Origin of the sequence: Brevibacterium senegalense, assembly GCF_000285835.1 — a bacterium.
Classification (GTDB): Bacteria; Actinomycetota; Actinomycetes; order Actinomycetales; family Brevibacteriaceae; genus Brevibacterium; species Brevibacterium senegalense.
Genome location: NZ_HE978600.1, coordinates 35,102 through 91,400 on the forward strand (window position 1 = coordinate 35,102; position 56,299 = coordinate 91,400).

At 69.0% G+C, this 56,299-nt stretch carries 53 protein-coding genes, 1 other RNA gene and 1 pseudogene (1 of these 55 only partly in view); 20 read left to right on the forward strand and 35 right to left on the reverse strand.

The genetic code is table 11. The features are described 5' to 3' along the window. Together HGBR_RS20100 and HGBR_RS00190 are read right to left on the reverse strand one after the other, a co-directional pair. Positions 1-230 (reverse strand): annotated as a pseudogene (locus HGBR_RS20100) (IS3-like element IS3501 family transposase); the annotation flags it as partial. Next, entirely contained in the window at positions 227-544 is a 318-nt protein-coding gene (locus HGBR_RS00190; RefSeq protein ID WP_019157313.1) for a transposase, read from the reverse strand. The pseudogene HGBR_RS20100 and the gene HGBR_RS00190, both read right to left, overlap by 4 nt. Positions 545-682: 138 nt before the next feature. On the opposite strand from HGBR_RS00190, the gene HGBR_RS00195 reads away from it, so the two are divergent. After that, on the forward strand, positions 683-1,474 hold the full coding sequence (locus tag HGBR_RS00195; RefSeq protein ID WP_019157314.1) for a hypothetical protein: 792 nt from the start codon (positions 683-685) through the stop codon (positions 1,472-1,474). Between the two features lie 14 nt (positions 1,475-1,488). Here the strand turns inward: HGBR_RS00195 and HGBR_RS00200 are convergent, their stop codons facing one another. Both HGBR_RS00200 and HGBR_RS00205 read right to left on the reverse strand, forming a co-directional pair. Beyond that, positions 1,489-4,389 carry a DUF4365 domain-containing protein gene (locus tag HGBR_RS00200; protein WP_315968865.1) on the reverse strand — a complete coding sequence of 967 codons (2,901 nt, stop codon included), beginning with the start codon at positions 4,387-4,389 and terminating at the stop codon, positions 1,489-1,491. Then, on the reverse strand, positions 4,299-5,468 hold the full coding sequence (locus HGBR_RS00205; RefSeq protein ID WP_019157316.1) for a hypothetical protein: 1,170 nt from the start codon (positions 5,466-5,468) through the stop codon (positions 4,299-4,301). Before HGBR_RS00205 ends, HGBR_RS00200 begins: the two co-directional genes overlap by 91 nt. A gap of 284 nt (positions 5,469-5,752) precedes the next feature. Here HGBR_RS00205 and HGBR_RS15730 point away from each other — a divergent pair, with 284 nt between their 5' ends. Further along, the gene (locus HGBR_RS15730) at positions 5,753-6,142 is read left to right on the forward strand and encodes a hypothetical protein (RefSeq protein ID WP_019157317.1); all 390 of its coding nucleotides are present in this window, start codon (positions 5,753-5,755) and stop codon (positions 6,140-6,142) included. An 11-nt stretch (positions 6,143-6,153) separates the two neighbouring features. Here the strand turns inward: HGBR_RS15730 and HGBR_RS00215 are convergent, their stop codons facing one another. The 7 genes from HGBR_RS00215 to HGBR_RS00245 all read right to left on the reverse strand — a co-directional run bounded on the left by HGBR_RS00215 (position 6,154) and on the right by HGBR_RS00245 (position 12,767). Then, positions 6,154-6,516 (reverse strand): helix-turn-helix domain-containing protein, encoded by a 363-nt coding sequence (locus tag HGBR_RS00215; RefSeq protein ID WP_245533236.1) that lies wholly within the window; start codon positions 6,514-6,516, stop codon positions 6,154-6,156. Positions 6,517-7,085: 569 nt separating this feature from the next. Beyond that, on the reverse strand, positions 7,086-7,298 hold the full coding sequence (locus HGBR_RS20475; RefSeq protein WP_019157319.1) for a helix-turn-helix domain-containing protein: 213 nt from the start codon (positions 7,296-7,298) through the stop codon (positions 7,086-7,088). 142 nt (positions 7,299-7,440) lie between these two features. Next, positions 7,441-8,013, reverse strand: coding sequence for a hypothetical protein (locus tag HGBR_RS19715; RefSeq protein WP_218915925.1), 573 nt, complete (start codon positions 8,011-8,013; stop codon positions 7,441-7,443). A 357-nt stretch (positions 8,014-8,370) separates the two neighbouring features. Continuing rightward, positions 8,371-9,048 carry a MauE/DoxX family redox-associated membrane protein gene (locus HGBR_RS18530; protein ID WP_147522088.1) on the reverse strand — a complete coding sequence of 226 codons (678 nt, stop codon included), beginning with the start codon at positions 9,046-9,048 and terminating at the stop codon, positions 8,371-8,373. A 99-nt stretch (positions 9,049-9,147) separates the two neighbouring features. Then, entirely contained in the window at positions 9,148-10,623 is a 1,476-nt protein-coding gene (locus HGBR_RS00235) for a catalase (protein WP_019157323.1), read from the reverse strand. An 82-nt stretch (positions 10,624-10,705) separates the two neighbouring features. Next, on the reverse strand, positions 10,706-11,146 hold the full coding sequence (locus HGBR_RS00240) for a Fur family transcriptional regulator (protein WP_019157324.1): 441 nt from the start codon (positions 11,144-11,146) through the stop codon (positions 10,706-10,708). A 112-nt stretch (positions 11,147-11,258) separates the two neighbouring features. Further along, positions 11,259-12,767, reverse strand: a complete 1,509-nt coding sequence (locus tag HGBR_RS00245; RefSeq protein ID WP_019157325.1) for a fatty acyl-CoA synthetase — start codon at positions 12,765-12,767, stop codon at positions 11,259-11,261. Between the two features lie 80 nt (positions 12,768-12,847). Between HGBR_RS00245 and HGBR_RS00250 the strand changes: the two genes are divergently transcribed. Further along, complete coding sequence (locus HGBR_RS00250) at positions 12,848-13,702, forward strand: Nif3-like dinuclear metal center hexameric protein (protein ID WP_019157326.1); 855 nt, start codon at positions 12,848-12,850, stop codon at positions 13,700-13,702. Beyond that, positions 13,695-14,426: a zinc ribbon domain-containing protein gene (locus HGBR_RS18535; RefSeq protein ID WP_019157327.1), complete on the forward strand. Its 732-nt coding sequence runs from the start codon at positions 13,695-13,697 to the stop codon at positions 14,424-14,426. The genes HGBR_RS00250 and HGBR_RS18535 overlap by 8 nt, the downstream gene beginning before the upstream one ends. Positions 14,427-14,449: 23 nt before the next feature. Here HGBR_RS18535 and HGBR_RS00260 read toward each other — a convergent pair whose 3' ends face one another. Next, positions 14,450-15,211 (reverse strand): YaaA family protein, encoded by a 762-nt coding sequence (locus tag HGBR_RS00260; RefSeq protein ID WP_019157328.1) that lies wholly within the window; start codon positions 15,209-15,211, stop codon positions 14,450-14,452. 62 nt (positions 15,212-15,273) lie between these two features. On the opposite strand from HGBR_RS00260, the gene rnpB reads away from it, so the two are divergent. Beyond that, positions 15,274-15,667: RNase P RNA component class A (rnpB, locus tag HGBR_RS18640), an RNA gene on the forward strand. 3 nt (positions 15,668-15,670) lie between these two features. Here the strand turns inward: rnpB and HGBR_RS19720 are convergent. From HGBR_RS19720 to map, 3 genes are all read right to left on the reverse strand, one after another. Beyond that, positions 15,671-15,838, reverse strand: a complete 168-nt coding sequence (locus HGBR_RS19720) for a hypothetical protein (RefSeq protein WP_019157329.1) — start codon at positions 15,836-15,838, stop codon at positions 15,671-15,673. A 72-nt stretch (positions 15,839-15,910) separates the two neighbouring features. Beyond that, positions 15,911-16,750 carry a polyphosphate--glucose phosphotransferase gene (gene ppgK, locus HGBR_RS00270; protein WP_019157330.1) on the reverse strand — a complete coding sequence of 280 codons (840 nt, stop codon included), beginning with the start codon at positions 16,748-16,750 and terminating at the stop codon, positions 15,911-15,913. A gap of 50 nt (positions 16,751-16,800) precedes the next feature. Continuing rightward, complete coding sequence (gene map, locus HGBR_RS00275) at positions 16,801-17,715, reverse strand: type I methionyl aminopeptidase (protein ID WP_019157331.1); 915 nt, start codon at positions 17,713-17,715, stop codon at positions 16,801-16,803. A 54-nt stretch (positions 17,716-17,769) separates the two neighbouring features. On the opposite strand from map, the gene HGBR_RS00280 reads away from it, so the two are divergent. Next, entirely contained in the window at positions 17,770-18,504 is a 735-nt protein-coding gene (locus tag HGBR_RS00280; protein WP_019157332.1) for a FadR/GntR family transcriptional regulator, read from the forward strand. 27 nt (positions 18,505-18,531) lie between these two features. Here HGBR_RS00280 and ald read toward each other — a convergent pair whose 3' ends face one another. After that, complete coding sequence (gene ald, locus HGBR_RS00285) at positions 18,532-19,650, reverse strand: alanine dehydrogenase (RefSeq protein WP_019157333.1); 1,119 nt, start codon at positions 19,648-19,650, stop codon at positions 18,532-18,534. Positions 19,651-19,910: 260 nt separating this feature from the next. Between ald and HGBR_RS00290 the strand changes: the two genes are divergently transcribed. From HGBR_RS00290 to HGBR_RS00300, 3 genes are read left to right on the forward strand one after another with little or no spacing between them, the layout of a single operon-like run. Beyond that, on the forward strand, positions 19,911-20,105 hold the full coding sequence (locus HGBR_RS00290; protein WP_019157334.1) for a hypothetical protein: 195 nt from the start codon (positions 19,911-19,913) through the stop codon (positions 20,103-20,105). Between the two features lie 3 nt (positions 20,106-20,108). Then, positions 20,109-21,455 carry a type I glutamate--ammonia ligase gene (glnA, locus tag HGBR_RS00295; protein WP_019157335.1) on the forward strand — a complete coding sequence of 449 codons (1,347 nt, stop codon included), beginning with the start codon at positions 20,109-20,111 and terminating at the stop codon, positions 21,453-21,455. 2 nt (positions 21,456-21,457) lie between these two features. Beyond that, positions 21,458-24,541 carry a bifunctional [glutamine synthetase] adenylyltransferase/[glutamine synthetase]-adenylyl-L-tyrosine phosphorylase gene (locus tag HGBR_RS00300; RefSeq protein WP_147522093.1) on the forward strand — a complete coding sequence of 1,028 codons (3,084 nt, stop codon included), beginning with the start codon at positions 21,458-21,460 and terminating at the stop codon, positions 24,539-24,541. Positions 24,542-24,592: 51 nt separating this feature from the next. On the opposite strand, the gene HGBR_RS00305 is transcribed toward HGBR_RS00300, so the two are convergent. Further along, on the reverse strand, positions 24,593-26,056 hold the full coding sequence (locus HGBR_RS00305) for a mycothione reductase (protein WP_019157337.1): 1,464 nt from the start codon (positions 26,054-26,056) through the stop codon (positions 24,593-24,595). Positions 26,057-26,160: 104 nt separating this feature from the next. Continuing rightward, positions 26,161-27,585, reverse strand: coding sequence for a type I glutamate--ammonia ligase (gene glnA, locus HGBR_RS00310; protein ID WP_019157338.1), 1,425 nt, complete (start codon positions 27,583-27,585; stop codon positions 26,161-26,163). 210 nt (positions 27,586-27,795) lie between these two features. On the opposite strand from glnA (HGBR_RS00310), the gene HGBR_RS00315 reads away from it, so the two are divergent. Beyond that, positions 27,796-28,308, forward strand: a complete 513-nt coding sequence (locus HGBR_RS00315) for an RDD family protein (RefSeq protein WP_161601827.1) — start codon at positions 27,796-27,798, stop codon at positions 28,306-28,308. Between the two features lie 75 nt (positions 28,309-28,383). On the opposite strand, the gene HGBR_RS00320 is transcribed toward HGBR_RS00315, so the two are convergent. The 3 genes from HGBR_RS00320 to lipB are packed head-to-tail and all read right to left on the reverse strand — an operon-like array spanning position 28,384 to position 30,900. Continuing rightward, positions 28,384-29,142 carry a DUF4191 domain-containing protein gene (locus HGBR_RS00320; RefSeq protein ID WP_019157340.1) on the reverse strand — a complete coding sequence of 253 codons (759 nt, stop codon included), beginning with the start codon at positions 29,140-29,142 and terminating at the stop codon, positions 28,384-28,386. Positions 29,143-29,179: 37 nt separating this feature from the next. Beyond that, positions 29,180-30,223, reverse strand: a complete 1,044-nt coding sequence (gene lipA, locus HGBR_RS00325; RefSeq protein ID WP_019157341.1) for a lipoyl synthase — start codon at positions 30,221-30,223, stop codon at positions 29,180-29,182. A 38-nt stretch (positions 30,224-30,261) separates the two neighbouring features. Continuing rightward, positions 30,262-30,900, reverse strand: coding sequence for a lipoyl(octanoyl) transferase LipB (lipB, locus tag HGBR_RS00330; protein WP_019157342.1), 639 nt, complete (start codon positions 30,898-30,900; stop codon positions 30,262-30,264). A gap of 188 nt (positions 30,901-31,088) precedes the next feature. Here lipB and HGBR_RS00335 point away from each other — a divergent pair, with 188 nt between their 5' ends. Continuing rightward, positions 31,089-32,522, forward strand: a complete 1,434-nt coding sequence (locus HGBR_RS00335; RefSeq protein ID WP_026077210.1) for a hypothetical protein — start codon at positions 31,089-31,091, stop codon at positions 32,520-32,522. Between the two features lie 81 nt (positions 32,523-32,603). Here HGBR_RS00335 and sucB read toward each other — a convergent pair whose 3' ends face one another. The 3 genes from sucB to HGBR_RS00350 form a co-directional block, all read right to left on the reverse strand. After that, the gene (gene sucB / locus HGBR_RS00340; protein WP_019157343.1) at positions 32,604-34,439 is read right to left on the reverse strand and encodes a 2-oxoglutarate dehydrogenase, E2 component, dihydrolipoamide succinyltransferase; all 1,836 of its coding nucleotides are present in this window, start codon (positions 34,437-34,439) and stop codon (positions 32,604-32,606) included. Positions 34,440-34,460: 21 nt separating this feature from the next. Next, on the reverse strand, positions 34,461-35,852 hold the full coding sequence (lpdA, locus tag HGBR_RS00345) for a dihydrolipoyl dehydrogenase (protein WP_019157344.1): 1,392 nt from the start codon (positions 35,850-35,852) through the stop codon (positions 34,461-34,463). 146 nt (positions 35,853-35,998) lie between these two features. Further along, a complete protein-coding gene (locus tag HGBR_RS00350) occupies positions 35,999-37,516 on the reverse strand; it encodes a leucyl aminopeptidase (protein WP_019157345.1) in 1,518 nt (505 codons plus the stop codon). 98 nt (positions 37,517-37,614) lie between these two features. Between HGBR_RS00350 and HGBR_RS00355 the strand changes: the two genes are divergently transcribed. Continuing rightward, positions 37,615-38,715, forward strand: coding sequence for a quinone-dependent dihydroorotate dehydrogenase (locus tag HGBR_RS00355; RefSeq protein ID WP_019157346.1), 1,101 nt, complete (start codon positions 37,615-37,617; stop codon positions 38,713-38,715). 14 nt (positions 38,716-38,729) lie between these two features. On the opposite strand, the gene HGBR_RS00360 is transcribed toward HGBR_RS00355, so the two are convergent. After that, positions 38,730-39,359 carry a DUF3043 domain-containing protein gene (locus HGBR_RS00360; RefSeq protein WP_019157347.1) on the reverse strand — a complete coding sequence of 210 codons (630 nt, stop codon included), beginning with the start codon at positions 39,357-39,359 and terminating at the stop codon, positions 38,730-38,732. Positions 39,360-39,379: 20 nt separating this feature from the next. On the opposite strand from HGBR_RS00360, the gene HGBR_RS00365 reads away from it, so the two are divergent. The 7 genes from HGBR_RS00365 to HGBR_RS19725 all read left to right on the forward strand — a co-directional run bounded on the left by HGBR_RS00365 (position 39,380) and on the right by HGBR_RS19725 (position 45,606). Next, positions 39,380-40,777, forward strand: a complete 1,398-nt coding sequence (locus tag HGBR_RS00365) for a dipeptidase (protein ID WP_019157348.1) — start codon at positions 39,380-39,382, stop codon at positions 40,775-40,777. Between the two features lie 96 nt (positions 40,778-40,873). Continuing rightward, complete coding sequence (locus HGBR_RS00370; RefSeq protein WP_019157349.1) at positions 40,874-41,230, forward strand: HesB/IscA family protein; 357 nt, start codon at positions 40,874-40,876, stop codon at positions 41,228-41,230. Positions 41,231-41,336: 106 nt separating this feature from the next. After that, entirely contained in the window at positions 41,337-41,978 is a 642-nt protein-coding gene (aat, locus tag HGBR_RS00375) for a leucyl/phenylalanyl-tRNA--protein transferase (RefSeq protein ID WP_019157350.1), read from the forward strand. A 177-nt stretch (positions 41,979-42,155) separates the two neighbouring features. After that, positions 42,156-43,049 (forward strand): aa3-type cytochrome oxidase subunit II, encoded by an 894-nt coding sequence (gene ctaC, locus HGBR_RS15750; RefSeq protein WP_019157351.1) that lies wholly within the window; start codon positions 42,156-42,158, stop codon positions 43,047-43,049. Further along, a complete protein-coding gene (ctaD, locus tag HGBR_RS00385) occupies positions 43,049-44,755 on the forward strand; it encodes an aa3-type cytochrome oxidase subunit I (protein ID WP_019157352.1) in 1,707 nt (568 codons plus the stop codon). Before ctaC ends, ctaD begins: the two co-directional genes overlap by 1 nt. Continuing rightward, positions 44,752-45,153 carry a cytochrome c oxidase subunit 4 gene (locus tag HGBR_RS00390; protein ID WP_019157353.1) on the forward strand — a complete coding sequence of 134 codons (402 nt, stop codon included), beginning with the start codon at positions 44,752-44,754 and terminating at the stop codon, positions 45,151-45,153. Before ctaD ends, HGBR_RS00390 begins: the two co-directional genes overlap by 4 nt. 186 nt (positions 45,154-45,339) lie before the next feature. Next, positions 45,340-45,606 carry a hypothetical protein gene (locus HGBR_RS19725; protein WP_147522097.1) on the forward strand — a complete coding sequence of 89 codons (267 nt, stop codon included), beginning with the start codon at positions 45,340-45,342 and terminating at the stop codon, positions 45,604-45,606. Here the strand turns inward: HGBR_RS19725 and istB are convergent. The 7 genes from istB to ctaE all read right to left on the reverse strand — a co-directional run bounded on the left by istB (position 45,586) and on the right by ctaE (position 52,287). Then, a complete protein-coding gene (istB, locus tag HGBR_RS00395) occupies positions 45,586-46,395 on the reverse strand; it encodes an IS21-like element helper ATPase IstB (protein ID WP_019157354.1) in 810 nt (269 codons plus the stop codon). The genes HGBR_RS19725 and istB overlap by 21 nt on opposite strands. Continuing rightward, entirely contained in the window at positions 46,392-47,642 is a 1,251-nt protein-coding gene (gene istA, locus HGBR_RS00400) for an IS21 family transposase (RefSeq protein WP_147522099.1), read from the reverse strand. Before istA ends, istB begins: the two co-directional genes overlap by 4 nt. Before the next feature lie 50 nt (positions 47,643-47,692). Then, a complete protein-coding gene (locus HGBR_RS19730) occupies positions 47,693-47,857 on the reverse strand; it encodes a hypothetical protein (RefSeq protein WP_154653264.1) in 165 nt (54 codons plus the stop codon). A 214-nt stretch (positions 47,858-48,071) separates the two neighbouring features. Beyond that, positions 48,072-49,724: a cytochrome bc1 complex cytochrome b subunit gene (gene qcrB / locus HGBR_RS00410; protein ID WP_019157357.1), complete on the reverse strand. Its 1,653-nt coding sequence runs from the start codon at positions 49,722-49,724 to the stop codon at positions 48,072-48,074. Next, positions 49,721-50,770: a cytochrome bc1 complex Rieske iron-sulfur subunit gene (gene qcrA, locus HGBR_RS00415; protein WP_019157358.1), complete on the reverse strand. Its 1,050-nt coding sequence runs from the start codon at positions 50,768-50,770 to the stop codon at positions 49,721-49,723. Before qcrA ends, qcrB begins: the two co-directional genes overlap by 4 nt. A gap of 43 nt (positions 50,771-50,813) precedes the next feature. Beyond that, positions 50,814-51,599: a cytochrome bc1 complex diheme cytochrome c subunit gene (qcrC, locus tag HGBR_RS00420; RefSeq protein WP_019157359.1), complete on the reverse strand. Its 786-nt coding sequence runs from the start codon at positions 51,597-51,599 to the stop codon at positions 50,814-50,816. A gap of 46 nt (positions 51,600-51,645) precedes the next feature. Continuing rightward, positions 51,646-52,287, reverse strand: a complete 642-nt coding sequence (ctaE, locus tag HGBR_RS00425; protein WP_452095630.1) for an aa3-type cytochrome oxidase subunit III — start codon at positions 52,285-52,287, stop codon at positions 51,646-51,648. Positions 52,288-52,512: 225 nt separating this feature from the next. Here ctaE and trpD point away from each other — a divergent pair, with 225 nt between their 5' ends. Continuing rightward, positions 52,513-53,625 carry an anthranilate phosphoribosyltransferase gene (gene trpD, locus HGBR_RS00430; RefSeq protein WP_019157361.1) on the forward strand — a complete coding sequence of 371 codons (1,113 nt, stop codon included), beginning with the start codon at positions 52,513-52,515 and terminating at the stop codon, positions 53,623-53,625. 30 nt (positions 53,626-53,655) lie between these two features. On the opposite strand, the gene HGBR_RS00435 is transcribed toward trpD, so the two are convergent. The 3 genes in view from HGBR_RS00435 to HGBR_RS00445 are tightly spaced (at most 42 nt apart) and all read right to left on the reverse strand, a layout consistent with a single transcriptional unit that may run on beyond the window. After that, positions 53,656-55,383: a DEDD exonuclease domain-containing protein gene (locus HGBR_RS00435; protein ID WP_019157362.1), complete on the reverse strand. Its 1,728-nt coding sequence runs from the start codon at positions 55,381-55,383 to the stop codon at positions 53,656-53,658. A 42-nt stretch (positions 55,384-55,425) separates the two neighbouring features. After that, positions 55,426-55,851, reverse strand: coding sequence for a hypothetical protein (locus HGBR_RS00440; RefSeq protein WP_019157363.1), 426 nt, complete (start codon positions 55,849-55,851; stop codon positions 55,426-55,428). Then, positions 55,848-56,299 carry the 3' portion of an alpha/beta hydrolase gene (locus HGBR_RS00445; RefSeq protein ID WP_147522101.1) on the reverse strand. Its footprint extends 319 nt past the window's final position, so only the last 452 of its 771 coding nucleotides appear in the window; its start codon lies beyond the right edge, outside the window; its stop codon occupies positions 55,848-55,850. The genes HGBR_RS00440 and HGBR_RS00445 overlap by 4 nt, the downstream gene beginning before the upstream one ends.

Sequence of the window (56,299 nt, forward strand, 5' to 3'; positions counted from 1 at the left end):
CGCATCGCGTGCCACATCTTCCGCACCCCGTAGACGCCGTAGTTCGCGGCGTGGAGCCGCTTGACCTCCTCGACGAGGAGACCATCGCGGATAGTGCGGGCTGCGGGCTTCCGGGACTTCGCTGCCCGATAGCCACGGGAGGTGATGAACCCACGTGCCGTCGCGCCCAGGACGCGACAGATGAACTCGACCCCGAAACGACCCCGGAACGTGTCGATGAACCGGATCATTTCGTCGTGGGACGGTCGAGTTCCGCGGCGAAAAACGCTGACGCGGTCTTAAGGATCTCGTTCGCGCGTTTGAGCTCCTTGACCTCGCGGCGCAACCGCTTGAGTTCATCGAGGTCCGCACTCGTAAGACCTTCTTCGACACCGGCGTCACGGCGGGCTTGTCTCGACCATCCCCGCAACGTGTGCGGGGAGATCCCGAGCTTCTCGCCAGTCGCAGTGGCAGCGCCCCAGACCGAGGTCTCTTCGACCCTGCGGTGGTCGTCCATCATTCGTAGTGCCCGCTCCTTGAACTGCGGGCTGTACGTGTTGGCCATATTCCAATCCTCCTAGATCAAGCGGATCGGAACGAAACCCAGGACGGTTCAGTCCAATACGTCGCCGAACCTGCGCCGAGTTTCTGAGAGTGAGTCGCGGCAACTGCCTGCGCCAAACCACCGTGGAAAGGTCAAGACATGGTAGCCATCTCAATCGTTGCCCTGGTCATCTCGGCCTTCGCCCTGCCATTCACCATCTGGGCAGCGCGGGCGGCCGCGAGGCAGGCTAAGGCGGCGCACAACCAGACGGAGATCCAGCGCGAGCAGGTGGCCGCCGCGCGGGAGCAGACTCAACTACAACGCGATCTCGCTCATGAAGCACTACAGCCCTACGTGTGGGCGGACATCCAGCCAGATATGCAGCAAGGCACCGTCATGCACGTGGTGGTGGGTAACAACGGTCCCACCGTCGCACGCAACGTGAGGGTGACGTTCGATCCGCCGCTTCCGGCCGGCCAGCAACAGTCGGACAAGGTCGAGAGTGTTCAGCGGGTGCTCGCCAGCGGACTCCGCTCGCTCGCGCCGAAGCGGGAAATCCGGTGGACGCTCGGTGCCGGCTACGACCTACTGTCCAGCGAGGAACCACAGGTGCGCACTGTGCGTGTCGAAGGCGAGGGTCCGCACGGTCCGCTGCCTGTCCTCGAGATTGAGATCGACATCTCAGAGTGGCGTCAGGCCAGGGATGCTCCGGACGGCTCACTGCATCATGTACGTGGCGCGATCAAGGACCTCACCAAGGCCGTGGGTGGCGTAGACAAGACGATGAAGCGTGTTGTCGATCGCTTGGATTACCCAGCGCCAGAGACGGTCGAACTCAATGAAATGAGCGACGCCTTCACCAGGCAGCAACTCGCACCGCCAGCACCCGAGGATGAGGCGGATTCCACGGATCGAGCATCACTGCCACCGTCGACGGCGGAGGAACAATAGCGCCTGCGGAACTCTTAGTCGGTGGTGCTCTCGCGTGCAGCCTTGCGAATCTGTGCTGAAGGGTGCTGCGTGGCGATGGTCAGCAGTTGAGAAACGGATGACACCTCCGAAGGCGTGTGGAGCCCGGAAACGACCGCCGCGGCACTCCGCCTTCCGCCAGACTTCAGGACCTTCGACAGGATTGTCGCGACTCCCTCAGATGCGCGCTCGGCAACGACCAACCTGCTCAGCCCTCTGAGCGCCGCGTCACGTACGGTTTCGGTTGCGTCACCCGCTAGAGCGAGAAGGAGTTCGGACTCTGCCTTGTCTCCGAAACGTTCGATGATCCGTGCACTCGCGGCACGGCGAACGGTGTCGCCGCCAAGAAGGTCCCGTATCAACGGTTCGCGCGAGGCCTCATCTGCGAGAGCAGCGAGCGCTTCGGCGGCGAGGCCTCGGATGTCCTCATCGTCATCGAAGAAGGTCCGCACTGGCTCTCGGTTCCGAAGCGCTGACACGGCTTCGACAAGTTGTGTCTTGATTGGGTCGGCAAGCGTCGCTCCATGGATGGCGAGTACTTGCAATGCGCCAGACTGTTGCTGAGGTCGGACCCCGGGAGCCGTCAACAGAGCTTCGATACGATCCCACCGCCCACTCGACGGGTGCCAGATACCGAGCAGAGTCAGTGCATGGCCGGGGTCGAGACCGCCGACGCTGTACGCCCCCTTGGCGGCATCCTCGATGAGCTTGTCGATGACGCTGCACAGTCGGTCGGTGAGAGCGTTGACTGCATCGGAGGGCAGCGTTCGTACGTCGTCGATGGCTTCGAAGATGATCAACTCCCCGGCCCGGGCTCGTTTAAGGACTTGCTCGCGACTCTCGACTACTGCAAGAGCAGCGACCCTCAAGAAGGCCTCGCGTAGGTAGGCGGCGTCGCCGTCAGATCGGGTCGCCGCGCGCTGACGGTCACTCTCACGCCACGCGGATGCGGGGATCGTATGGATTAGCCGGGCCAGTGTCTGCGCGGTTCCGTCGTCGCTGACCGGTGGTTGGTCGAGGAAGTAATCGATCACGTTGTGAAGGGCGTCCTCGCTCAACGTCCAGACCATGGCCTTCAGCAGATCGATGATCTTATAGAGCACGATGAATGTAGGCCGAGCACGTTCCAGGTAGGCCTGTGGCTCTTGAAGCATCGCTAGCGCCCACGCACAGATTTCGTCGGCGCGTGCTGGTTCGAGAACGTCGCCGGCGGCCGTCAGCAGTTCGATATCTGCCAAAGCCGTCGTTCGAGTCGATCGAGACAAGTCCACGCTGCTCGCCGCGATCCTGGCGGCCATCGTTGGACCCGTGCGCACGATGTGTCGAGTCGCGCGCCCAGTGCTCTTGCTGTCACCGGAGAGACGGAGAAGAGTCAGCCGGCCGGCGACCCTGTCGGGATCGTCTGTGGGTCCGGTGGTGACAAGGAAGTGCTCTGCGAGAGCGCCAATTGCGACACGCCACCCGTCATGATCACCAGCGCATGAGGCCAGCAACGCGGCGGAGAGTAGGCGTTTGTGGGCGGCGTCTGAGCCCCCGATCCGAATCGACGCGTCCTCGCTCCAGCTCCGGAACTCCTCCGAGAGATGAGCGGATAGCCCGTAGGACATCACCTGGGTTCTCCACCACGACGCTGGGTTGTCACTGCGCTGGATGATGTTGGCGATGTCGCCCTGCATCCAGCCGGTTGCCCTGAACGACGTCATCGCACACGCTCCCGCGATGGCCGCAGCCGTGACGTCTGAAGGTGCTTCTCGGTGGATGCGCTGGGTCTTCATCGCGAGGTCGAAAGCCTCCTCGTGTCGTCCGACCTCCAGCAGCGCTCGTGCTCGTTGCGCTTCTAGCCATGCGTGGTCCACTGAGGAGTAGTCGTCATGTGCCAGGGCGTCTTGGAGTACCTGGAGCGCCGTATCGGGATCGTTCTCGTCGAAGTGATAGATGCAGCGGAGCACGGATGCCGCGGCGCGTTCACTCGGCGTCGAAGCTAGGTCGACAAGCTGAAGTAGGTCAGCGGGTTCTCCTTTGTAGTGCCAGAGATGAAGGGCAGCAGTGGCGCGCCAGCACCAGTCGTCGGCTTCACGTGCGTCGTTGAGTGACAGCCCTTTCTGCTCGGCGTTATTCTCCCGTGCGAGCGCGGGAAGGCTCATCGGTTCCACAATCCGTTCAAGGTCGTCCCGGAAGAGCGCTTGCATGGCGAGGGCTTCGAGCCCGGAGATCGAATCTGGGGCCAGGTTCGGGTGGGGGGCGATGAGCCGGGGGGTGATGAGGGCATGCCGGATTTCGTCGGCCGGCGCAAGATGCACCGCGCCGGTCCACGCAGTGCCGTCCCAGGTCGGGGTCGGAAGCTGTGTCAGTGCGACATCGGAGAGTGCTTCGTTGTGGTCCGCGTCAACGTATTGGGAGGCTGGTACCAGTATCTTGGCGCCTTTGCCGGTCGGGATGACGTGTTCCGGGGTGACGTGGGCCCAGTACGAGACATCTCTGTCTTGATCGCGCAGGATTACCACGTGCGGCAGAGCGTGGCGCAGCCAGTAGTCGAAGTGTTCACGGTCGTCTTCGGCAAACCACCACCCAGTGATAGTGCCCTCGGCGTCCTTCTGCGGGGATTTGAAGTATGACGACCCGGTCTTGACCTGGGCACCCATCACGGCGCCGAGTTCGTACCGGCGGGCATCTCGCGGCCGCAGATACAGATCGGTGCCTGTGTCGTGCCGGCTATCGATCACCCCTCCCCAGCCCAAGCGCTCGAACTGCGCCAAGACCTCAGACTCACCCGAGGTTCCCGTAGCTTCGTTTTTGGCGCGCGCACCTACGCCTCCTCCGTTGCCTCGTCCGCAACAACGCGAACGTTGCGTATCGCAGAGCCAGTAAATATGAGCGGAATGAACGAGTCGCGAAATGCGATTCCCGGTGGACGCCGCGTAGGCCCGCCACCGGGAGGAGTGGTGAGAGGGAACCTCATCCCGACCGGAGCCTTGCCTGAAACATGGTCAGGGTGCGGGCCGCCGACTGGGTAACCGGGGTGAGCGGGAGCGTCCAGATGGTCGGGAAGGTCTGCCCGTCCTTCGAAGTGTTTCGTGGCCGCTACATGGAACATCGCCCCGTGGGCCCAGGCGATCATGTATGCCTCGGCGAGAACGGCAGGGACATCCACCCTCAACTGCGTCAGCTCCAGTCCTTGTCGATGCCCGTCCACCTTGGGTGCCTGTGCGAGAACTCCGATAACGGGGCGGTCGAAGATGTCCACGGCGTCCGCGCCGGTCAGCGCACCAACCGGGATCGTCCCATCTGCGCTGGGCGGAGTGGTGACGAATGAGACTTTGAGGTCATCACGAGCGCGGACTGAGAGACCGTGCTTGACCTTGTTGTGAGCAGCGTTGAGTTGGAGCTCATGTCCCACGAGTAGGTCGATAGCGAACTGGAGCCAGTCGGCGAACACGTTGGACGCCGAAGCAAGTTGCTCGGTCATCCCGCTTTGCAAGTCCTGCTCGCGGAGAACCAGGCGGGCGAACTGCATCGGGGTCTCCGCCGAGGAGAAGGACTCGCGGAGCTGGCTTACGACCTGATCGAGTTGGTTTGGCCCGGCCGACAGGGCCTCCCAAACGCACGATTCGGCGACGTTCGTCCGTTGCGAGAGTGCCGCCGTCAACCGGACAAGCGACTCAGCCGCATGGTGCCGCAGGGCGTACGCGTCCGTGGCGACCTGTGTAGCAATGGACCTCGGCGAGGTCTCGGGTATGAAGCCCACCGGCCGACCAAGGAGGCGAGCGAACCGCCCACGGGTCTCGCTCGCGTGCTGCTGTTCATCATCGGGTGCGGCCAGGGGATGCTCATCGCTGTCGACGTCCGACTCTGCCCACCGCAGCATCATGCCGATCCGAGCGCTGAAGTACCCGTGTGGATCAGACGACAGGAACGTGTCGTCAAGCTCCTGACACTGCTCGGCCGTCAGGTCTGGCCCGGCTGTTAGCGGGTACATTCAACAAGCGTATGATTGCGAAATCGGCCTGCCAAGTCGCCTCGCCGGGCCACCGGCACGCAGCGTGATCCACGCCTCATACGAGAGTAGGGCAGACGGCTAGTCGGGGCGCTCAAGGACCGTGACCGTAGCTGTCTAGCTTCTTCCTTCTGACAGGAACCACCCGTAGACTGCCTGATGAGGCGGGTTTCTCCTCTGTAGCGCGCCGGTCTCGGCAGACCCTCGGGTCACTCTTCAACGCACTGCCCTACCAGATGCACTGTGCGATGGAGAGGAACAAGACCATGATCCGTCTGATCTGGGCAGTCAGCGTCCACACCCGCTGCTTCCTGCGGCGTTACATGCCCACCAACATCCTGCTGGATGCGATCCGCACCTGCCGTGGTTTGAGGTGGGGCATCCCGGCGATGCTGCTCGCGATCCCGTACCTGCTGATCGCGAATGTCTGTGTCCAACTCATCGAGGACGGCGCCCCCGGATGGCTTCACCTCGCAGTGCTGTGGGCGATCTGGAACATGCTCAAGATGCTCTGGATCGGGCCGGTCAGCGCTGCGCTCCTAATCCGCGCCCGTGTCCGCGAGTCCATCACCGCCCGTCGCGAGCGCGCCAGCTCGCCCGCCGAAGCAGACGACGCCGAAGAGCGGGCCGTGGTGGACGCGATAGGTATCCGGTGAGGTGTGAGAACTCAGGCACCGACCCGGCGACGACCGCCGGCACGGATCGTCCCGCCGCAGGCGAGCACCGCCGAGCGCACGGCCTCGTCGCTGACTCCGAGTCGCGCGGCGACCTGAGCGAGTGTCAGCCCACCTGCGTAGAGCTGAGCGGCGTCCTGTCGGATCGCGTCCGGCAACTCCGGGCGACGCGCCGCCAAGCCCGCCTCCCGAGCTATCTCCCGCACGGTGCCGCGGTGCACGTTGAATCGCGTCGCCAGCTCCCGCACGGGCACACCATCGGCGTAACCGGCGATCAGCTCGGCTCGATTGGAGACTCTCAAACGGGTTTGAGACTGCCGCGAATTCTCACGCACCGGACCCCGCTCATCGGTCATCCGAGCACCCCGAGCGCGCGGCCGACGAGCCCGAGAACCCCGTAGAACGCGGGGAATCAGCGATCCGAGCGGCTTCCGGGGGTTTGAGAAGCTGCTACGGAGGCCCACCCATGCGGAGTGTCGGGTTGTCGATCACGCCTGACGCGTGTCCCGGTCGAGGTCGATCTGAGCTTCGAACAGCCTGTGCAGCGCATCACGGCCGTCAGCGGTGAGTGCGACGGCACGACTGCTCCGGGCGGGTCGAACCCACTGGCGGTCGTGGAAGACGGAACAGAGATGTGCGCCTGCCGGGTCGGAACGGGTGTTCCAAAGCGTCGCTGAGCCAGCTATTGCCCGCAGTCGTGAGCACGAGCGATTCCTCATCGAGCAGCGTCTGAGCGACGCGTGCGTCGGTGATCGCGACCCCGAGGGTGCCGGCGAGATGGTCGTAGCAGGTGCGGGCGCGTGCCAGTGCGGCTCTGAGGGAGACCGCACGCAGTCCGCTCACCGGCGTGGCCGGCTGATCACCCAGTGCGGTAACGGCTTCGAGGGCTTCGGCGACATGGGTGCCCGCGAGGTGAACGTACCGGCTACCGGCTCCGACCCACGCGACGCTCGTGGAGGGGCCCGCGGTCGACGAGGAGATTCGCGTGTCCGGTGGCCGTCGACACCGCGACGCCTGCGATCTGCGCCAGGTCGCTCACCGTCTTCCAGGTTCGCTCGTCCATGAGCGCGACCAGCATGCGAGCACGTGACGCGTGCGCCAAAGCACCCGCCACCGCCGCAAGATCCTCGGCCGTCATGACGATCAGTCTGGACCGGCGATACTTCGGCCTCCGCCGACATGTTCCGCACCGACACTTGCAGGATGGACATCCTCAACGATCCCGCTTTCGTCGTCCCGCAGCCACCACTCGCACCGAGGGGCATCACTTGGTTGCGATCCTACGTCGCGCGCTTCTCCGAGGGTGCCGACCACGGACGACGACGAAGAATCGCCGTTCGCATCCTCGACGCGGTGCCGCCTGGACGACAGTAGTCGGACTGGGCGGAGACCGGGTTGCTGACTGTCGTGCCTGCCTGCCCTCCGAGCGCGTACGCGCCGCCGCCCACTCCGGCGATGACGATCGGGGTTACCGCGTGTCCGGTCCCGGTGAACGACCCCAGGAGCAGAGCACTGCCTCCACCGCCGCCGACGCCACCAGAGACACCCGACGTGTCGCCCGAGTAGTCGGTTCCACCACTTCCGCCGTTTCCGTACCCCGCGCCGCCTGCTTCTGGCCCTGTCCCCGTGCTTAAGCTGCCGCGGCGACCCGCGATCAGCGTCACCTGCGTGTTCCCACCCAACTGATTCGGAGTGAGAGTGCCCGAAATGACGGCGCCCTTCCCGAACCAATCGGACGTCACGTTCATTCGTGCACCGTACGTCCCGGAGACGCCGCCCGCAGTGGCGGCCACGACGTACTCGACCGACGTGAGGTCGGCGGTGTTCGGGATGTCGATGACCCGTTCAGCCATCGGAATCGCTTTCAGTGCGCGTCGACGTGCGTCGGTCGGTGGGGTGGAGCGACCGACGTGATCGGAATAGCGCGACAATCGTACTGACTGCGATTCTCGCATGGGATCACGGAGATGTTCGCGCACTCGTGACTGACCTCGTCCCCGTGGTCGAGGAGACGACCGAGCACGCCATCCGGTTCACCCTCGACAACCCCTGCCATCAGGTCTCATCGAGGAGCTCGTTCGCGCCCACGTCCGCGCGATCGAGGTCGACCGCCCCTGACCTGCCCCGTCTGCGCCCGGGTGACGTCTCAGACCAGTCCCGCCTCGCGCAGCTGCCCGCCCATCTCGTCGATGAGAGCATTCACCTCGCCCTCACCCGTGACCGGACCGCCGGCCACGGTGCCGTCCGCGCCCAGCAGGACCGCAGCCGGCCGACCGCTGATACCGAAGACGCGTGCCGCATTCGAACGGGATGGGGGAGGCGACGTAGTCCGCCTCCACGACCTCGGCGTCGTCGTCCGCACGGCCGGGCTGACCCGGTGCCAGCACCAGCCACGTGATCGCTGCAGACAGCAGGACGGTCGCCGCGGTCGCGGTCACGCGGGCCGGGTCGGTCACCAGAGCGGCCCCGGGCAGAGCACCGTTGCCGATCGCGACCGCGGCGATCCCGGCGGTCGCGAGGAGGACGAGGTTGCGGACGACGGTGAGCCGTGCGACCGCCGGCGATCCCAGCGTGCCGAAGCACGCGCACGTGACCGGGTCCTCGAAGCGCAGGGCGCGGGCGATGACGACGGTGAACACCGCGAACGCGATGACGGACAGGATCGCCGCAGTGAGCGCGGCCGCGCTCCAGCGGAGCCAGAGCCCCAGTGCCACGAGCAGCTCGCCCACCGGCAGGGCCCAGGCGATTGCGCCGTGGGCGCGTGCACCGGGGATGCGCAGGGAGGTGAGCGCGTCCGCCGTGCCCTGATGATCGATCAGCTTCGCCGCGCCGCTCAGTGCCAGCGCGAACGATACGAGGACGGTCACGCCCAGCAGTAGAGTCTCCACGCCAGTGAGGATAGCTGCGTCCCGCTCCCACAACGGCGACTGCCCGCCGCTCCGCATGGAGCGACGGGCAGTCCTGTGGACGTGAACCTCAGACGGGCATCAGGCCTTGGTCTTGCCGGTCTTCTCGTAGTAGAGGTCCTCGATGGCCTGGCCGACCTCGGCGTCGATGTTCTTCCAGTACTGGAAGACACGCGACAGGACGGGCTCCTCGACCTCGGGGATGAGGCTGCCGGTGACCGTCTCGACGAGGCGGTCGCGCTGCTCCTGCGTGTAGACCTCACGGACCAGAGTGTGCGCCTGGCCGAAGTCGTCGTCCTCCGCGTGCAGGGAGTAGGCGGCGCGGACCATCGTGCCGTCCGCTTCCCAGCCGTTCTCCACGGTGGCCTCCGTGCTCTGGTGCGCACGGCCGTACGAGTTGGGGGCGTAGACGGGTGCAGCACCGGAGTGGTGGTACTGCATGTGGCCCTCCTTGTCGTACGAGTTCGTGGGGCTGACGGGAGCGTTGACCGGCAGCTGGTTGAAGTTCGTGCCGATGCGGTGGCGCTGCGCGTCCGGGTAGGAGAACACGCGGCCCAGCAGCATCTTGTCCGGGGACAGGCCCGTGCCCGGCACGGTGTTGCTGGGGCTGAAGGCCGCCTGCTCGATCTGAGCGAAGTGGTTCGTGGGGTTCTCGTTCAGGGTGAACCGGCCCACGCGGTGCAGCGGGTAGTCCTTCTTCGACCAAGTCTTCGTGAGGTCGAAGGGGTTGAAGCGGTAGTCCTTCGCCTCCTCGTACGGCATGATCTGGACGGAGAGGGTCCAGCTGGGGAAGTCGCCGCGCGCGATGGAGTCGAACAGGTCGCGACGGTGGACCTCCGCGTCCTCGCCGGCCAGCTTCGAGGCCTCTTCGTTCGTCATGTTCTCCACGCCCTGGTCGGAGTGGAAGTGGTACTGGACCCAGAACTTCTCGCCCTGCTCGTTGACCCACATGTAGGTGTGCGACGAGTAGCCGTTCATGTGGCGCCACGTCTTGGGCAGGCCCCGGTCACCCATGAGGTAGGAGACCTGGTGAGCGGACTCCGGGGAGTTCGTCCAGAAGTCCCACTGCATGTTGGCCGAGCGCAGGCCGGAGTCCGGGGTGCGCTTCTGCGAGTGGATGAAGTCCGGGAACTTCATGGGGTCGCGGACGAAGAAGATGGGCGTGTTGTTGCCCACCATGTCGAAGTTGCCCTCTTCGGTGTAGAACTTCAGGGCGAAGCCGCGCACGTCGCGCCACGAGTCGGGGGAGCCCAGCTCACCGGCGACGGTCGAGAAGCGCGCCAGCATGCGGGTCTTCTTGCCGGGCTGCAGGAAGTCGGCCTTCGTGTACTTAGAGACGTCGTCCAGCACCTCGAACTCACCGAAGGCGCCGGAGCCCTTGGCGTGCGGGCTGCGCTCCGGGACGCGCTCGCGGTCGAAGCGAGCCAGCTTCTCGACGAGTGCGACGTCGTGCAGCAGCAGCGGGCCGTCATTTCCGACGCTCAGCGAGTGAGCGTCGGACTGGCGCGGTGCGCCGGACTCTGTGGTGGAGGGCTGTGTCGGATCGAACTGTGTCATGGTCTTCCTTCCGATCGGAGCGAGAGGGTGAGGGACAGCTGGTGGCCAGGGGCGGTCGATGCGACGGTGTGCGATCCGCCGCTCACGCGCTCTCCCGGAGCTCCGCGCACTGGGCGCAGATCGCCTGGAAGGTGACGTCCGCGCTCAGCAGCACGGGCATCGACGCGTGCGCGGCGGGGGTGAGGCACGGGGCCTCACCGGTCACGCACTCGACGTCCTCGATGCGGTAGCAGACCACGCACCGGATGTGGTGGTGGTTGTCGCCCGTCTGCGTCTCGTACCGGGCGGCGCCCGGGACATCCACACGGCGGAGGAGTCCCTTCTCCGTCAGGTCATTCACGACGTTGTGGACGGACTGCATCGAGAGCGAGGGGAGGAGTGCTGCGATGCCGGCGTGGACCTCCGCCGCAGTGGAATGCGGATGCGAGCGGAGGAAGTCCAACGCGGCGACACGGCCCGGCGTGGCGCGCATGCCGGCGCGCCGCACCTGATCCGTGAGTGTCGCATCGTGCCCCGTGGTCATGCCCTCCAGGGTAGTCCTAGTTTTGTGTCAGTTCAAATAACGACTAGTTCAGCGGCACGCCACCCGGAAGTCACTCTCACGCCTCCGGGGGCGTCCACACGGCTGCCGGATGTCACCTGCGCAGCTGCCGCTTGAGGATCTTGCCGGAGGTGTTCTTGGGCAGCTCGTCGACGAAGTGGACGGCCTTGGGCACCTTGAACGGTGCCAGTCGACTGCGGACATGCGCGACGATCGCCTCCTCGTCGATGGCCCCCTTCGTCACGACGAACGCCGTGATCGCCTCGATCCACTTGTCGTCCGGCATGCCGACGACGGCGACCTCTCCGACCTCCTCGAGCTCGAAGATCGCGTCCTCGACCTGCCGCGACGCGACCAGCACGCCGCCGGAGTTGATGACGTCCTTGACGCGGTCGACGACCTCGATGAAGCCCCGTTCGTCCTGGACGACGAGGTCCCCGGAGTGGAACCAGCCGCCGCGGAACGCCTCCTCCGTGGCCTCGGGCTTGTTCCAGTAGCCCTCGCACAGCTGCGGCGACCGGTAGAGGATCTCGCCCTGCTGGCCCGGTTCCACGTCGTTGCCGGACGCATCGACGACGCGCGTCTCGACGAAGAGGGACGGGCGGCCCGCGGAGCCGGGGTGGTCCGCGTGCTCCTCCGGCCGCAGGACCGTGCACAGCGGTCCCATCTCCGACTGCCCGAATGCGTTGTAGAACCCCATCCCCGGCAGCGCCTCCTGCAGTCGCGTGAGGATGGGCCCCGGCATGATCGAAGCGCCGTAGTAGCCCTTCGTGAGGCTCGTGAGGTTGCGAGAGGCGAACTCCGGGTGGTTCGCGATCGCGACCCACACGGTGGGGGCGGCGAAGAACGACGTGATGCCGCGCGTCTCGAACAGGTCGAACAGCTGCTCCGGCACCGGGCCGGGCACGATGATGCTGCGGGCGCCCTGCGCCAGCGCCGGCAGCAGGAACACGTGCATCTGGGCCGAGTGGTAGAGCGGCAGCGCGTGGACGAAGACGTCGTCTGCCACGATGTCGAGCGAGGTGATGCAGCTGATGTAGTGGTGCAGCAGAGCCCGGTGCGTCATGATCGCGCCCTTGGGTGCGGACGTGGTGCCGGAGGTGTAGAGCAGCTGGGCGACGTCCGTGTCGAGGACGGGGAACTCCTCGTCCGCCTGCGGTGCGGTGTCCGTCGCCCGGACCGTGTCGAGCAGGTCCTCGAACGCGCGGACCGGCAGCATGGCGCCCGTCGCGGTGGCGGACACGCGCGCGGCGAAGTCCGCGTCCGCGAACGCCGCGGTCGCGCCGGAGTCGGTGAAGAAGTAGTCGAGCTCGTCGCCCTGGACCTGGTAGTTGATCGGCACGTGGACGAGTCCGGCCCGGGCGCAGGCGAGGAACAGGAGCGCGTACAGGTCGGAGTTCTTCCCGTAGGCGGCCACCCGGTCCCCGTGGGACAGGCCCAGGCTCAGCAGGTGGCGCGCCAGTGCGGTGACCGAAGTGTCCCACTGCGCGAAGGTCCAGGTGCGATCGCCGAACTCGACGGCAGTGCGGTCCGGGGTGCGCTGCGCGGTGCGACGGACGAGGTCGGCGATGGTGCTCTGGCGGGGTGCTGTGATCGGTCTCATGGATGGAAACGTATCGAACGCACGTGACCTGCGCCACTGCGCCGTCCGCGGTGCGGGACCGCGTCGACTACGGTGGTCGTATGGCGTCCCCCACACTCGCGCAGGTGCGCACCCTCATCGATGATCTGTGGCCGGAATCCTTCGCGGAGTCCTGGGACTCCGTGGGCCTGACCGTGGGCGACCCGGCCGCCCGGGTCTCCTCGATCCTCCTGGCCGTGGACCCCACGGACGACATCGTCGCCGAGGCCGCGGAGACTGCCGCTGACCTCCTCCTCACGCATCATCCGCTGCTGCTGCGCGGCGTCACCTCTATCGCCGCGGACACGCTCAAGGGCGGCCAGGTCACCGGGCTGCTGCGCGCGGGAGTCGCGCACATCGCGGCCCACACGAACGCGGACTCCCAGCTGGGCGGGGTCTCGGATGCCCTCATCGACGTGCTCGACGCACAGGTCGAGGGGCCGCTGGTCCCCACCGCGGGCGCGCCGGAGGGAGTGGGGATCGGTCGCGTGGGCACCGTGCGACCCACGACGGTGCGTGCGCTGGCGCAGACGCTGGCGGACGCGTTGCCGGCCACTGCGACCGGGGTGCGCATCGCGGGGGACCCCGACGCCCCGGTCGAGCGCGTCGCCGTGTGCGGCGGGGCCGGTGACGGTCTCTTCGACGAGGTGCGCGCCTCCGGAGCGCAGGTGTACGTGACCTCCGACCTGCGCCACCACCCGGCGACGGAGGCCCGGGACACCGCCCACCGCGGTGACGGCACCCCGCACCTCATCGACATCTCGCACTGGGCGGCCGAGTCGCTGTGGCTGGAGAGGGCAGCGGACCAGCTGACGGCCTCGGCGACGGAGAGCGGCTGGGAGCTGAGCGTCCGGGTCTCGACCCGGTGCACGGACGCGTGGACGCTGCGGATCGGACAGGAGGACCGGGATGACTGAGACGACTTTGACCGGCGAGCAGACGCAGGCGCTGCGCGCATGGATCGACGTGAGCGGGCAGGTGCGCGCGCTGCAGCACGAGGCGAAGCAGACGGAGCGGCTGAAGAGGCTGCGGGCGCTGGCGCAGGAGCACGCGCAGGCGAAGGCCGCGCTGGAGCAGCACACGCACACGCACCAGGAGCATGCGAAGGCCGCCCGCGACGCGGAGGACCGGGCGGACGACCTGCGCGAGCGCGTCACCCGCACGGAGACGAAGCTGAACGACGGCACAGGCCTGACCTCCCGCGACCTGTTGAGCCTCCAGGACGAGATCGCCGGCCTGCAGTCGACGATCGAGACGGTCGATCTCGAGGAGATGGAGGAGCTCGAAGCCGCGGACGCCGCGCAGGCGGAGGTCGAAGCCGCCCGCACGAAGGCGGATGAGATCGCGGAGGAGGGCCGTCGACTCCAGCAGCAGCGGGGGAGCGAGGGGGAGCGGATCGCCCAGGAGCTGAGCGCCCACCAGGCGGAGCGCGACGCCCTGCTGCAGCGACTCCCCGCGAACCTCCACCCGCGCCTGCGCATGGAGGGCGACTACCCGGCCGCCGCCGTGGTCACGACCGGTGCGTGCGGCGCGTGCGGCAACCAGCTGTCCGGGATGAGCGCGGACACGTACCGGAACCTCGAGGCCGGCGGCCTGCTGGACTGCGACGACTGCGGGGCGCTGCTGCTCAAGACGGTCTGACGCTCACGACGGCCTGAGCGGGGTCAGCCCTCGTCCAGCACGATCGTGAGGGACGCGGGCTTCCGCGGCACCTGCGTCAGCTCGACGTGGTAGAACGCCGAGGCCGCGGTCGCCAGGTCCTCCGGCGTCGCCGGGAGCGGGTCCGAACTGCGCAGCAGCCGGCCCACCAATTCGCCGCGGGTGTGCTTCGCGAAGTGGGAGACGACTGTGCGCTTCCCGCCGCGCACCTGCACGACGTCGACCGTCACGATCCGCTCGCGCGGCCCCGGCCACGCGGCGCGGTAGTCCGCGGACCGGCAGTCCAGCAGGAGCTCGTCCGCCAGCGCGTCGTCCAGGACGGGGGCGAGTCGACTGCGCCACCACGTGCGCATGCGTCCCAGCGGAGGCAGGTTCGCGCCCATCGACAGGCGGTAGGCGGGGATGCGGTCCACGAAGCCCACGACGCCGAAGAGTCCGGACATGACGAGGACGTCCGTCCGCCGCTCGGGGCGGACATCCGTGAGGTCGTGCGCGCCCAGGGCGTTGAAGAGGACGCCCGTGTAGACCATGTGGGCCGGAGCCGCCGGCGCGGTCCGCAGGCCCGTGTTCGCACGCACCTCGTCCTCGAGGGACTTCCCCACCCCCAGCAGCTCCCGCGCATCGTCCTGCGCGGAGAGCGCGATGAGAGCGTCGAGGACCTGGGCGCGCGGCTCGGTGAGAGCGGGCAGGGACAGGTCCGCGGCCTCGGCGGGGGTGCCTTGCACGGGGCGGGTCTTGCCCTCCGACGGGGGCAGGAGGAACTTCACGGTCAGATCGATGTCCTTACGAGGAGAGCGGTGGTCCGACCGGGTACGATATCGCACTGAGGACAGGTCGCTGGACGGCCGCGGCCCGGCACCGGCGAAAGCCGCCGGGCTGAGGAACGTCCGGGCACCTCAGAGCAGGGTGGTGGCTAACGGCCACCCGGGGCGACCCGCGGGACAGTGCAACAGAAAGCAGACCGCCCGCAGCCGGAGAGATCCGGTCGCGGGTAAGGGTGAAACGGCGGTGTAAGAGACCACCAGGGCCGCAGGTGACTGCGGCTGCTCTGCAAACCCCACCCGGTGCAAGATCGGACAGACGGCGTTCGAGGGCTGCTCGCCCGAGCCGTCGGGTGGATCGCTCGAGGCCGCTGGTGACAGCGGTCCCAGACAGATGGTCGTCGCGTGCGTCCGGGTGACCGGGCGCACGAACAGAACCCGGCGTACAGGCGGCCTGTCCTCACGTCACTCCCACTGCCTCCGACTCCGGAGCCGTGCACGGGAGTCGTCGTCAGCGGGCAGGAACGTCTCGAGATGGAGCGAGTCGAGGGTGACGTCCGCCGGTCCCTCGATGCGGCTCGCGACGCTGAAGAGGCGCAGGGCCCCGTCGTCCGAGTCCAGTTCCAGCGGCACGACCGGCTCCAGCGGATCCCTGTGGAGGCTTCCTCTGACCGTGCGGGCACCCGTGCAGACTGCGCGGCCGCTTCACCCGCGCTTGCGCACCCGCATCCTTCCCTTGTCGTGACCCAGCAGGCCCGCTCCCACGATTCCCGCGTTGTTCAGCAGCTCCGCCGGCCGGATCGGCGTCTGCACGTCGATGTCGGAGAGGAAATCCGCGGCGTGCTTCGAGATGCCGCCGCCCACGATGAACAGGTCGGGCCAGAACAGTCGCTCGAGCTCGCGGTAGTAGACGGTGAGCCTCCGGCACCACTCCTGCATGTCATAGCCGTCTCGCCGCATCGCCGCGACCGAGGTGCGCTTCTCCGCGGCGACCCCGTCGATCGTGAGGTGGCCCAGCTCCGTGTACGGGAACAGCCGTCCGCCTGCGAACAGTGCGGTGCCGATCCCCGTGCCCAGGGTCGTCATCATGACGGTGGCGTTCCGATGCGACCGGCCAGCTCCGTAGCTCATCTCGGCCAGCCCCGCCGCATCCGCGTCGTTCGCCATGTGCGTCGGGGTGCCGAGGGCGTCGCTCAGCGCGTCGACGATCCGGAAGCCGTCGAAGGAGTCGTCGAGGTTGCCCGTGAACTGCACGGTCCTCTGCTTGATCACTCCCGGGAACGCACAACCGACCCGCAGCGTGCGGATGCGGTCACGCGCGGGAAGGAGCCCGGCCTCCTCCGACTGCACTCCCAGCATGTGGACCACGGACGCGACGGTGTCGACGACCGCGTGGGGCGTGGCCGGTTGTGGGGTGTCCAGGCGGACCCGCGAGCCCACCATCGCGCCGCGGGTCACGTCGACCAGTCCGGCCTTCGTGCCGGTCCCGCCGATGTCGATCCCCACGGCGAGGTCCGCCGCTGCCGGGGTGGTCGGATGCTGCATGGACGATCGCCTCTCTCCGCGGATGCGCCGGACGGGGTGGGGGTGCGGGGTCAGGACGGCAGAAGCGGACCGTTCGCGATCGCGGCGTCCGGGGAGGGCAGGGTGAGGATGTCCGCACCCGTCTCCGTCACGACGAGGGTGTGCTCGAACTGGGCCGACCGCTTCCGGTCCGCGGTCACGACCGTCCAGCCGTCGTCCCACTGCTCCCACTTCTCCGTGCCCAGGTTGAGCATGGGCTCGATCGTGAAGACCATGCCGGGCTCCATGATCTCGTCGTGGTGCGGTGCGGCGTCGTAGTGGGGGATGATGAGACCGGAGTGGAACTCCCGGCCCACCCCGTGCCCCGTGAAGTCGCGCACGACGCCGTAGCCGAACCGCTGTGCGTACTTCTCGATGACGCGGCCGATCACATTGATCTGTCGCCCGGGCTTCACGGCCTTGATCCCGCGCATCATCGCCTCGTGGGTGCGCTCGACCAGCAGACGGGACACCTCGTCGACGTCGCCCACGAGGAACGTGAAGTTCGTGTCGCCGTGGACTCCGTTCTTGTACGCCGTGATGTCGACGTTCACGATGTCGCCGTCGGCCAGGACCGTGTCGTCCGGGATGCCGTGGCAGATGCACTCGTTGACGGACGTGCAGCTGGACTTCATGAACCCGCGGTAGTCGAGCGTCGACGGGTAGGCGTCGTGGGCCACCATGTAGTCGTGCGCGACGGCGTCGATCTCGTCCGTCGTGATGCCCGGGCGGATGATCCGGCCCACGGCCTCGAGCGCGTCTGCGGCGATCCGGCCGGCCGCGCGGATGCGCTCGACCTCCTCCGGCGAGTGGTGGTCGCCGCCGTTTCCCTCGTCGGGCTCCGCGCGGCCCACGTACTCGGGGCGGGGGATCGAGGCGGGGACGGTGCGGACAGGGGACTGGCGTCCGGGGGTGAGGGTGCCCAGCGGGGCGGAGGATGCTGTCATGATGCGACCATTCTAGCCAGCCGGGGCGCGCGCCCGGGAGGCTATCCTGGCGGGATGCAGCCGGGGGAGGACACGCACGTCGCAGACCTGTCGACGGTCGTCTCCTCGACCTCGACCCCGGGCCAGATCGCCGACCACATCATGGCCTCCGTCGTCGCGGGCGCCCTGCCTGAGGGGACCCGGCTGCCGTCCGAGCGCGACCTCGCCGTGGCGCTGGCGGTCTCCCGCAGCAGCGTGCGCCAGGCACTGTCGACCCTCGAGCGCGCCGGCGTCGTCCTCCGCCGCCGCGGACGCACCGGCGGCACCTTCATCGCCGCGATCGACCCGCATCGTGTGGGTGCCTACGCGGAGCGGGTCGAGGAGTTCCAGCGGGCGCGCCACGACCTCCTGGACGCCCGCGCGATCGTGCAGAACCGGATCGCCGCGACCGCGGCGCTGCGCAGGAGCTCTGCGGACCTCGAGCGCATGCGCGCAGCGGCGGATGTCTACCGGCGGGCGAGGACGGCGGCGGACGCCCGGACCGCGGATGCGCGTCTGCACCACCTCATCGCGCAGGCGACTGGCAACGCGGACCTCGTCGAGATCGTGCTGGACCTGGACCGGCGCATCAACGCGGGCTTCCGCCACGATCCCTTCTCCGACGAGCTCTTCATCCGCGCGTGCGCGGACCACGACGCGATCGTCGAAGCGGTCGCACGGCAGGACGCGCCGTCCGCGGGCGTGGTCTGCGAGGCCCACTTCCGCACGACGACGATGGGCGCCCCCGCAGGGGCGCCCACCGGAGGGTGACCGGAGACGATCAGGGCCCCGGGAGGATCAGCCGGCCACGGCCTCGGCGACGGCGATGTGCTCCATCCCGAACGCCTGGGCGACCGGCTTGTTCGTGAGCCGGCCGGCAGCGGCGTTGAGCCCGCGGCCCAGGGCCGTGTCTGCGCCCAGCGCGTCCTTCCAGCCGCGGTCCGCGATGCGCGCGACGTACGGCAGGGTCGCGTTCGTGAGCGCCCGGGTGGCGGTCACCGGGGCGGCGCCGGGCATGTTCGCGACGCAGTAGTAGAGGGTGTCGTGCACCGCGAAGGTGGGATCCGTGTGGGTCGTGGGCCTCGACCCCTCGAAGCAGCCGCCCTGGTCGATCGCGATGTCGACGAGCACGCTGCCGCGGCGCATGCCCGCCACCATCTCGTCCGTCACGAGCTTGGGCGCACGGCTGCCGGGGATGAGGACGGAGCCGATCACCAGGTCGGAGCGCTGGACGGACGCGGCGATGTCCAGGGGCGTCGACATCTTCGTCTGCAGGCGGCCGCCGAAGATCTCGTCGAGGTAGCGCAGCCGGGGCAGGCTGATGTCGTAGATCTCGACGGTGGCGCCCATGCCCACGGCGGCGTGGGCGGCGGAGGTGCCCGCGGCTCCGGCGCCGATCACCGTCACGTGCGCGCGGTCGACTCCGGGGACGCCCGGCAGCAGCACACCTCGTCCGCCGGCGGGGCTCAGCAGGTGGTGGGCGCCCTCCTGGACGGACAGGCGGCCGGCGATCTCGCTCATGGGGGCCAGCAGCGGCAGCCCGCCGGTGTCCGGCTGGACCGTCTCGTAGGCGATCGCCGTCGTGCCGGCGTCCAGGATCGCCTGCGTGAGGTCCTGGTCCGCCGCCAGATGCAGGTAGGTGAAGAGGACGAGGTCCTCGCGCAGGTGGCCGTGCTCCTCCGGCAGCGGCTCCTTGACCTTCACGATCATGTCCGCGTGCGCCCACACGGCCTGTGCATCCGCCTCGATCCGGGCGCCCGCGGCCGTGTAGTCCTCGTCCGTGATGTGCGAGCCCAGACCGGCGCCGGCCTGGACGACGACCTCGTGGCCGCGGCCCGTCAGGTCGGACACGCCCGCGGGGGTGAGCGCGACACGACGCTCTGCGGGCTTGATCTCTGTGGGTACGCCGATGCGCATGGGTGCTGTCCTCCATCGTGGGTGGGGCGATGCGGTGGTCCTCCGGGGTGTGGAGGGTGCCGCGGGCAGGTGTGTGAGCACGCCGCTGCGCGCCGGTCATGGGTGCGACGGCGGGCACATCGTCGTGCTTCGCTCCGAGCGTAGACCGGGGGGCCGGTGGGACACCAATCGGGGTGCGGCGGACCCCGTGCGACGGCGTCGCACGGCGGTAGGCTGGGCGCACGACCGCACCGACCGGCGACCGCGACGAGGAGGCAGCCATGACCGACGCCCCGCAGGACGAGAAGTACTGGTACAACACGAAGACGCAGCAGGTGGAGAAGGGCCGGCAGAGCAGCTGGGAGAACCGGATGGGCCCGTACGACACAGAGGCCGAGGCCCGCGCGGCGCTCGACACGGCCGCGGCGCGCTCCGCCCAGTGGGATGACGAGGACGCGGACTGGAAGAAGGACTGATCGATGGCCTCGCTCACGAAGCAGCAGAGTCGCGTCCTCACCGCGGTGCAGGACAGCGACGTCCGCTTCATCCGCCTGTGGTTCCCCGACGTGCTGGGGCGGCTCAAGTCCGTCGCGATCGTGCCGGCGGAGCTCGAGGGGGCGTTCGGTGAGGGGATCGGCTTCGACGGCTCCGCGGTCGAGGGGTTCTCGCGCGTCTTCGAGGCGGACATGGTGCTGCGACCGGACGCGTCGACGTTCTCGCTGCTGCCGTGGCGGGGCGAGACGGAGCCCACGGCGCGGATGTTCTGCGACATCCACGCCCCGGACGGCGGCCCGGCGCCTGCGGACGCCCGCCATGTCCTCAAGCGGACCCTCGCGCGGGCGGCGGAGGCGGGCTTCACCTTCTACGTGCATCCGGAGATCGAGTTCTACCTCTTCAAGTCCGGCGTCGTGGGTCCGGACGGGCCGGAGCCCGTCGACTCCGCTGGCTACTTCGACCACGTGAACGGCGGCACCGCGAACGACTTCCGGCGCTCCTCCGTGCAGGCGCTGGAGGACATGGGCATCAGCGTCGAGTTCTCGCACCACGAGGCGGGTCCCGGCCAGAACGAGATCGACCTGCGCTACGCGGACGCCCTCACGATGGCCGACCACGTCATGACGTTCCGCGCGCTCGTGAAGGAGATCGCGGTCGAGCAGGGCGTCCACGCGACCTTCATGCCCAAGCCGCTGGCGGGGGAGCCGGGCAACGGCATGCACACGCACGTCTCGCTCTTCGAGGGCGAGCAGAACGCGTTCTTCGCACCCGGTGCGGAGTACCAGCTGTCCGCGGTGGGCCGCCGGTTCATCGCGGGCCTCCTGCACTACGCGCCGGAGATCAGCGCGGTCACGAACCAGCACGTCAACTCGTACAAGCGGCTGTGGACGGGGCACGAGGCGCCCAGCTACATCTGCTGGGGCCACCGCAACCGGTCCGCTCTGGTGCGCGTCCCGCAGTACAAGTCCGGCAAGGAGTCCTCCGCCCGCATCGAGTACCGCGGCATGGACTCCGCCGCCAACCCGTACCTGGCGTACGCGCTCATGCTGGCGGCCGGTCTCAAGGGCATCGAGGACGAGCTGGAGCTGCCGGACGAGGCGGAGGACGACGTCTGGTCGCTCACGGACGCGGAGCGCCGCGCCCTGGGCATCCGCGCGCTGCCCCACAACCTCGACCACGCGATCGCGCTCATGGAGGACAGCGAGCTGGTCGCGACGACACTGGGCGAGGAGGTCTTCGACTTCTTCCTGCGCAACAAGCGCACGGAGTGGTCCGGATACCGCGATCAGGTGACGCCCTTCGAGCTCGAGCAGCTCTTCGGCTCGCTGTGATCGTGACGGGGCGGGGCCGCCGCGATCCCGCGCGGCAGAGCGCCCGCGCCAGCCGCGTGTCCCGGTTCCTGGGGGAGGTCGACGGCCACCTGGGCACGGATCTCGCCCAGCAGCCGGAAGTCGTCGCCCGGGTCGAGGCGGCCGTCGACCCGGATGCGTCCGCGCTGGGCCTCCTGCGGATCGTCGAGGCCGCGGTGTCCGCGGGTTCCCGCGAGCTGCTGGACGTCCTGTCCGATCCGGAGCGCCGGTCCGCGCTGCTGCCGCGCCTGCTCACGATCACCGGGGTCTCGGAGGCACTGACGGACCACGTTGTGCGCCACCCCGATTCCGCGCTCGTGCTGCTGGGCGAGGGGCACCTGGCCCTCGACGTGCCCGGCACCGCCGCCGAGGCGCTGCGAGACACCCTCCTGCGGGCGGTCGAGGCCGACCCCGACCGGCAGATCGCCGCTCCCGTCGCCCGAGTGACGGGGGAGGAGGGCATCGACGCCCTGCGCCGTGCCTACCGCGACGAGGTGCTGCGGCTGGCCGCGGACGACCTCGACGCCCCCGCTCCCGAGGCCGTGGTCGACGAGGTGGGTCGGGTCCTGTCCGATCTGGCCGGCGCCGTCGTCGAGGCCGCCCTCGCGATCGCGCGCGCGGAGCTGGACCCGCAGGCCCGGGTGCGCATGGCCGTCATCGCGATGGGCAAGTGCGGGGCGCGCGAGCTCAACTACGTCTCCGACGTGGACGTCGTCTACGTCCATGCACCTGCGACCGATGCACCGGAGGGCGCCGAGGTCCCGGACGAGGAGGCCGTGCACACCGCGGAGGCGATGGTCGCCCGCATCACGGAGGTCGTGGGAGCCCCCGGTCGCGAGCCGTCCCTCTGGGAGCTGGACGCCGCGCTGCGGCCGGAGGGCAAGTCCGGCCGCCTGCTGCGGACGGTCGAGGAGTTCGACGCGTACTACCGGGATGTCGCGGAGTCCTGGGAGTTCCAGGCGCTGCTGAAGGCGCGTCCGATCGCCGGCGACGTCGTGCTGGGCCGCACATTTTCCGACACGCTGCGGCACCACGTGTGGTCCGCCAGCACCCGCGAGGGCTTCGTCGAGGGCGTGCGGGCGATGCGCCGCCGGGTCGTCGCATTGCTGCCCACGCAGCACGCGGACGCGCAGATCAAACTGGGCAGCGGCGGCCTGCGCGATGTCGAGTTCTCCGCGCAGCTGCTGCAACTGGTCCATGGGGAGACGGACGAATCGATCCGTGCGCCGCAGACCCTGCTGGCCCTGGACCGCCTGGGGGAGCGGGGCTACATCGCGCGCGAGGACGCGGACGGCCTCGAGGAGTGCTACCGGTTCCTGCGGGTCGTCGAGCACCGCCTCCAGCTGCCGCGCCTGCTGCGCGCGGCCGTCGTCCCGGAGCTCGAGGAGCGCCGACGCCGTCTGGCGCGCTCCGTCTATCCGCGCGGGGACCGGACGATGGAGCGCCTGGACCGGGAACTGGGCGTCGTGCGCCGGCGCGTGCGGGTTTACCACGAGCAGATCTTCTACCGCCCCATCCTCGAGGCGGCCAGCTCCGCGGGTGCCGTCACGAGCCTGAGTCCGGACGAGGCCCGTCAACGTCTCGCCGCATTCGGCTATCGCGATACGAAGGCCGCGCTGGGACACATCCAGGCGCTGTCGGCGGGGGTGAGCCGGGCCGCCGTCGTCCACCGGCAGGTGCTGCCGGCGATGCTCGACTGGCTGTCGTCGGGTGTGAGCCCGGATGCGGGTCTGCTCGCGTTCCGGCAGATGGGGGAGAGCCTGCGCGACTCCGGCTGGTATCTGGGGCTCCTGCGGGACTCGGGCTCCACCGTCCGGTCGCTCGCGACGATCCTGTCCACCTCCGCGTTCGCGACGGGTCTGCTGCAGCGCACGCCGGCCGCCGTCGCGTGGATCGACGAGTCGGACGAGCTGGAGGCCCGGGACCCCGCAGCCCTGCTGCGCGAGGCGGAGACGCTCGTGTCCCGCCACGGCGCCGAGGCCGTCAAGCCCCTGCGCGCGCTCTACGGTCGCGAGCTGCTGCGCACCGCGCTGGCGGACGTGCTGGAGAGAGCCGATGTGCGGGTGACGGGGACGGCGCTCAGCACCAACGCGGATGTCTACCTCCACGGTCTGCTGACGGCCCTGCGCGACGAGATGGACTCCGTCGGTGTGCCCGCGTACGAGTTCGCGGTCATCGCGATGGGGCGACTGGGCGGCGCGGAGATCGGCTACTACTCGGACGCGGACGTCATGTTCGTCCACCGCCCTCTGGACGACGGCGCGGATGGGGCGGACAGGGTCGCGAAGCACGTGAAGAAGCTGGCGCTCGCGTTCACGAAGGCCGCCTCCCAGTCGGGCGCACACCCCGGCATCGTCGTCGACTCGGACCTGCGCCCGGAGGGACGCTCCGGACCCCTCGTGCGGTCGCTGGACTCCTACCGCTCCTACTACGCGAAGTGGTCGGAGCCGTGGGAGGCGCAGGCGCTGCTGCGTGCCCGCCCCATCGCGGGCGATGCGGCGCTGCGCGATGACTTCCTCGCCCTCATCGAGCCGCTGCGCCGTCCCACGGAGGTGCCCGAGGCGTCGATCCGGCAGATGCGCAGGCTCAAGGCGCGGATGGAGGCGGAGCGGCTGCCGCGCGGCGCGGACCGGCGCACGCACCTGAAACTGGGTCGCGGCGGCCTCAGTGATGTCGAGTGGACCGTGCAACTGGTGCAGCTGCTGCACGGACATGCGGTCGAAGGCCTGCGCACGACGTCGACGCTGCCCGCCCTGCATGCGGCCGTCGACGCGGGACTCGTCGACCCCGACGACGGCGAGGTGCTCGAGGAGGCGTGGCTCCTGGTGTCCGGGCTGCGCTCCGCGGCGATGCTGCTGCGCGGCCGAACCGTGGAATCGCTGCCGGCGGACCCGTTCGAGCTCGAGGCCTGCGCCCGACTGCTGGGGTACGAGTCCGGGCGGGGACGGGACCTCGCCGAGGACTACGGCGCCGCCACCCGCCGCGCCCGCCGCGTCGTCGAACGCCTCTTCTTCGGTTTCGACGACTCTGCGGACGCCGACGACCCCTGGGTCGGACGCCACGACTGAACCGTCCCCCGGACTCCTGCGGATCAGGGTGCGGCGGAACGGCGGCCGACCTCAGGAGAAGTCGAGGTCCAGCAGGGCGTTCTCGACGACCTCGGGCAGGGCCGGGTGGATCCAGTACTGGCTGGTCGCGACCTGGTCCGCGGGCTGGTCGAAGGTCATCGCCTGGATGAGCGGCTGGATGATCATGGAGGCCTCCGGCCCCATGATGTGCGCCCCCAGCAGGCGGCGCGTCCGCCGGTCCGCGATGACCTTCGCGAACCCCGTCCGGTCCTCCAGCGCCCATCCGTACGCGACGCCGGCGTAGTCGCGGCGGCCTACCACGACCTGGGCGCCGGACTCCCGGGCCTCCTCCTCCGTCATCCCCACGGTCGCGACCTGCGGCTCTGTGAAGACGGCGGCGGGCACCGCATCGTGGCGGACGGTCGCGAGGTCCCCCTCCCGGGCTGTGCCGGGGGCGCCGGCGGCCAGATCCGCGAGCAGATTGCGCTGAGCGATCGTGGCCTCGTGGTTCGCGACGTGCTTGAGCTGGAACGGCGAGCTGATGTCTCCCAAGGCGAAGACACCCGGCACGGGGACGCCGGCGGCCAGCACGCGCTGGTGCGCATCGACGGCGATCCGGCCGTCCGGGTGGACGTCGATGCCCGCGGCGGCCGCGTCGATCCCCTGGGAGTTGGGGGTCCGCCCCATCGCCAGCAGGAGGCGGTCGACGGTGAGCGGGGCGGGCACGACGGCGTCCGCAACGCGACCGGTCGCGGCGAACTCGACGCGCACTCGGCCGTCCTCTGTGGAGTCGACGCGGGCGATCTCGATGCCGAACCGGGCGTCGTGGTCGGCCGCGAACGCCTCCGTGAAGCGCGCGGAGACCTCGTCGTCCAGCGCACCCAGCAGGCGGTCACCGCGGGCCGCGACGGTCGTCGCTGCGCCCAGCCCGGTGAAGATGTGGGCGAACTCCATCGCGATGTAGCCGGAGCCCACGACGAGGACGGACTCCGGCAGATCGTCGATGCGCATGATCGTGCGGGAGGTGTGGATGCGCGAGCCCGGCGCGTCGACGACAGCCGGGTCGAGGCCGGGCACCTGGGGCAGCGCGGGGGCGGCGCCCGCGGCGATGACGATGCGGTCCGCAGTGATCTCCTCACCGCTGTCCGTCACGAGCGTGTGCGAACCCGTGAAGCGGACGTGCTCCGGGATGACGGTCGTGTTGGGCAGCTCGTGGGTGCGGTACCGGCGACCGCCGGCTTCGATCTCATCGATGCGGGCGAAGACCCGATCGCGGACGGCCGGCCAGTCCGCGCTGTCGAAGGAGGTCGTGAGGCCCAGGCGTGACGAATCCGCCGCCTGGCGGGCGACATCAGCCGCGTGGACGTACATCTTCGTGGGGATGCACCCCGCGTTCAGGCACGTGCCGCCGAACAGGTGCGGCTCCGCGATCGCCACCGTCAGATGGGAGAAACGGTCGTCGAGGATCGAGTTGCCGGAGCCGGTGCCGATGACCAGCACGTCGAAATGCGTCATGCGGCCGAGTCTAGTGTCGCGCGTGGGCGGACGAGCAGGGGCCCCGCGCCATGCGCGGGGCCCCTGCAAATCGCGTGAACCGTGGACGGATCAGCGCGGCCGGATCAGATCGAGAAGTACAACTCGAACTCCGTGGGAGTGGGACGCAGGCGGGCGACCTCGATCTCCTCCTCCCGCTTGTAGCGGATCCACGTCTCGATGAGGTCCTCGGTGAAGACGTCGCCGGCCGTGAGGAACTCGTTGTCCTGCTCCAGCGCGTCCAGCGCCTCCTCGAGGGACTGCGGGACGAGTGCGATTCCCTCGAGCTCCTCCGGGGGCAGCTCGTAGAGGTCCTTGTCGACCGGCTCCGGCGGCTCGATGCGGTTCTTGATCCCGTCCAGGCCCGCCATGAGCTGCGCGGAGAACGCGAGGTAGGGATTGGACGAGGGGTCCGGCACGCGGAACTCGAGCCGCTTGGCCTTGGGCGAGGAGCCCGTGACCGGGATCCGGATCGCGGCGGAGCGGTTGCGCGCGGAGTACACGAGGTTGACCGGTGCCTCGTAGCCCTTCACCAGGCGGCGGTACGAGTTGATCGTGGGGTTCGTGAACGCGAGCACCGCGCCCGCGTGCTCGATGAGTCCGCCGATGTACCAGCGCGCCAGGTCGGACAGGCCCGCATAGCCGTTCTCGTCGTAGAAGAGCGGCTTGCCGTCCTTCCACAGGGACTGGTGGCAGTGCATTCCGGACCCGTTGTCGCCGTACATGGGTTTCGGCATGAACGTCGCGGTCTTGCCGTTCTCCAGCGCGACGTTCTTGACGACGTACTTGAAGTCCAGCAGCTGGTCCGCGGCGTGCTTCAGCGTGTCGAACTTGTAGTTGATCTCCTGCTGCCCCGCCGTGCCGACCTCGTGGTGGGCGCGCTCGACCGTGAAGCCGATCTCCTTGAGCGTCAGCGAGATCTCATCACGGATGTCCGTGAAGTGGTCCTGGGGCGAGACGGGGAAGTAGCCGCCCTTGATGGGCGTCTTGTAGCCCAGGTTGCCGCCCGGCTCCTCCGCGCCCGTGTTCCACGCCGCCTCGATCGAGTCGATCTGGTAGAAGCTGTGGCCCGGGGTCGTCTGGTAGCGGATGTCGTCGAAGAGGTAGAACTCCGCCTCCGCGCCCACGTTCACCGTGTCCGCGATGCCCGTACTGCGGAGGTAGGCCTCCGCCTTCTCCGCAACCTGGCGGGGGTCGCGGGAGTAGGGCTCGTCGGTGAACGGATCGACGATCGAGTGCGTGATGACGAGGGTCTTCGCCTCGCGGAAGGGATCAAGGTATGCGGACTCGACGTCCGCCAGCAGCTTCATATCGGACTCGTGGATCCCCTGGAACCCGCGGATCGAGGAGCCGTCGAACAGCAGCCCTTCACTGATCTCCTCCTCGCCGTACGATTCTGCGGGAAGGTTGAAGTGCTGGACGACGCCCGGCAGATCGCAGAAGCGGATGTCGATGAATGCGACATCCTCCTTCCGCACGTATTCGATGAGTTCCTGTGCTGAGGTGAACACTCGCACTCTCCTGAGTTCGATGATGTGCTGTGACACTCCGGTCCCCATCCGCCCGGCCGGCACGGATGCCGACAGTGTGATGGAGGACGCTCGAGTTGGACCCATCTTAACGTCATGGAGAATCCGGGCGCCACTCAGGGTGACGTAGCGCCCCTGACAGTGGCATGGTCGGATCCGTGCCGGCAGGCCGGATCGATTAGCCTGGTGATCATGGTCGTGAGGGATGAGAGCACGTCGGGCGGGGCCGAGGGAAACGGGTCCGGTCCGCGCGATTCGGAGTGGCTGACGGGACCGTCGCTGCCGGACGGGGTCTGGCAAGGGCAGCGCCTGGGCCTGCCGCAGTCGGGGAGGGGCTCCATCGCCTCGCTCCTGCGCCGCGCAGGCGGCATCGCGATCGACTGGGCCATCGCGCTCACGGTCGCCAACCTCATCGTCGATGCGGACGTGTTCCTCATGAACATCGCGATCCAGTCGAGCTTCTTCGTGCTCTACCTGCTGTGCGTGTGGCTGCTGGGGCGCACTCCCGGCCACTGGATCATGGGCATCGGCGTCGTCGACGTCGCCTCACGCAGGACCCTGGCCTCCACCGGACCTGTGGGAGCGCTGCGCGCGCTGCTGCGCACGGTGCTCGTCTGCCTCGTCATCCCGGTCGTCATCATGGATCCGGACGGGCGGGGTCTGCACGACAAGGCGAGCGGCGCGGTCGTCGTGCAGACGCGATAGGACGCACGGAGCGGACGCCCGCGATCGTTTCGCGGACGTCCGCTCCGGGACTCCTCGTGCAGCGGTGGGGACGGCTCAGCGGCCGCGCAGCGCGCGGCGGTCCGGGCGCATCCGGGTGGGGTCGACGCCCTTGGGGATGGGCGGCCGCGAGGTCATCGACCCGATGCCGGTGAGGCGGTTGCGCACCGCCAGGATCTCCGCCTTGTTGAGCTTCTTGGGGAACTTGTAGAGGGTCTTCGTGATGTTCTCCATCGGCACCTGGTCGGCACCCTCACCGCCCTGGAACGTGTGGACCGGGACGCCCCTGACGATCTTCTCGTGGCGCCGCGCCTCCTTCGCCAGGAGCTTCGTGACCTTGTGCCTGCTGCGACCTTCGCCCACGAGCACGACACCGGCGCGGCCGGTCGTGCGGAACACCATCTCCCGCGTGCGCGGGTCGACGGCGATGGGGGTGTCCTCCATGAGCCAGCCGCGGCGGGCGGTGCCCAGCACGGCGCCGATCGCGCCCGGCTGACCGCGCATCTGGTCGAACGCGGCGGTCTCCGCGAAGCGGCCCAGGAGGAACATCGCCAGCAGCACGCCGCCCATGAGGCCCATGAGGCCCCAGAGGATCGTGCCCAGCACTCCGCCGCTGATGAGCAGTCCCAGCATGACGCCGATGAGTGTCAGGCCCACGAGCGCGGCGGCCAGGAGCCACGGGACGGCGGGGTTGTGCTTGCGCGCCATGGTGTAGACCTGGCGCATCTGCTGGATCCGGCCGTTCGACTTCTTCGGCTTCTTCTCCTTCGAGCGGCCGAAGAGGCCCTTGCGGGGGGATTCGCTGTTCGTGGACATGCTCTCGCTTCAGTGCGGACGGGGGTGAGGGGTCAACTCAGTAGTGTACCTCTTCGCCCTCGCCGAACGCGTCGACGACCGCCTGGGCCTCCTGCCGCGCGGGGACCTCGTCGCGGTCGAGGTGGGCGAGCTGCGCGGGGATCTCGAGGCCGCGTGTGCGCATCGCACCCGCCCACAGCTTGCCGGCCCGGTACGACGATCGGACCAGCGGCCCCGACATGACGCCCAGGAAGCCCATGCGCTCCCCCTCGTCGCGCAGCTCCACGAAGGTCTGTGGGCGCACCCACCGCTCGATCGGGTGGTGGCGCTCCGAGGGGCGCATGTACTGGGTGATCGTGAGGAGGTCGGTGCCCGCCTCCTTGAGGTCGCGCATCGCGTCGACGATCTCCTCGTCCGTCTCGCCCATGCCCAGGATGAGGTTCGACTTCGTCACGAGACCCGCCGCGCGCGCCTTGGTGAGGACGGACAGGGAACGTTCGTAGCGGAAGCCGGGGCGGATCCGCTTGCAGATGCGCGGAACCGTCTCGACGTTGTGCGCCAGCACCTCCGGCCGGCTGGAGAAGACCTCGGCCAGCTGATCGTCCTTCGAGTCGAAGTCGGGGATGAGCAGCTCAACGCCAGTCCCCATCCCGTCCGGGTGCTCGATCTCGTGGATCTTCCGCACCGTCTCCGCGTAGAGCCAGGCGCCGCCGTCGGCCAGGTCATCGCGCGCGACTCCCGTCACCGTCGAGTACCGCAGGCCCATCTGGCGCACGGAGTCCGCGACGCGCCGGGGCTCGTCCGCATCGAAGTCCGCGGGCTTGCCGGTGTCGATCTGGCAGAAGTCGCAGCGACGGGTGCACTGCTCACCGCCGATGAGGAACGTCGCCTCGCGGTCCTCCCAGCACTCGAAGATGTTGGGGCAGCCCGCCTCCTCGCACACCGTGTTGAGGCCGGCGCTGCGGACCAGGGACTTGAGCTGGGTGAACTCCGGACCGATCTTGGCCTTCGCCTTGATCCAATCGGGCTTCTGCTCGATGGGGGTCTGCGCGTTGCGGGCTTCGATGCGGAGGAGCTTCCGACCTTCTGGTGCGAGTGCCACAGTGCGTCCCTTCGTGTCGTGGTGGGGTGGTCGTGCGGTCAGGCGGTGATGTGGTCCTGCAGGAGTGCGGTGAGCCGGTCGGCGACATCCGCCGGCGTCACCGTGCGTCCCAGCTCCTGCGTGAGCGAGGTGACGCCGGCGTCCGCGATGCCGCACGGGACGATCGCGTCGAAGCCGTCGGACGCGTTCGAGCAGTTGAGGGCCAGCCCGTGCATCGTGACGCCGTCGTGGATGCGGATCCCGATCGCGGCGATCTTGCGCGTGGGTCCGTGCTGATCCGCGTGCAGCCAGACGCCGGCGCGGTCGTCGATCGTGTGCGCGGTGATCCCGTACTCCTGCAGGAGCGCGATGAGTGCGGACTCGATCTGGGTGACGAACAGACGCACGTCCTTGGGATCGTGCAGATGGTAGAGCAGGTAGGCGACCAGCTGGCCGGGACCGTGCCACGTGATCTTCCCGCCGCGGTCCACATCGATGACGGGGGTGCCGTCCGCGGGCCGCTCGTGATCCTCCGTGCGCTTGCCGGCGGTGAAGACGGAAGCGTGCTCGAGGAGGAGCAGAGTACTGGGGCGCGCGTCCCGGACGATCTCGTCGTGGAGGCGGCTCTGGAGATCCCACGCCTCCTGGTAGTCGACGTGATCAGGGGCGAAGCCGAGGCATTCGACGGTGAAGACCATTCGATCAGCCTAGCGTTCGGGTCGTGCCCGGCCGGCGCGACCCGGGGTGAGCCTCGCCACACCTGTTATATCCTTCCGATGGGCACATCAAACGTCAGTTATCCACAAGCACCGGTATCATCTGGCATCATGCGCAGTCGTCCTGCCACACTGCCGGTGAGAGCGTAGCGACACGGCAGGAGGCGGGTATGGACGCGCACGCGGATGACACGGAGGCGCGCTGGAGCGATGAAGCCCGGATCGACGATGGGATCGTCCGGGTGCGGGCGGGGGAGTCGGTCGGGTGGTTCATCGTCCCGGACGCTGCCGGTGCGACCGCAGGGGAGGAAGCCGCGCTCTTCCCGTCCACGACGGTCGAGGTCATCGACGGGTGCAGCGGCCTGCTGGTCCCGCGCTTCGAGGGAGGACTCGTCGACCGCGCGCTGCGGGAGCGCGGCGGTCTGGCACCCGCTCTGGCGCTGGGGCTGCTGGACGAGGTGGTGGAGCTGCTGCAGTCCGCGCCACCGGCGGGAGACCGGGCCTCGCGGGTGACCGTGCGCGCGTTCGCGTTCGACGCCGGCGGCGCCGTTGCCCTGCTGCCCGGTCGCGTCCGGGACGCGGCGTCCCGGACGGACTGTGCGGAACTGGGCGAGATCCTGCACCTGGCACTCACCGGGAGGATGTGGGAGGAGACGGGTCTGCCCGTGGCCCTCACCGCGCCCGAGGTCCCGGTCACCGTGGCCGCACTCGTCACGGAGCTGCTCGAGGACGCGGAGGGAGCGCCTGATCTCGAGGCGCTGCGGGCGCGCATCGCAGCCCTGGGGCCGGAGCGGGACCGCGGGTTCCGGCCGGCGGAACCCGGCGTGGACGAGGACTCCGCACCCACTGCGACTCTGGGCGCGGACCTCGTCCGGGAGCTGCGCGGCGGGGGCGGCCCGGAGGCGGAAGGGCCCGCGCGACCGGGCCGTGCGGAGCGGACCGCGGCGCGAACGCCGGTCCGCAGGACTCGCGCGCGGATGCGGAGGCAGCGTGAGCGGCAGAAGCAGCGGGGGCACCGGGAACGTCCGATCCGCCCTGCACGGTGGGGTCGGACGAGCGCGCTCGCACTGTCCGGGCTGGGCGTGTGCGCGGGAATCGTCCTCCTGGTCCAGGGCGTGGGAGGTGCGGACGCGCGGGACACACGTGCGGAGGGCCGGCAGGCTCCGCACGCGGAGGAGCAGCACGCGGAGGCACAGCATCCGGAAGCACCGGGGACCGAGCAGTCGGGGGTGGGGCACGAGGACCCGGTCGCGGCGGTCGTGGAGCTGAGCCGGGAGCGCGCCGACGCCATCGCGGAGGCCGATCGCGCAGCACTGCGCGGCCTCACCGTGCCCGGCTCACCGGCGGCCGCCGCGGATGCCGCACTCCCGCTCGACGCCTGTGGCGGGGACTGCGGAAGCGCCCGAACGCTCGAGGTGCGGGACGCGCACCGGATGGTCCGGGAGGAGGGCGCTGAGGAGGGCACCGGCGCCGCGGAAGGAGCCCGAGCGGTGGTCGAAGCGAGGATGGCGACGGACGGAGGACCGGGAACCCCCGTCGTCTTCGTGCTGGAGAGGTCCGACGGCCGCTGGCTCGTCCACAGCGTCGAGCGCGCGACCGGGTGAATGCGCACGGGGCGGCGGATCCGTGGATCCACCGCCCCGTGCGCGGGCGCTTCGTCCGGCGACTCGCATCGCCGGACCGGCTCAGAGCTCCAGGTCGCCCTCGAAGTCGCCCTCCTGCAGACGCTCCCGGATCGTCTTGAGGAATCGACCCGCATCCGCACCGTCCACTAGCTCGTGGTTGTACGTGAGCGGCAGGTGGACCATGTCGCGGATCGCGACGGACTCGCCGCCGTCCGCGGTCGGCACCACCATCGGACGACGGACGATCGTCCCCACGCCCAGGATCCCGGACTGCGGGTAGTTGATGATCGGCGTGTCCATGATCGCGCCGAAGCTGCCGATGTTCGTGACGGAGAACGTCCCGCCCGACAGCTCGTCCGGCTTGATCTGGTTGTTCCGCGTGCGCTGCGCCAGATCGTCGATCGCCTTCGAGAGGCCTGCGATCGACAGCGAGCCGGCGTCCTTGATGACCGGGACGAGCAGACCGCGCGGCGTGTCGACCGCGATGCCGATGTGCTCGTGATCGAAGTACTCGATCTGCTTGCCGTCCTCGGACAGCTGCGCATTCATCTCCGGGTGGATCTGCAGCGCCTCGATGACCGCCTTGATGAAGAACGGCAGGAATGTGAGCTTCACGCCGTGCTTCTGCTGGAAGGCGTCCTTCGTCGCCTTCCGCAGGCTGGCGACCGGCGAGACGTCGACCTCCGTGACCTGCGTCAGCTGCGAGGTGTTCTGCAGCGACTCGCGCATGCGCTTCGCGATCGTCTGACGGATCCGCGAGGCCTTCTGCGTGGAGCCGCGCAGCTTCTTCGCCTCCTCCGACAGCTCGACGACGCGGGGCTTCGCAGCACCGCCTGTCGCACCGCTGCCGCTGACCGGGGCCGGGGACGTCGCGGCGTTGAGCACATCCTGCTTGCGGATGCGTCCGCCCACGCCGGTGCCGGACAGCGTCGACAGGTCGACGCTCTTCTGCTTGGCGAGCTTGCGCACCAGCGGCGTCACGTAGGCGGCGTTGTCCCCCGCGACGCTCGCGGCGATGTTCTGGCCGGACGCGGGCTCGGACTTCTGAGCCGCCGCGGCCGGGGCGGACTCCTGCTGCGGTGCCGCGGCAGGCGCCTCCTCCTGGACCTCGGGCTCCGGCTCAGCCGCGGCCTCGGGCTCTTCGGCCTGCTCGGGCTCAGCGTCCTGCTCGGGCTCAGCGTCCTGCTCGGGCTCAGCGTCATCCTGGGCCGCGGGTGCGTCGTCCGCCGGGGCGGACTGGGACTGGTCGGCTGCGTCGGACGAGCCGATGAGGGCCAGCTTGCCGCCCACCTCGACGTCGTCGTCCTCCTCCGCGAACAGCTCGAGGACGGTGCCGGCGACGGGGGAGGGGACCTCGGTGTCGACCTTGTCGGTCGAGACCTCGAGCAGCGGCTCGTCGACCTCAACCGTCTCGCCGACCTCCTTGAGCCACCGGGTGACGGTGCCCTCGGTGACCGATTCGCCCAGCGCGGGCATCGTGACCTCGGTCGCGTCCTGGGACGCGGACGACGCGGATGCCGCGGCCGGTGCGGCGTCCTGGGGCTCCTCCTCGTCCTCGGCCTCGGGCTCGGCCTCGTCCTCGGCCTCGGGCTCGGGCTCCTCGGCGGGTGCCTCGTCCTCGGCCTCGGGGGCCTCGGCGTCGTCGTCGCTGTCACCGTCGCCGGAGCCGATGACGGCCAACGGGCCGCCCACCTCGACGTCGTCGTCCTCCTCCGCGAGGATCTTCTCCACGACACCCGCGTACGGGGACGGGATCTCCGTGTCGACCTTGTCGGTCGAGACCTCGAGCAGCGGCTCGTCGACCTCGACCGTCTCGCCGACCTCCTTGAGCCACCGGGTGACGGTGCCCTCGGTGACCGATTCGCCCAGAGCGGGCATGTTCACTGTGTTGGACATGTTCTTCGTCTCCTTCGGGACTCAGTTGTGCGCGTGGAGCGGCTTGCCGGTGAGCGCCAGGAAGGCCTCGCCGATCGCCTCGTTCTGGGTGGGGTGCGCGTGGACGAGCTGCGCGACCTCCTCCGGGAAGGCCTCCCAGTTGATGATGAGCTGCGCCTCGCCGGCCTGCTCGCTCAGGCGCGCGCCGATCCCGTGGATGCCCAGCACGGGGCCGTCCTTCTCGCGGATCACCTTGATGATGCCCGCCGAGTGGAGGATCCCCGTCTTGCCGTTGCCGGCCAGGTTGTAGTCGAGCGACTCGATCGCGTCCGCGCCATGCGCCTCCGCCGCCTGCTTCTCCGTGACGCCCACGGAGAAGATCTCCGGCTCGCAGTAGGTGACGCGGGGGACACCGGACTCCACGAGGGGAGCGGGGTTGAGACCCGCGATCTCCTCCGCCACGAAGATGCCGTGGGCGAACGAGCGGTGTGCCAGCTGCAGGCCCGGGGTGATGTCGCCGATCGCGTAGATGTTCCCCACGCCCGTGTGCTGGCGCTCGTCGACGATGACGAAGCCGCGGTCCAGGGTGAGTCCCTGCTCCTCGTAGCCGAAGCCCTGGGTGACGGGGCCGCGGCCCACCGCGACCAGCAGGTAGTCCGCGTCGAGGACGGTGCCGTCCTCCAGCTCGACGTGCACCTGGTCGTCGTCCTGCGTGACGGACTTGAACATCTTGCCGGTCTTGACGCCGATCTTGCGCTTCTTGAACGCGCGCTCGAGGTTCTTCGAGATCGCCTCGTCCTCGTTCGCGACCAGGCGGGGCAGGCCCTCGACGATCGTGACCTTCGCGCCGAAGGAGGCCCACACGCTGGCGAACTCGACGCCGATGACGCCGCCGCCCAGGACGATCGCGGACTCCGGCACGTCCGCCAGCTGCAGTGCCTCCGTGGAGGTGAGGACGCGGCCGGTGATGTCGATGCCGATCGTCTTGGGCTCCGAGCCCGTCGCGAGGATGATGTGCTTGCCCGTGACCGAGACGCCGCCCTCGTCGTTGGACACCTCGATCGTGTCCTGCGAGACCAGGCGGCCCTCACCGGAGATGTAGTCGATGCCGCGCACCTTCACGAGGCCCTGGAGCCCCTTGTGGTTCTTCGCGATGATGTCGTCCTTGTAGGCGAGGACGGCCTCGATGTCGATCCCCTGGAACTCGGCGCGGATGCCGAAGTCACCGGCGGCCTTCGTGGTGTCCGCGACCTCGGCCGCGTGGAGGAGCGCCTTCGTGGGGATGCAGCCGCGGTGCAGGCAGGTGCCGCCCACCTTGTCCCGCTCGATGAGGGCGACGCGCATGCCCAGCGTCGCACCGCGGAAGGCGGCGGCATAACCGGCCGTGCCGCCTCCGAGGATCACAAGATCGTAGTTCTCTGACGATTCGGTCACGGAGCACTCCTCTTAGTTCCGGCTTCTGCGTGTGCCGCACAGCGGCGTCGCATTCAATCATTCCATTCAACGGGGGTTCTGGCGCCCCTATTCCGGGCGGATTCGCGGTGAGGGGGGTCACGTGGCCCCCCTCACCGCGACCGGGATCAGGCCCCGGCCAGCTGGTCCGCGAGCTCGACGAGCGTCCGGACGGGAACCCCGGTGCCGCCCTTGACGGTGTACCCGTGCGGGGCCTCCGCGTTGTACGAGGGGCCGGCGATGTCGAGGTGGGCCCACTCGACCCCGTCGGCCACGAACTCGCGGAGGAACGCGGCCGCGGCGAGCATGCCGCCGGCACGTCCGCCGGAGTTCGTGAGGTCCGCGGTCGTGGAGTCGAAGGACTTGAGCATCTCCTCCGGGATCGGCATGGGCCAGAACGGCTCGCCGGAGGCCTCCGCCGCCAGGACGAGGCGGTTGCGGGCCGCGTCCGTGCCCATGACGCCGGAGGTGCGCGCGCCCAGCGCGACGATCTGCGCACCCGTGAGCGTCGCGATGTCGACGACGAGATCCGGAGACTCCTCCTGCGCCGCGACGAGCGCGTCGGCCAGGACCAGGCGGCCCTCAGCGTCCGTGTTCGTCACCTCGACGGTCTTCCCGCCGTAGATGCGCAGGACGTCGGCCGGACGCTGCGCGGAGCCGGACGGCATGTTCTCCGCGAGCGCCAGCCACGCCGTCACGCGCACGGGCAGGCCCAGGCGCGCGATCGCGAAGAGCGCCTGCGCGGCGGCCGCGGCACCGGCCATGTCGGACTTCATCTCCTCCATCTTCGCGGCGGGCTTGAGCGAGATGCCGCCAGAGTCGAACGTGATGCCCTTGCCCACGAGCGCCAGGTGGGTCGACGCCTTCTTGGGAGCGTACGACACCTTGACGAGGCGCGGGCCGCGGGGGGAGCCGCCGCCCACACCGATGAGTCCGCCGAAGCCGCGCGAGCGCAGCGTGTCCTCGTCGAGGACCTCGACGCGCACCTTCGCCTTCTTGAGCTCCGAGCCGGCGGCCTGGTCGACGACGGCCTGCGCGAAGGACTCCGGGTAGAGGTCCAGCGGCGGCTGGTTCACGAGGTCACGGGCGTCCGCGGCGGCGCGGGCCACGGTCGCGGCGCGGTCGAGGCCCGACTGCGCGGCACTGGGGGCGATGACGGCCAGCGACCGGACCGGGGTCGAGGAGCCGCCGTCGGAGAGGTAGGCGGTGTAGCGGTAGGAGCCCAGCAGCGCACCGGTGGCCACGGCCTCGGCGGTCGCCGCGTCCGTGACGGGGAAGGCGAGGGCGACGGACTCGACGTCGCTCAGCCCGCGCAGCGCGGTGCCGGCCGCCCGGCGCAGGGACTCGAGCGCCGCCGCGGGGTCCTCGTCCGTCGACGGCGCTCCCAGTCCTGCGAGGACGACGGAGCCCGCGCGCACAGCGGTGGGGGCGGGGATCCGGGCGACGGCGCCGGCCTTGCCGGTGTGGCCCACCGCGGCGGCAGCGGCGGCCAGCGCGGAGGCGGGCTTCTTCGCCAGCCCCTGCGCGGCGGGGACGGCGCCGTCCTCACCGGAGTGGAATGCGACGACGAGGACGTCCGCGGTCGCGGTCGCGGGATCGCCGGACGCGCGTGAGATCGTCGGCAGTGCTGTGCTGGGGGTGGCCATCGAGGGTCCTTCCGTCGGTCTGCGTAGTCCTTGCCAGCCTAGTGCCGCCCGCGTGCGGGCTGGAGTACGGGCCGCCCGCGGGCCGCTAGAGTGACCGCGTGGACGATCTCGCATACGCACTCCTGTACCGCTCGCTCCTGGTCCGCATGGATGCGGAGCGCGCCCACCGTCTCAGCTTCGCGGCCCTGCGGGCGCTCGACGCGGTGCCGGGGGTGCGGGACGCGGTCGGTGCGGTGCTCTCCGCCGGGACCCACGCCCCCGCGCAGGTGCTGGGGCTGCCGTTCCGCAACCGCGTGGGCCTGGCCGCGGGCTTCGACAAGGAGGGGCACGGCATCCGCGCCCTGTCGCGCCTGGGCTTCGGCCACATCGAGGTGGGCACTGTGACGGGGCACGCGCAGCCCGGCAACGAGTGCCCCCGCCTGTTCCGCCTCCTGGAGCACGAGGCGATCCTCAACCGGATGGGCTTCAACAACGCGGGCTCGAGGGCGGCGTCGTTCGCCGTCGACGACCAGCGCCGCGCCGTCGACCTCCTGCCGGAGGCCCTGCGCCCCGTCATCGGCATCAACATCGGCAAGACGAAGGTCGTCGAGGCGGCGGACGCGGCCGCGGACTACGCCCTGTCGACACGGACGCTCGCCCCGTTGGCGGACTACCTCGTCATCAACGTGTCGTCCCCCAACACGCCGGGCCTGCGCGATCTGCAGGCCGTCGACTCCCTGCGGCCGATTATCGCCGCGGTGCGCGACACCGCCGCCGAGGTCGTCGAGACCCCGCGGTCGACGCTGGGGCACGTGCCCCTGCTGGTGAAGCTGGCGCCGGACCTGGCGGATGCGGATGTGCGCGAGGCCGTCGACCTGGCGGTCGCGGAGGACGTCGACGGACTGGTGCTCACGAACACGCTCGTCGACCGGAGCGTCCTCACGGGTGCGGATCGGGCGTTCGCGCAGGCGGAGGCGGGCGGGATCTCCGGCAGACCGCTGGCGGAGCGGTCGATGGAGGTGCTGCGGCTGGTCCGCAGGCACCTGGACGCACAGCACCCGGGACGTGCGATGGCGCTCGTGTCCGCCGGCGGCGTGGGCGATTCCCGCGACGTGTCCGCGCGACTGGGCGCGGGCGCCGACCTCGTGCAGGCGTATTCGGGCCTCATCTACGGCGGGCCGTTCTGGCCGGGCGCACTGGTGCGGGGGAGCCGCCGCTGACGCGGCGGGGCGGATCAGGCCGGGTACTCGCGGCGCCGGACGACCGGCTTGGGCACGCGCAGGCGGCGGATCTGCACCGATCGCATGATCGCGTAGAAGTTCGTGCCCTTCTGGATCGACCCCTCGCCGAACTTCAGCTTGAGGCGTCCGCGCAGCAGGACGCACAGGAGGATGCTGTCGAGGATGATGAGCACGATGAGGCCGTAGACGATGAAGTTCGCCGCGACCGCCCAGGCCTGGTTGAACATGCCGGCGAGGAGGACGACGAGGGCGATCGGGATGAAGAGCTCGCCGATCGAGAAGCGGGCGTCCACGTAATCGCGGACGTAGCGGCGCTGCGGTCCCGCGTCGCGGGGTCCCAGGAAGCGCTCGTCGCCGTGCATGACGCCCACGCGCGCCTCGTCGCGGCGGCGACGCATGTCGTCGCGAGCGCGCTTGTCGGCTGCCTTGCGGTCCGCCCCCACCAGCGGGCGCTGGTTGCGGGCCTGCTGCTGGCTGCGCTTGGGCGTGGGCCGGTTCTTCTTCTGCTCGGCCGGATGGGACCCGCCGACGACACCGTCGGTGCTGCCGTTCTCCGCTTCCGGGGTCGCGTCCGTCTGCTGATCCCTGTCAGCGCCTGCCGAGTCACTCTTCCGTCCGAACACGCATTGAATAGTATCGGATCATGAATGTCGCACCGCACACGCTTCCGCTCCCCGACCGCGCAGCCCGGTTCCACGCAGCGCTCGAGCCGCTCATGGAGGAGGTCATCACAGACCTGACGGCGCTGGTGAGGATCCCGTCGATCGCCTGGCCGTCGTTCGATCCGGCCCACGTCGACGCCTCCGCCGAGGCCGTGGCAGGCCTGGCCCGCACGGCCGGCTTCGACGAGGTCGAGATCCTCCGGGCGCCCACTCCCGGCGGCGAGCCGGGCGCCCCCGCCGTCGTGGCCCGCCGCCCGGCCCCGGCCGGCGCCCCCACCGTGGTGCTCTACGCGCACCACGACGTGCAACCCGTGGGCGACACCGCGCTGTGGGACACCCCGCCGTTCGAGGCGACGGTCCGCGGCGACCGGATCTTCGGTCGCGGAGCGGCCGATGACAAGGCCGGCATCCTCGTCCACCTGACGGCGATGCGCCTGCTGGGCGACGACCTCGGCGTGGGTGTCGTCCTGTTCGTCGAGGGCGAGGAGGAGGCGGGGTCGCCGTCGTTCGGGAACTTCCTCCGGGAGCACCGCGAGAAGCTCGCCGGGGACGTCATCGTCGTCGCGGACTCCGGCAACTGGAAGGTGGGCACGCCGGCGCTCACGACCAGTCTGCGCGGGATGGCCTCGCTCGAGTTCACGGTGGCGACCCTCGACCACGCGGTGCATTCGGGGATGTACGGGGGAGCGGTGCCGGACGCGGCGCTCGCGATGACCCGGCTGCTCGCGTCCCTGCACGCGGACGACGGATCCGTCGCGGTCGACGGTCTGCGCGGGGAGGAGGCGGCGGACGTCGAGTACGACGAGGCCGTGCTGCGGGCGGACTCCGGGGTGCTGGACGGGGTCTCCCTCATCGGGCGCGGCTCACTGTCCTCGCGCATCTGGTCGCAGCCGTCGATCACGGTCATCGGGCTGGACCTCCCGCGGGTCGATGTGTCGTCGAACACCCTGCAGCAGTCCGTGCGCGCGAAGCTGAGCATCCGGGTCGCACCGGGGCAGACGCCCGCGGAGGCGCTCGAGGCGGTCCGGGCGCACCTGCGGGCGCACGCACCGTTCGGGGCGCGCGTCGACTTCGGGGCGGAGGAGGGCGGCAGCCCGTGGCGGGCGGACGTGTCCGATCCCGTCGTCGACACGGCGATGGAGGCGCTCACGGCCGGCTTCGGACAGGGCGCCGTCCAGGTGGGACTGGGCGGTTCGATCCCGTTCATCGCGGATCTGCTGGAGGAGTTCCCGTCCGCCTCGATCCTCGTGACGGGCGTCGAGGATCCGGACGCACGGGCCCACAGCGCGAACGAGTCGCTCCACGTGCCGGACTTCCGGTCCGCGATCGTGTCGGAGGCGCTGCTGCTCGAGGAGCTGGGCCGCGGGGCGCGGGAATAGGGCGCCGCGGCGAGTCGTTGCGGGTGTAGCCTTGATGGACCCGGCGATCGACAATGCGATCTGCGACGTCCCACCGAATCGTGCGAAGGAGATCCGATGACCGTCACCGACGAGACCACCGTTCCCACCCATGGAGTCGAGCTCTCCGACGCCGCTGCGGGCAAGGTGCGCAGTCTCCTCCAGCAGGAGGGCCGCGATGATCTCCGCCTCCGCGTGGCCGTGCAGCCCGGCGGCTGCTCCGGACTCATCTACCAGCTCTACTTCGACGAGCGGACGCTCGACGGCGACGCCGTGCGCGACTTCGACGGCGTCGAGGTGATCGTCGACAAGATGAGCGTGCCCTACCTAGGCGGTTCGACGATCGACTTCTCCGACACGATCGAGAAGCAGGGCTTCACGATCGACAACCCCAATGCGGCGGGATCGTGCGCATGCGGTGATTCGTTCCACTGATGAGGAGCGGAGCAGGACGGGGCCCGGCGGTGCAGCCGCCGGGCCCCGCCGCGCATTCACGGCCCGGGTCCATCGAGGCCGCGCGCCGCGGCGGGTCGTCGACGTGATGGACGAGGACCTCCGCGCGGTGTCCGCGGATCTGGACGTGGGCGAGGGCGGCCTCGAGACGATCCTCTCCGCCTATCGGGCCGGCTTCTTCCCGATGGGTCTGGGGGACGGGGGAGGGGCGCCGATCGGATGGTGGGCGCCCGCGCTCCGGGGCGTGCTGCTGCCCGGGCGTCTGCGGATCAGCCGGAGTCTGCGCCGTTCCCTGCGGCGGTACGCGCACAGCATCGACCGCGACTTCGCGGGGGTCGTCGACGGGTGCGCGGACCCGGATCGCGAGGGGGCGTGGATCTCCTCGCGGATGAGACAGGTGTACCTGCGTCTCCACGCGGCCGGCTGGGCCCGGTCGATCGAGGTGTGGGATGCGGACGGGGGACTGGCCGGGGGCCTGTTCGGCATCGACCTGGGACATCTCTTCATCGGCGAGTCGATGTTCCACCGCGGCACGGACGCGTCGAAGGTCGCGGTCGTGCGCCTGGCGGAGATGCTGACGGAGCGCTGCGGCGAGGACTGGACCGTCGACGTGCAGTGGTCGACGCCACATCTGGAATCGCTCGGCGTGTCGGAACTGTCCGGCCTCGACTACCTCGTCCGGCTCAGGCAGGCGGAAGCGCGTGACGGCTCTGAGCTTTTTTACAGGTGAGGCACTGCCAACGTGAATTTCTACGGCGTGTAGCGGTAGGCTGTGGGGGACAAAGTCAGAGTACGGCTCTCCTGCCCCGGAGTCCTGCCCGTCGCTCGTCTGCTCGGCACCGCTGAGCACCGATCCGACGACGGGAGCACGGACGCGGAGTGCCGTCAGAGGTTCGAAAGGCTGCACGTGGATTCTCCGAATCAGCCCGCACCGGGGACGCGCACGTCCTGGGCCAAGCGGCTCGGTGTGATCGGCGCAGCGGCGGCAACGACACTGCTCGCCGGATGCACGAGGGAACAGTGGGAGGTCGGCTTCCTCCACGAGGACTCGAAGGGCGCGACGTCCCACACCGATCACTACATCGCACTGTGGAACGGCGGCTGGATCGCCGCCCTGGCCGTGGGCGCGCTCACCTGGGGACTGATCCTCTGGTGCCTCGTCGCCTACCGCCGCCGGAAGTCCGATCGCGGACTGCCGGTCCAGATGCGCTACAACATGCCCGTGGAGATCCTCTACACGGTCGTCCCGATCATCCTGGTCATGGCGTTCTTCTTCGAGAACGTGAAGACGACCAACGTCACGATCGATGACGACACGCCGGCCGAGCAGGTCATCGAGATCTACGGCAAGCAGTGGGCGTGGGACTTCAACTACGTGACCGAGGACGTCTACTACGCGGGCGTCCAGGCGAACCTCGACGGCACGGAGCAGCCGGGCATCGAGGCGCCCACGCTGTACCTCCCGTCCAACACGGACCTCGAGCTCAAGCTCGAGTCGCGCGACGTGATCCATTCGTTCTGGATCCCCGCCTTCCTCGAGAAGCGCGACATGATCCCGGGGCGCTCGTCCAGCATCCACCTGCAGGCCCTCAAGGAGGGTGACTACCTCGGCAAGTGCGCCGAACTCTGCGGTGAGTTCCACTCGGAGATGATCTTCAACGTCAGCGTCGTCTCCCCCGAGGAGTACGATGCGTACATCGAATCCCTGCGCGAGCAGGGCAACGAGGGACAGCTCGGCGAGGAGTACAACCGCACCGACTGGTACCAGAACCCTTATGAGCAGGAAGGGGCTGAGCACTGATGACTGCGACTGCATCGCGTCCCACCGGCATCGCCGGGGCTCCCGCCGAACCAGTGGCGACCAGTAAGGGTCGGATCTTCGTCAACTGGATCACCTCCACCGACCACAAGACGATCGGGTACATGTACCTGATCACCTCGTTCATCTTCTTCTGCCTCGGCGGCGTGATGGCTCTTATCATCCGCCTCGAGCTGTGGGAGCCGGGGATGCAGGTCCTCGAGACGAAGGAGCAGTACAACCAGCTGTTCACCATGCACGGCACGGTGATGCTGCTGATGTTCGCCACGCCACTGTTCGCGGGCTTCGCGAACGTGCTCATGCCGCTGCAGATCGGCGCCCCGGACGTCGCCTTCCCGCGATTGAACTCCTTCGCGTTCTGGCTGTTCAGCTTCGGATCGCTCATCGCGCTGGCGGGCTTCCTCACCCCGCAGGGCGCGGCCTCGTTCGGCTGGACGGCGTACGCGCCGCTGTCGAACTCGACGTTCACCCCCGGCGTGGGCGGTAACCTCTGGGTCATGGGCCTGGCCTTCCAGGGCTTCGGCACGATCCTCGGCTCGGTCAACTTCATCGCGACGATCCTGACGCTGCGTGCGCCGGGCATGACGATGTTCCGCATGCCGATCTTCACGTGGAACGTGCTCATCACCGCTGTGCTCGTCATGATGGCGTTCCCGCCGCTGGCGGCCGCCCTGCTGGGCGTCGCCGCGGACCGGATCCTGGGAGCGCACACCTTCAGTCCGGAGAACGGCGGACCGATCCTGTTCCAGCACCTGTTCTGGTTCTTCGGACACCCAGAGGTGTATGTGATCGCGCTGCCGTTCTTCGGCATCGTGTCGGAGATCTTCCCGGTCTTCAGCCGCAAGCCGATCTTCGGCTACGTCGGCCTCGTGTACGCGACGATCGCGATCGCCGCCCTGTCCGTCACCGTGTGGGCGCACCACATGTACGTGACCGGTGCGGTCATGCTCCCGTTCTTCGCGTTCATGACCATGCTCATCGCGGTGCCCACAGGTGTGAAGATCTACAACTGGATCGGCACGATGTGGAGAGGGTCGTTGACCTTCGAGACACCGATGCTCTGGTCGCTGGGCTTCCTCGTCACGTTCGTGTTCGGCGGTCTGACGGGCGTCCTCCTGGCCTCGCCGGCACTGGACCAGCAGGTCTCTGACTCCTACTTCGTCGTCGCCCACTTCCACTACGTGGTCTTCGGCACGGTCGTGTTCGCCATGTTCGCCGGCTTCTACTTCTGGTGGCCCAAGTGGACCGGCAAGATGCTGGACGAGACGCTGGGCAAGATCCACTTCTGGCTGCTGTTCATCGGCTTCCACGGCACGTTCCTCGTGCAGCACTGGCTGGGTGCCGAGGGCATGCCGCGCCGCTACGCGGACTACCTGCCGCAGGACGGCTGGACGTTCCTCAACCAGGTGTCCACCGTGGGCTCGCTGATCCTGGGCCTGTCGCTGGTGCCGTTCTTCTGGAACGTGTGGGTCACGGCCCGCAAGGCGCCCAAGGTGACGGTCAACGACCCGTGGGGCTACGGCGCATCGCTCGAGTGGGCCACGTCCTGCCCGCCGCCGCGCCACAACTTCACGAGCCTCCCGCGCATCCGCTCCGAGCGCCCCGCGTTCGAGGCGAACCACCCCGAGCTGCTGGAGCTGGCCGCGGCCGGCCACGGCTCGCACCAGGCCAAGGAGGTCGCCAAGTGAGGACGTCCGGTTGGATCTTCACCCTCGGGTTCTTCTTCTTCGTCCCGGTCGCGATCATCTACGGCTTCGTGACGGACTTCCAGGAGTGGGTGGGCTTTCCCGCCATCCTCCTGGTGGGCGGCATGACCCTCATGATCGGCCTCTACCTGTGGACCTGGGAGAAGAAGCACCCCCAGTTGCCCATGGACGACGTGGACGGCGAGATCGAGGACGAGTACTACGAGTACGGCTTCTACACGCCGTGGAGCTGGTGGCCGATCGTCCTGGCCGCGGGCGGCGCGATCTGCTTCCTGGCGGTCGCTGTGGGCTGGTGGATCTTCCCGTTCGGCGGCGTCATCGTCCTCGTGGGCCTCATCGGTCTCGTGTACGAGCACGACCGGGGCGTCCACGCGCACTGAGACGCTGACACCGGTCCGATAGAGCGGACGCGCAGCGCAGCCGACGGGCGGGGCGGAGGAGCGATCCTCCGCCCCGCCCGTCGTCGTGCGTGCCCGGGGGGGTGCGGAGGGCGGATGCGCGGCGGGTTGTCCAGGAGACTCCGGAGCTGTGCGAGCGATCGGAGGCGCAGGTCCGCGGCCGGTTCGATGACCCGCTCGACGAAGAACGGCGAGGGCTTCTCGACCTTCGATCCGCTGGACGACGCGATGATGTCGCACTCGAATGCGAGCGTTGCCGGCTCGTCCACCGCTTCCTCCGGCTGGTTCTCCACGATGCCGATGTGGAGGCCGCGGTCCTGCGACTGCCACCGCCGCCCAGGAGCGGCACTCATCGACGAGGGTCTCACCGACGTCGACGACCAGCGCTGTCAACGGCGGCTGAAAACTGACCCCCTACCGACGGTTGAAAATTGACCCCTCAGGGTCGTCAGTTTCAGATTCGGACAACATCTCGCGGCGGGTCCGCGTCCGGTAGGACTCGCCATCCATCGGCAACACCTCGGCATGATGGACCAGACGATCGATCATCGCTGACGCGACGGTGTCATCTCCGAACACCTCGCCCCACCGCCCGAACGACAGGTTCGACGTGATCAGGATCGACCCCTGCTCGTAGCGGGCCGCGACCAGCTGGAAGAACAGATTCGCGGTCTGCGTATCGAACGGCAGATACCCAAGCTCGTCGATGATCAGCAGCCGATACCTCCGCAACCGCTTCAGCTCCTTCTCGATCCCTGTCCGGCTGTCATGCGCCGCGGCCAGCCGACTCGCCCACCCCGACGCGGTATCGAACGCGACGGGGTAGCCGGCATGACACGCCTTCATACCCAGCCCGATCGCGACGTGCGTCTTCCCGACCCCTGGTGGGCCCAGCAGGATCACGTTCTCCGCTTTCGCGATGAAGCTGCACCCAGCCAGGTGCGCAAGCACATCACGACGGATCCCGGGCTGGTAGTCAGTGTTGAAGTCTTCCAATGTCTTCACCCCGGGGAAATGGGCTCCTGCCACCCGCAGGGCTGTCCCGTTGGCTTCTCTGTCAGTGACCTGCCGATCCAGCACCGCCGCGAGGTACTCCTCGTGCGACCATCCCTCCGTCCTGGCGGTCGTGGCCAGATCTGCGTACACCCTCCCGATCGTGGGAGTCTTCAACGCCTTGACCAGATGCCCGATCGTCGACTCGATCCGCGTGGCATTCGTGCTCATGCGACAGTCTCCTCACGGTCCCCGGCGGTGAAGTCCACTCCGAAGACGCTGTCGTAGTCACTCAGTGACCGCGTCGCGACCTCGACCCCGCGCGGCAGCCCCACCGGGCGCAATGCTCGCCGGGAGTACTGCGCCCGCAACGACCTGGCGATCTCGACATGCACGGGATCCGTGATCGTCTGATGCCTGTCCCAGCAGCGCGAATGCGACGCGACGACCGTTCCCTCGCACAGCACGCGCACCATGGTCGGGGACGCCTCCACATCGACGAGCCTGCCGATGACACGAGGATCGACGGAATAGTCGTTGCCACAGATGCGCACGTAGTAGTCCCGCGGCAGGCGCACCCGGGCCCGGATCCCGGTCACCGGGGCATGCGGCGGCAAAGGCGTCATCGCCGTGAGGTCGTCATCGAACGCCTCGCACGGGCGCCGGCCCAGGGACCGCACAGTCCGCTGATTCGCGGTACCGGTGATCCACTGCCCCAACTGCGTGTTGAAATCTGCCGGTGATGAGAAATTACGGCCCGGCAGGAACGAGGTCTCCAGGTAGCCGTTGTTCCGCTCGGTCATGCCTTTGAACTCCGGATCCCGTGGTGGGGCGATCACCATTGCCGTCGCCAGGGAGCCAGCGAACCCAGCGACCGGATCCAAGGGTTTGCCCTTCGGCGCGATCGCGGCTTCCCGGTCCCAGACCAGCGTCTTCGGCACACCACCGACACCGGCCAGTAGCTGCCACATGCCCGATAGCAGATCCCCGGACTGTCGCGATGGCAGCATCACCGCTGAAAGGAACCGTGAGAACGTCAGCGTTATCACTAGCACCGGGAACACCAGGGCGGCGCCGATGCCTGTCGGGATACGAGGCTCGGGGAACCACAGGTCCATCTGCGCGGCCTGCCCGGGCTCGTGGACCAGCCGGTCAGCAGGATCGACACCGACATACTCCGGACGGATCTCTCGCAGCCGATCCTTCAGCACGGTCAACGAGTTCTCGAACCCGATCCTCTCTGCGATGACCGTCGCCGGCATCCGCGGGGAATCGCGCAGCAGTTTCCGGATCTCTGGTTCGTACGCGTCGACGACGGAGCCGGTCTTCGCGCGCCTGTACCGGGGTGGTTGTGAAGCGGCCAGTGCCTTGCGCACGGTGTTCCGCGCGATGCCGAGACGGCGTGAGATCTCTTTGATCGGCACGTTCTCAGCGTTGTGCAAGCGGCGGATCTCTGCCCAGTCTTCCATGGCAATCATGCCTCCTAGCATGTGACGGGGGTCAAGATTCACCCGTCGGCTAGGGGTCATTATTCAGACGTCGTCGACAGCAGATCGAACAGGGGAGCTCCGTCCTCCAGGTCTTCGTACTGGAGGACTCCGATGGAGCCGTGTGCCGGATGCTCGATCCAGTAGGTGTCGTTGTCGTCATCGCGGTACGCACCCGCGGCTATGTGTCGCTCGACATCCTCCACCGTGGGCTGGGACTGGGTGTGGTGCGGAAACGCGTTGGTCGTCAGGAACTCGATGAGCGCCTCACGATCACAGCCTCCCGGGTCGAGTCGCGTGACCTGAGGGACATGGCGCCACTCTACCGTCACGGGGACGGTGCTCGTCGTGAATGGAGCGAGGGGCGGAGCAGCTCTCGCTGCTCCGCCCCTCGCGGACGATCACGTCACCGGGTGGTGATCACTTCTCCAGACCCTTGTGGTCGTCGTGGTCGCCGGCTGCGACCTCGTCGTGGTGGTGGGCCTCGTGTGCCGCGTCCAGCTCCGCCTTCGTGACGGGGTGGATGCGATCCTCGTAGAAGTACTTCGCCATCCGCGCGCGGACCCTCTCCAGACCGGAGACCTTGCCGTCCTTGCCCGGCTGCGCCGGCAGGACCTGCGGGGTCTCGAACGCGGTCAGGGCCCACACCTCGTGCGGCGTCAGCGGCTGGTGGCGCTCCTGGAACTCACCGTGCGGCAGACGGATGATCTGACCCGTCTCGTGTCCGTGGAGGACCAGCTCCCGGTCCTTCCGCTGGAGGCTCAGGCAGATCCGGCGCGTCAGGAAGAACGCGATGAACGGACCCACGATGAACAGGACGCGGAAGATGTAGATCATGTCGTTGAGCGACATGTGGAAGAAGACCGCCACGAGGTCACCCGAGGCGCCCGCCCACATGACCGCGTACCAGACGGCTGCGGCCACGCCCAGACCCGTGCGGGTGGGGTTGTTGCGGGGACGGTCGAGGATGTGGTGCTCACGGTTGTCCCCCAGCATCCACGCCTCGATCCACGGCCACACCATCGCGATGCCCCAGAACAGCAGCATGATGATGATCGCGATGTTGATGTTGAGGCTGATCGGGTAGCCGAAGATGTAGAACTCCATCCATCCCGGCATGATGCGGAGGATGCCGTCCGCCCAGCCCACATACCAGTCCGGCTGTGTACCTGCGGACACGGGGGAGGGGTCGTACGGGCCGTAGTTCCAGATCGGGTTGATCGTGAAGATCGCGGAGATGAAGGCCACCAGCGCGAAGATGAGGAAGAAGAATCCTCCGCCCTTCGCGGCGAACGTGGGCAGGACGGGCTCGCCCACGACGTTCTTCTCCGAGTGCCCGGCCCCGGGCCACTGCGTGTGCTTGTGGATGACCACGAACATGAGGTGGACACCGATGAGCGCGATGAGCACGGCCGGCAGGATCATGATGTGCAGCGAGTACAGGCGCGACACGATGTGGATGCCGGGGAACTCGCCTCCGAAGAGGAAGAACGAGATGTACGTGCCCACGAGCGGGATCGACTTGAGCAGGCCGTCGATGATCCGCAGACCGTTGCCGGACAGCAGGTCGTCGGGCAGCGAGTAGCCGGTGAAGCCGGCACCCAGACCCACCATCGACAGGACGATGCCGATGACCCAGTTGAGCTCACGCGGCTTGCGGAACGCACCGGTGAAGAAGATGCGCAGCGCGTGGATGGTCAGTGCGGCCATGAACAGCAGGGCCGCCCAGTGGTGCATCTGACGGATGAAGAGGCCGCCGCGGATCTCGAACGAGATCTCCAGCGTGGAGGCATAGGCCTCTGAGATCGTCACGCCGTGCAGCGCGGTCCAGGGGCCCTGGTACACGACCTCCGCCATCGCCGGCTTGAACCAGAACGTGAGGAACGTGCCGGACAGGACCAGGATGATGAAGCTGTAGAGCGCGACCTCGCCCAGCATGAAGGACCAGTGCGACGGGAAGATCTTCCGACCGAACTCGCGCACCGCCTTCGAAGCACCTGTGCGGTCCTCGGTCCACTGCGCGACGGAACCCACCGCGGCGACCGTCTTGGATGTCGTCTGTGCCGTGCTCATGCGTTCGTCTCCCGAGTGTTGATCTCCCAGAAGGTGGGTCCGACAGGCTCACGGAAGTCCGACTGCGCCACGAGGTAGCCCTCGGAATCGACCGTGATGGGCAGCTGGGGGAGCGGCCGCTTGGCGGGCCCGAAGATCACCTTGCAGTGGTTGGTCACGTCGAAGGTGGACTGATGGCACGGGCACAGGAGGTGGTGCGTCTGGTGCTCGTAGAGCGCCACCGGGCAGCCCACGTGGGTGCAGACCTTCGAGTACGCGACGATGCCGTCGACGCCCCAGTCCTCGCGGTCCGGGTCCGTATTGAGCTCGCTGGGGTCGATGCGCATGAGCAGCACCGCGGCCTTCGCCTTCTCGTCCAGCGGGTGACCCGAATCGCGGATGTTCTCCGGGATCACGTGGAAGACGGAGCCGATCGTCACGTCGGAGGCTCTGATCGGCTCGATCTGATTCTCCTCCGGGATCATGCCGATGTCCTTGCAGAGCTTCACGCCCTCACCCCACAGGGTGGTGAACAGCTTGTCGCCCGGCAGCGGACCCAGGTCGCGGAAGACCAGGATGGCCGGCAGCGGTGCGATCGCGACGGCCGCGATGAGCGTGTTCCGGATGAGCGAGCGGCGGGCTATGCCCGACTCGTCCTTCGCCTGGTTGAGGATCTCCAGAGCGATCGCCTGGTCCTCCTCGGACCCGGCGATGTCGTGGCGGTCCTCGACGACCTCGGCGTCCGGGATGAGGTTCTTGGCCCAGAGGACGATGCCGATGCCCAGGCCGGCGAGGGCGACGGTCGCGCCCAGGCCCACGCCTGCGGTGTGGATGCGGACCAGCGCTCCGGAGTCCCCGACGGGGAACAGGAAGTAGGCCACGATGAACCAGATGGTGCCGATCATCGAGACGATGAACCAGGCTGCGATCTGGCGCTCAGCGAGGCGCTCTGCGGCAGGGCTGCTGTCGGTGATGCGCGGCTTGTGCTCGGGGAGACCCGGGTTCTGGAACCCGTTCATCTCCTCGACCTGGCCGCCCGGGCCGCCGCTGTGCTGAATCGAGGTCATTCGCTTCCTCGTCTAGTACTCGTTGTGGATGAAGACTGGATGGTCACTTGGAACGCGCCGTGAGCCACATCGTGATGCCGACGACCCCGGCGAGGCCGAAGAACCAGATGAAGAGGCCCTCTGCGACGGGTCCGAGCGATCCGAGCTTGAAGCCGCCAGCGGACGGCGTCTCCGAGACCTCGCGGACGTAGGTGATGATGTCCCGCTTCTCCTCCGGCGACAGATTCGCGTCGTTGAAGATCGGCATGTTCTGCGGACCGGTCTGCATCGCCTCGTAGAGGTGCTTCTCCGAGACCTCCGTCAGGTTGGGCGCGTACTTGCCGCGGGTCAGGGCGCCGCCGGATCCGACGACGTTGTGGCACATCGCGCAGTTGGTGCGGAACAGTCCGCCACCGGCTGCCGCGTCGCCCTCGGCGGTGTCGAGCCACTCCTCGTCCGGGACGGCCGGGCCGGGGCCCAGCGAGGCGACGTAGCCGGCCATCTGCGCGATCTCCTCCTCGGAGAACTGCGCCTGCTTGACCTGCGCCTGAGGTCCATGCATCTGCAGCGGCATGCGGCCGGTGCTGACCTGGAAATCGACGGCGGCTGCGCCGACGCCGATGAGGCTGGGGCCGTTCTCCGAGCCCTCTGCGTTCAGGCCGTGGCACGTGGCGCAGTTCGTCACGAAGAGCTTCTGACCCGCTTCGACGTCCGCGGCGCTGTACTCATCGGCCGACGCGGTGGTGCTGCCGGTGAAGAGCGAGTAGGCGCCGCCGGTGAGCAGCAGGCCCACGAGCAGGAGTACGACGAGGGCCATCGGGTGCCGGCGGCGTGCGGCGAGTAGCTTCACGGGGTGTCCTTTTCTGGTCTGCAGGGGTCGCGGTCGTGAGCGCTGGTCACTGAACTGCGTAGATGATGAGGAACAGCGCGACCCACACGATGTCGACGAAGTGCCAGTAGTACGAGACGCAGGTGGCGAAGGTCGCCTCGCGGTGACCGAATCGCTTCGCCCCGTACGCGCGGCCGATCACGAAGAGGAACGCGATCAGACCTCCCAGCACGTGCAGTCCGTGGAAACCGGTCGTCAGGTAGAAGACCGAGCCGTAGCCGTTGGAGTTGATCGCGATGCCGTGGGACACCAGCGTCGCGTACTCCATGACCTGACCTGCGACGAACACGGAACCCAGGACGAAGGTGAGGAAGAACCACTCGACCATGCCCCAGGACTTGATGTTGAAGATGCTGCCCGTGCGATGCGCCTTGAAGTCGTGCTCCGCCTTCCAGACACCGATCTGGCAGGTGAAGGACGACGACACCAGGATGAGGGTGTTCACGGTCGCGTACGGGACATCGAGCTTGGCCGTCTCCACCGCCCACATGTCGGGCACGACGGAGCGCAGCGTGAAGTACATGGCGAAGAGCGCGGCGAAGAACATCAGCTCGCTGGAGAGCCAGACGATCATCCCGACAGTTGTCGAGTCTGGCCTGTTCACAGCGGGACGAACTGGCGCTGAGGGAGATGCAGCTACGGTTGACACGCCCCCATTATTACCCGTTTTGCAGGCGGAATTCACCTTGCGCACAGGTTGCGCGGCCCCGTTCTTCTACAACGCGTAGCAAGAACCGCATGGTGGCGCGGATCGGAGACTGTGAGGTTGATGGGAAATTCTGGCGCCGGGTCGCGCGCGTCGCGTCGTGAAGCCACCGATACGATGAACCGGTCGTCCTCAGAACACATGATCGATCACTCCCGAGGAGCCTCCGTGAACACATCCCCGAGCGCCCGCACCCAGTCGTCCGCACCCGTCGACGAGGCGGCGGTGCTGAGCGGTGTGCGGGCGTGGCCGGATCTGCTCGTGGGACTCATGCAGGGTCGGCACATGGACGAGGACACGGCCGCCTGGGCCATGGACCAGATCATGGAGGGCGGTGTGCCCGACGTGACGATGGCGGCCTTCCTCGTCGCACACCACGGCAAGGGCGAGACGGTCGAGGAGATCCGCGGTCTCGTCCGCGCGATGTACGCGCACGCTGTGGGACTCGAGGGACTGAGCGACTCCGTCGACATCGTGGGCACCGGCGGTGACCGGGCGAAGACGGTCAACGTGTCCTCGACCGCGTCGTTCATCATCGCGGCGACCGGCCAGCGGCTCGTCAAGCACGGGAACCGCGCGACCTCGTCGGCCTCCGGCTCGGCCGACGTCCTCGAGGTCCTGGGACTCGCCCTCGACCTGGAGCCCGAGCAGTCCGTCCGGCTCACGGAGGAGGTGGGCATGGCGTTCGCCTTCGCGAACGTCTACCACCCCGCGATGCGCTTCATCGCACCCGTGCGCAGGCAGATCGCGGTGCCGTCCGCCTTCAACATCCTGGGCCCGCTCACCAACCCCGCCCGGACGCGTGCGACGGCGATCGGCGTGGCGGACCCCGCGATGGCGCCCCTGGTCGCCGGTGTGCTGGCCGACCGGGGCGACACGGCGCTGGTGTTCCGTTCGCGGGACGGTCTCGACGAGTTCAGCACCACCGCTGTGACGGACGTGTGGGAGGTGCGCGACGGATCCGTGCAGGCGCACGAGATCGACGCGCGCGAACTGGGGCTTCCCCGCACGACGAAGGACGCGCTGCGCGGCGGGGACCCGGAGTTCAACGCCTCCGTCATGCGCCGCACGCTGGCCGGCGAGACGGGTCCTGTCCGCGACATCGTCCTCCTCAACGCCGCCGCGGCGCTCGTCGCAGCCGATCGGCAGGCGGTGGGCTCGCTGCACGAGCGCCTGGCGACACAGTTGGAGGTCGCGCGCGACGCGCTGGACTCCGGCGCCGGCGAGGCGAAGCTCGATGCGATGATCGCGGCGTCCACGCGCCTGTCCCACGAGGGCTGACGGCGCCGGCGGTCGCCCGGTGCGGCAGGACTAGACCGGTCGGGTCCGTTCCGCCCAGCGCACCCGCGCCGCCTCCGCCCCGCCCACCGGGGCGGACCAGGGCGCCGAGGCCGCCGCGAGTCGCACTCCGCCACCGGACAGCCACGCGTGGAGGGTGTCCGTCTCCTCATCCGACGTGACCGGTGCGAGCGGATCGTGCGGCGCGACGAATTCCGCGGTCTGGAGCAGCGCGTCGATCGCCGGTCGCGGGTCCGCCCCGCACGGGCTGGTGCCGGCGGCCGCCAGCCGGCCCCACCGTACGACGGCCAGGTCCCAGCCGCCGTCCTCCCGCCGCTCCGCCGCGACCAGCTGGGCGATCGCCCGCAGTGCGGCACGGGAGTGCGCGCGTGCGGATGCGGACAGCACGGTCGTGACGGCGTCCCGCGTTTCGCCCGCTGCCTCGTACCTCTCCTGGGAGGCGAGTTCGCCGATCCGCCTCCGCGCTGCCGCGAGGAACGTCGCCGGAGCCCCGTCGTACAGCCGGCGCAGCGGATCGAGTCCCTGCGCGTACTCCTCCGGCTCCGTCTGCCCCGCGCAGGGCCCGTGGCAGCGTCCCACCTGCGCCGCCGCGCAGGGGGTGGCGCGCGCCGCGCGCGGTGATTGCGTGCACGTCTTGAGGGGGACGACCGTCTCCAGGAGGGCTTTCGCGTGACGGGCCGCGACCGCGGACCGGAACGGCCCCAGGATCCTCCCGCCCTCCACGCGCTCCCGTGTGAGCGTCCGGACCGCGGACAGGCGCGGGAAGTCCCCGCCGGTCTCCACCAGCCAGTGCCTCCGGTCCGGGTTCTTCGACCGGCGATTGTACGGCGGCTGCAGCTCCCCGATGAGGCGGATCTCGCGGATCCGTGCCTCCAGCACCGTCGCGCAGACGAGCGGTGACACCTCCTGCGCCGCCGTCACCATCTCCGTCATCCGCCTGCGCTGCTCGGACTCCGTGAAGTAGGACCGCACGCGGGAGGCCAGATCGCCGCTGGAGCCGATGTAGAGGACGCGGCGCGATCCGTCGAGGAAGGTGTAGACGCCGGGGGCGTGGGGGAGCCCCTTCGCCAGGTGCAGCTTGGTGCGCCGCTGCGTCCAGCCCCGGGTCCGGATCGTCGTGACGTCCTCGAGCGTCGTCGCGCCCGCGTTCCCCAGGATCTCGAACAGCCCGTGCAGGACACCCACCGTGGCCCGCGCGTCCGACAGCGCGCGGTGGTCCGGCTGCACGTCCGTCCCGAAGTGGGTGGCGAGGGTGGCGAGCTTGTGGTTGCGCACCTCCGGGCGCGGCAGCGCCTTCCGCGCGAGCGCGACGGTGTCGAGCACCTGCGGAGCGGGCCACGGGTAGTCGAGGCGAGCGCAGGCCGCGCGCAGGAACCCCACGTCGAAGGGCGCGTTGTGCGCGACGAGGACCGCACCGCGCATGAACTCGAGGAACGCGGGCAGAACCGCTTCGATCCGGGGTGCGTCCGCGACCATGCTGTTCGTGATCCCCGTCAGCTGCGCGACGAAGGGGGAGATGACGGAGCCCACCGGGCGCACGAGCGACTGGAACTCGCCCAGCGTCTCACCGCCGCGCACGCGGACCGCCCCGATCTCCGTGATCGCGTTCTGCGTCGCGTGCGCCCCGGTCGTCTCCAGGTCCACCACAACGAAGTCGACGGTGTGGAGCGGGGTCCCCAGGTCAGACAGGGACAGCTGCCCGCCGCGGGTGCGGGTGTGCGTGCGATCGAAGGACGGCATGGGGGCCATCGTCGCACGTGCCCCGGACACGGGCGCGGACGCTCAGACCTCGCGGCCGTCGGAGAACGGGTCGCGGCGCGCGGGCAGATGGGAGAAGAGGACCGCCGCCGAGGCCACGGTCACCGTGACGGCGATGAGCACCGCCCAGCCCGGCACAGGCCGGAGGAAGACGGTCATGACGAGGACGGCGAGGAGGCCGCCCAGCGCACCGATGAGACCCATGACGAGTGAGGGCGAGGACGTCCGCCACCCCACCGGGCCGGGATCCGGCGGCGTCCAGTCGTCCTCGAGGACATCGTCGATCTCCTCTGCGGACACGTCCGGTGCGGTCGACGTGTGCCACTGGATGTTGTCGACGAACGAGGACCACGTGGCGTCATCGACCTGCTGGTCGTCCGGCAGCGACTCGTGCCGGTCCTCGGGCTCGTCCGGGTCGCGGTCCCGGGGGCCGGGCGGGTGCGCCGTCATGCCCCGGCCTCCGCGGCCTCGGCGAGGGCCTCCCGGACCTGCTGCTCGACGAGCGGGGCGTCCCAGTCGAGCGTCGCGACGTGCCGGCTGCGGCGCAGCGGGACGATCCGCGGCGCGCGGGGGAGTCCGCTGCGCAGCGCCCGCAGCGATCGCGGGCCCACGACGCCGTCGCTGCCGGACACGCAGACGGTCACGGGGGCGTCGACGCACCACAGGCGCTGCCGCAGCCCGCGCAGGCCCGCGTGCAGGCTCGCGACGGCGCGCACGGGGGTGCGGTCCGTCGCCTCCTCCTGGGCTCCGGGCTTCGCGATGTCCCCGCCGATCGACGCGACGGTGGGGACGAACGGCCAGAGGGCGGGCAGGAGCGGTGCGACGGGGGAGTCGACGTAGAGCGCGGGGTTGATGCACACGACACCGGCCGGGTTGCGCTGTGCGGCGACCTCGAGGG

What these genes read in the sequence shown, in the direction of transcription:
- HGBR_RS00190 (WP_019157313.1), bottom strand. Translation starts at nt 544, where the DNA reads ATGGCCAACACGTACAGCCCGCAGTTCAAGGAGCGGGCACTACGAATG.
- HGBR_RS00195 (WP_019157314.1), top strand. Translation starts at nt 683, where the DNA reads ATGGTAGCCATCTCAATCGTTGCCCTGGTCATCTCGGCCTTCGCCCTG.
- HGBR_RS00205 (WP_019157316.1), bottom strand. Translation starts at nt 5,468, where the DNA reads ATGTACCCGCTAACAGCCGGGCCAGACCTGACGGCCGAGCAGTGTCAG.
- HGBR_RS15730 (WP_019157317.1), top strand. Translation starts at nt 5,753, where the DNA reads ATGATCCGTCTGATCTGGGCAGTCAGCGTCCACACCCGCTGCTTCCTG.
- HGBR_RS00215 (WP_245533236.1), bottom strand. Translation starts at nt 6,516, where the DNA reads ATGACCGATGAGCGGGGTCCGGTGCGTGAGAATTCGCGGCAGTCTCAA.
- HGBR_RS20475 (WP_019157319.1), bottom strand. Translation starts at nt 7,298, where the DNA reads ATGACGGCCGAGGATCTTGCGGCGGTGGCGGGTGCTTTGGCGCACGCG.
- HGBR_RS19715 (WP_218915925.1), bottom strand. Translation starts at nt 8,013, where the DNA reads ATGGCTGAACGGGTCATCGACATCCCGAACACCGCCGACCTCACGTCG.
- HGBR_RS00235 (WP_019157323.1), bottom strand. Translation starts at nt 10,623, where the DNA reads ATGACACAGTTCGATCCGACACAGCCCTCCACCACAGAGTCCGGCGCA.
- HGBR_RS00240 (WP_019157324.1), bottom strand. Translation starts at nt 11,146, where the DNA reads ATGACCACGGGGCACGATGCGACACTCACGGATCAGGTGCGGCGCGCC.
- HGBR_RS00245 (WP_019157325.1), bottom strand. Translation starts at nt 12,767, where the DNA reads ATGAGACCGATCACAGCACCCCGCCAGAGCACCATCGCCGACCTCGTC.
- HGBR_RS00250 (WP_019157326.1), top strand. Translation starts at nt 12,848, where the DNA reads ATGGCGTCCCCCACACTCGCGCAGGTGCGCACCCTCATCGATGATCTG.
- HGBR_RS18535 (WP_019157327.1), top strand. Translation starts at nt 13,695, where the DNA reads ATGACTGAGACGACTTTGACCGGCGAGCAGACGCAGGCGCTGCGCGCA.
- ppgK (WP_019157330.1), bottom strand. Translation starts at nt 16,750, where the DNA reads ATGCAGCATCCGACCACCCCGGCAGCGGCGGACCTCGCCGTGGGGATC.
- map (WP_019157331.1), bottom strand. Translation starts at nt 17,715, where the DNA reads ATGACAGCATCCTCCGCCCCGCTGGGCACCCTCACCCCCGGACGCCAG.
- HGBR_RS00280 (WP_019157332.1), top strand. Translation starts at nt 17,770, where the DNA reads ATGCAGCCGGGGGAGGACACGCACGTCGCAGACCTGTCGACGGTCGTC.
- ald (WP_019157333.1), bottom strand. Translation starts at nt 19,650, where the DNA reads ATGCGCATCGGCGTACCCACAGAGATCAAGCCCGCAGAGCGTCGTGTC.
- HGBR_RS00290 (WP_019157334.1), top strand. Translation starts at nt 19,911, where the DNA reads ATGACCGACGCCCCGCAGGACGAGAAGTACTGGTACAACACGAAGACG.
- glnA (WP_019157335.1), top strand. Translation starts at nt 20,109, where the DNA reads ATGGCCTCGCTCACGAAGCAGCAGAGTCGCGTCCTCACCGCGGTGCAG.
- HGBR_RS00305 (WP_019157337.1), bottom strand. Translation starts at nt 26,056, where the DNA reads ATGACGCATTTCGACGTGCTGGTCATCGGCACCGGCTCCGGCAACTCG.
- HGBR_RS00315 (WP_161601827.1), top strand. Translation starts at nt 27,796, where the DNA reads ATGGTCGTGAGGGATGAGAGCACGTCGGGCGGGGCCGAGGGAAACGGG.
- HGBR_RS00320 (WP_019157340.1), bottom strand. Translation starts at nt 29,142, where the DNA reads ATGTCCACGAACAGCGAATCCCCCCGCAAGGGCCTCTTCGGCCGCTCG.
- lipB (WP_019157342.1), bottom strand. Translation starts at nt 30,900, where the DNA reads ATGGTCTTCACCGTCGAATGCCTCGGCTTCGCCCCTGATCACGTCGAC.
- HGBR_RS00335 (WP_026077210.1), top strand. Translation starts at nt 31,089, where the DNA reads ATGGACGCGCACGCGGATGACACGGAGGCGCGCTGGAGCGATGAAGCC.
- sucB (WP_019157343.1), bottom strand. Translation starts at nt 34,439, where the DNA reads ATGTCCAACACAGTGAACATGCCCGCTCTGGGCGAATCGGTCACCGAG.
- HGBR_RS00350 (WP_019157345.1), bottom strand. Translation starts at nt 37,516, where the DNA reads ATGGCCACCCCCAGCACAGCACTGCCGACGATCTCACGCGCGTCCGGC.
- HGBR_RS00365 (WP_019157348.1), top strand. Translation starts at nt 39,380, where the DNA reads ATGAATGTCGCACCGCACACGCTTCCGCTCCCCGACCGCGCAGCCCGG.
- HGBR_RS00370 (WP_019157349.1), top strand. Translation starts at nt 40,874, where the DNA reads ATGACCGTCACCGACGAGACCACCGTTCCCACCCATGGAGTCGAGCTC.
- aat (WP_019157350.1), top strand. Translation starts at nt 41,337, where the DNA reads ATGGACGAGGACCTCCGCGCGGTGTCCGCGGATCTGGACGTGGGCGAG.
- ctaD (WP_019157352.1), top strand. Translation starts at nt 43,049, where the DNA reads ATGACTGCGACTGCATCGCGTCCCACCGGCATCGCCGGGGCTCCCGCC.
- HGBR_RS19725 (WP_147522097.1), top strand. Translation starts at nt 45,340, where the DNA reads ATGACCCGCTCGACGAAGAACGGCGAGGGCTTCTCGACCTTCGATCCG.
- istB (WP_019157354.1), bottom strand. Translation starts at nt 46,395, where the DNA reads ATGAGCACGAATGCCACGCGGATCGAGTCGACGATCGGGCATCTGGTC.
- istA (WP_147522099.1), bottom strand. Translation starts at nt 47,642, where the DNA reads ATGATTGCCATGGAAGACTGGGCAGAGATCCGCCGCTTGCACAACGCT.
- qcrB (WP_019157357.1), bottom strand. Translation starts at nt 49,724, where the DNA reads ATGAGCACGGCACAGACGACATCCAAGACGGTCGCCGCGGTGGGTTCC.
- qcrA (WP_019157358.1), bottom strand. Translation starts at nt 50,770, where the DNA reads ATGACCTCGATTCAGCACAGCGGCGGCCCGGGCGGCCAGGTCGAGGAG.
- HGBR_RS00435 (WP_019157362.1), bottom strand. Translation starts at nt 55,383, where the DNA reads ATGCCGTCCTTCGATCGCACGCACACCCGCACCCGCGGCGGGCAGCTG.
- HGBR_RS00440 (WP_019157363.1), bottom strand. Translation starts at nt 55,851, where the DNA reads ATGACGGCGCACCCGCCCGGCCCCCGGGACCGCGACCCGGACGAGCCC.